This is a genomic window from Nocardia sp. TBRC8007 (assembly GCF_056629435.1).
Genome location: NZ_JBWSOR010000030.1, coordinates 1 through 54,163, shown reverse-complemented (window position 1 = coordinate 54,163; position 54,163 = coordinate 1). Strand labels below are relative to the sequence as shown.

Genomic DNA, 54,163 nt, shown 5'->3' with positions numbered 1-54,163 from the left:
GCGGCGGTGGCGGCGGGTCAGTCGTGGCACGATCACCCGGTCTTCGGCGTCGAGGTACCACACCTCGTCCAGCCGACTGCGCACCTCGGCCCATCCGGACTGCTCTAGCAGCAGATAGTTGCCTTCTACCACCGCGACCCGATGCTCGGCGAAGCCGATCGCTTCGGGCACCGGATCGTGTAGTTCCCGGTCATAGCTCGGCCAGGGCACGTGTTGTCCCAGTGGTGCTTCGCGCAGCAGTTTCAGCCGTCTCGTGAATCCGGTCACGTCGAAGGTATCGGGTCGACCTTTGCGATGACGTGTGCCGATGGCGTCCAGCTCGGCGGAAGTCTTGTGGAAACCGTCCATCGGGGCGGTCTCGGCCGGAACGCCGTGTGTCGTGGTGAGTGTGATGGAGAGGTTGCGTGACAGCGTCGACTTCCCCGCCGCGGGCGGCCCGGCGATACCGAGCAGGTACCGACTATCCGCAGGGACGCGGGCAACAACCCATGCCGCGAGTTCGGCTACGGAAACCTCGCTACCCACACACATTCCGGAAACCTTTGCCGTATCGAATCGGTGTGCATCACCGTACCAACGGGCTGCTTGGTCGACGTCCGCATCGGCGTGTGGGTACGGCGTGGCTGCTCCGAGCAGAATCTGGTGAACTGTCCTAGCCGGACATATTGCGGCCGTGCGAGAATCGCTGCCGTGACGATTGCAGCAAAACTCACGGTCGCTGTCGCTATCACGCTGACCCTGGCGGCTGCACCGGCCTCCGCGAACCACTATCTGCCGCCGGACGTCGAGTTCACCGCCGCTCCTGGCCGAATCACCGCGACTATCCACAACCCGGGCACCAGCGGGATCTGCTGGGCGACAATTGGAGTCAACGGATCAGTGCGTGAATTCGCCGAGAACTCCGGTGAAGGCTATGTACCCGCCGGCGAAACCAAGGCTGTCACTCGCTCTGGTCTCGCCCCCGGCCGGTATGGGGTAACAGCGCACTGCGGCGGCACGACCACCGACCCGCACCAGAGCCGTCGAGAGACCGAGTGGATCACAGTACCGAACGACTCTCCGCTGCCGTCTGGTTCTGCGGGTGGCTCCTGACTTGTACCGGTCAGCGTGGCGGGAATGACGCCGCCGGTGAAGAATCCCCGGTGACGTGGGCCCGGACTCGCGGAAAGGCAAGGCTCCAGCGCATGGCAAATTCTTCGAGAGCGGCACGCAGTCCGATCCCGGACACGGTGAGCGACTGTGCCTCCGACACGGCCCGGACCGGCAGTGCATCCTGTTCCGCGAAACCGTCCAGGACAGCAGCGGCATGTTTGTGCACCGGAAATGGATATGAGGTGAACCGGAGCGGGTACCGCGAACACACGTAGCGTTCGCCGATTTCGTCGCTGTTCAGGGGAGAAGCTGCTGTGTAAGCAGGTCGGTCGCCCAGGTCGTCCAGCTCTCGGAGGTCCAGCCGCGTTCTCGTACCAACAGGTGGTAGGTCTCGGGGGAGAGGACGGCCAGAGCGATATCCGCCGCTCGGGCGGTATCGACTCCGGTCCTTAAGGGAGTTTTGGCGGCCAGTGCTTCAGCCAGTCGTAGCTGCACGCGATGGCGCTGGCTGATGTTGGTCTGCCAGAGTTCGGCCAGTTCGGGGTCGACCGCCGCGGCTGATCGTATGACTTCCAGTAGCGGGCTGACCCGGGCGAATATGGTTGCCGCCGCCTGGACTTGCCTGTGAATTTGTTCGGCAGGCGGTGCGGCTACAGCGGAGGTGAACCAGGGGCGGTCCATGGTCGCGACCGGTTCGGTGTCACCGGCGATTTCGACGTCCAGGAGCTCGGACAGGATCGCGCGTTTGGTGGCGAAGGTGAAGTAGAGCGTCTGCACGGCCATATCGGCCTGTTCGGCAATGGCTTTGATCGTGGTGGCGACATAGCCGCGAGTGATGAACAGTTCCCGTGCCGCTGCCAACATTTTGGCTCGATTCGCCGTCGTCTTGGCTGCTCGGATGCCAGTGCCCTTCCCAGTCATGTCGCAATCCTACTTGACTAGAGCAGCGCTATAGTGAAATTCTTCGCTGTAGTGACGCTCTAGTGAGTGGAGGAATGATGACGGCTGAGAGGAACTCCGAATGAAAGAGCGACTGATCTTGCTCTTGATCACCGTCGTCGAACTGGTGGTCTTCCTGGACACGACGGTGCTGAATGTGGCTTTGCCCAGTATCGGCGTCGATATGAGGCTGGACGAGGCCGAACTGGGGTGGGTGACCAACGCGTACCTGCTGGCGTTCGGCGGATTCATGCTGATCGGCGGGCGCGCCGCCGATGTACTCGGTCCGCGCCGAGTATTCGCTGGTGGACTGGTCATCTTCACCGCCGCGTCCGCACTGGCCGGATTCGCCACGACGCCACTGGTCCTGATGGCAGCGCGCGCCCTACAGGGGATCGGCGCGGCCGTGATCATTCCGGCGCAACTCGCGCTGCTGACCGCGACATTCACCGAACCCACCGCGAAGAACCGAGCTTTCGGGGTGTGGAGCGCGATGGGCGCCGCAGGTGCGGCCATCGGCACGACAGTGGGTGGACCGCTCACCGACCTGTTCGGCTGGCCGTCGATCTTTCTGATCAACCTACCGGTCGGGCTGCTTGCGCTGTTGCTCATCCGAGTGCTGCCACCCGATCCGGTTCGGACGAGTTCGCCCCGCGCTCGGCTCGACATGCCCGGCGCAATCACTGGTACGGCAGCACTGCTGCTCATCGGCTACGCGATCGGTGCGCTGGGCAACGAGTCGAATCGTGCGGGTGTTCTGCTCGGCATCGGACTCGCGCTGTTCGCGGGCTTCCTGTTCATCGAATCACGGACTGCCGAACCACTGATGCCATTGCGGCTGTTCGCTATTCGACAGGTAAGCGGTTCGGCCGCGGTGAACGCTCTCGTCGGCGCGGCGCACGTCCCTGCTTTCGCGCTGCTAGCGCTTTATCTGCAGTCTACTCAGGACTACAGCCCGACTCGATCGGGCTTGGCGGTTCTCCCCGTAGCAGTTGTGAATATCGCTGTCTCGCGTGGCCTGATTCCGTTCGCATTGAGTCGGCTGGGCGCATGGCGAGTGCTGGCGGCGGGGCTGGGATTGCAAGCTCTGGCGATGACGTGGTTCGCCCGGCTGCCGGATGACTGCAACTATGTGGTCGATGTGTTGCCCGGCGCGGTGTTGCTCGGTATCGGGCTGCCCGCGGCGTTCGTCGGCGTCACTGTCCCTGCGGTGACCTCGGTCGACAAGTCTGACGCCGGTATCGCGGCGGGCATTGTCAACACCACGCAGCGAGTCGGCTCCGGTATCGGGGTGACGGTTCTGTTGCTGCTGGCCGACGTGGTGACGAATCGGTCCGGAGGCGCTGACGCCTACCGAACCGGCCTGAACACAGCATTCGCGGGAGCGGCTGTGCTGGCGCTGCTGGGCGCGTTGTTGGCCATGGCTTTGTTGCGCTCCCATTCGATATCGACCCGCTCCGTCCCGACAGGTGCGGCGAGGGTAGCGGAGAGCAGTAAGGCCGAAACACGGAGCGGAAGGTGATCGAAGTGACCAATGTGCTGGTTCTGGGTGGTTACGGCGCCGTAGGCGCGCATCTGATGGACGAGTTGCGCGCTATGGGCGCCACCGCGATCGCGGCCGGACGCGATGCTGCTCGTGCCGACCGGGTGGTGGACTTGACCGAGCCGGGTCTCGAGTCCTACATCGCTGCTTTGGCGGATGTGGAGGTCGTGGTCAATGCATCGGGTGCGGAAGACCCCCGCCTCGCCGAACTCGCGGGTAGCCGGGGTGCCGCATTCGTCGATATCACGGCGACAACGGAATACATCGCCGAGTTGCGGCGGTTGACCCCCGCGGCCGCGGTACTCGTCGATGTCGGGCTTGCGCCTGGGTTGACGAATCTGCTCGCTGTCGCTGTACATCGCGTCTCGCCCGGCCCGATCGACCTGGTAGTGCTGCTCGGTGCGGGAGAGCAACACGGCGCGGCCGGAACCGCCTGGGCATATCATTTGCTGGGTAAGCATTTTCACGATGGCGTGCGGACGATCCGCAACTACACGAGGCCGAAGACGTTCGACCTTCCGGGACAACGACGTCGTCGACTGTATCGAGTGGATTTCTCCGACCAGCACGCATTACGCCGCGACCTCGGAGTGCGGGTCAACACATACTTCGGTGTCGACTCGGTCGCGGCTACCACAGCGCTGGCCATCTCGACGTGGCTTCCCGGCGCGTCCTCGATGCCATGGCGGCCGCATATGGCGGGAACCGAAGACTGGCTGGTCCTCGCCCACGGCTCCAACGGGGTGAGTCGGTGGGCACGTGGGCGAGTCCAATCCCGTGCCACCGCCGTTGTCGCGGCATCAGCCGTGGCAGTAGCGCCGCGACTTTCTCCAGGGGTGCATCATCTACATCAAGTACTCGACCTCGATGAGGCGCAGATCTCACGGGGAATCGACCTGGACTGTCATATCCAGGTATCGCGGGTCGGCCGGTGGGCTGATTGACATCACGAACACCATGCGAAATCGTGCTTCCTGTGATGGTCGACAGCCGAAACCCGCCATCCGGCGCGGGGCAACGAACGTGGCGCACATGCGCGTCGCTGCCGCGTATCTTCACCGGCGAAGACGAACTGGCTGTCGAGATCTTCCGGCTCTACGACGAAGTCACCGCAGCCCCGGCCTTATGTACGGGCGGATAAGGAGTTCGAGTATGAATTACCAGGACTGCCGTTTCGAATTGCGGGACAATATAGCGTGGATCACGCTGGATCGTCCCAAAAGTCTCAATGCGCTGAATCTGAATATGGCGAAAGAGCTTCATGCCATTGCCAACCGGTGCCTCGCGGACGACTCGATCCGGGCGGTGGTGTTGACCGGATCGGGCGAGAAAGCGTTCTGCGCCGGCGGTGACGTGCATGCCTTTGCCGAAGACCCTGAGCACATCGAGCTGCTCGTCACAGAGATAACCACCAATCTGCATGCGGCGATCTCACGTTTCGCATGGATGGACGCACCAGTGATCGCCATGGTCAATGGCGTTGCCGCGGGAGCCGGTCTGAGTTTGACCGCGTGTTGTGACCTGGCGGTCGCGGCTGACACGGCACGTTTCTCCAGTGCCTACACTCGAATCGGATTCACCCCGGACGGCAGCTCGACGTACTATCTGCCGCGGTTGATCGGACACCGCAGAGCGGCTGAGCTTTTTCTCACCAACCGCGAGCTCTCGGCGTACGAGGCGCTCGACTGGGGATTGCTGAACCAGGTCGTGCCACCGGAGCAGCTGCGCGACGCCGTTGCCGCCGTTGCCGACGGGCTCGCACGTGGTCCGGTCTACGCGCACGGTGGAGTGAAGAGACTGCTGATGATGTCCTCGAACGACAGCCTCGAATCGCAAATGGAGCGCGAGACGCGTCAACTCGCGCACGCCAGCCGAAGCCACGACGGTCGTGAAGGAGTTCAAGCTTTCGTGCAACGGCGCAAACCCGCCTTCGTAGGGCAGTGACCAGTAGGAGGATGCTCGAACGACTTACACCACAGCACCTTTCGCGTTGAAGAAGTGTGTGGTCGAGGTGAACCTGTCGGGATCTGCGGCGGTGACCGCCGATCCCTGGGTTGCGTTCGGATCAATGGCCTATGCTGCGGTCCCCGGCTTCGACCAGGCCACTTTCGTAGGCGAAGACGACGATCTGGGCGCGGTCGCGCAGGCCGAGTTTGGTGAGGATGCTCGATACATGGGATTTGACCGTCGCGGCGCCGATGAATAGTTGTACGGCGATCTCGGCGTTGCTGGCTCCGCGCGCGACGGCGATCACGACATCCCGTTCTCGGTCGCTGAGCCGTTGGAGACGGTGTGCCACGGTGGTGTCGATGGCGAGTCGACGAGCGAATCGGCCGATCAAGCGGCGAGTGATCGAGGGCGAGAACAGCGCCCCGCCGTCGGCCACCGTGCGCACGGCTGCGGCCAGCTGATCGGCGGGCATGTCTTTGAGCACGAAAGCGCTCGCGCCTGCGCAGAGGGCCCGGTAGACGTATTCATCCGGATCGAAAGTGGTCAGGATCAGCACACGGACATCCCAATCCGCCTCCGCCATGATGGTGGCCGTGGCCTCTAGGCCGTCCATTTCGGGCATGCGGATATCCATCAGGATCACATCCGGGCGATGGCGGCGCGCCGCGTCGATCGCCGCGCGTCCAGTGGCGGCTTCGGCTACCACCTCGATGTCGGGGTGTATCCCCAGCACCATTGTGAAGCCCGTACGGACCAGGGCTTGATCGTCGGCGACCATGACGCGGATACTCATGCTGAGTCATGTTTCGTTGCGTATCGGTTCACGGAACTCACGATTGTGCCCCTCCTGTGGGTAGTTCGGCGCGCACGAGGAAACCGCCGCCCGGTCGCGGTCCTGCTTCCAGGCTGCCACCCAACAGTAGGGCCCGTTCGCGCATCCCGATGATTCCGTGGCCGGGCGGTCGTGCGTGGGCGGCCGGTTCGAGGCGGGCCGTGGACCCGTCATCGAGTACCTCGATAACTATGGCCTGGCCACACGCGATGCCGCGCAGGCGCACTTCGGTGCGGGTTCGTGGGCCGCTGTGTTTGAGCACGTTGGTCAACGCCTCCTGCACGATGCGGTAAGCCGACAGTTCGACGCGAGCCGCGAGCGGGGCTGCGATATCGTTCATCGTCACCGAAGCCTCTAGGCCTGCTCGGCGCACTTCCTTGATGAGGCCGGGCAGCTCAGCCAGGCCTGGTTGGGGGCCGAGGCGGTCGTGCTCGAGGCTGTCCTGGCCGAGATCCGGCCGCAATACTCCCAGGATATGGCGCAGTTCTTCCAGCGCTTGGCGTCCTGCGTCTTCGACTGCCGCCATAGCCCGGCGAGCGGCTTCGTGGTCATGCGTGGCCACGACTTTGGCAGCGCCCGCTTGTACCGTCATCATGCTCACTCGGTGGGCGACCACGTCGTGGAGTTCACGTGCGATGCGGGTACGTTCTTCGGTGCGGATTCGGTGCTCCGCAGCGGCGTGTTCCCGGCGCAGTCGCCCGGCGCGCTCGGTGCGTAGCCGTACGCGCCGGCCGACGTACCATGCCGATTCCACGACCACGACACCGGCGACGGTCTCCGCGATGGCGGTGTGTGCGAGCAGACCGTCGAGGGTGACCACAACGAGAGCTCCCACGACGGTGACATAGCTCCATCGCGGTTCCTCCGAATAGCGACCGACGCTGTACAACGCGATGATCGCTATGGCACCGAGGTCGGCATAGTCGAAGCTCAGCGTCACGATCATCCAAGCCAGCAGAGCCACCACCGCGATATGTCCTGGTGCGTTGCGCCGCCAGTACAGCGCCGAGGCAGTCATGGTGAACACCAACAGCGCGGTGACCGGTATGGAGCTGATAGACCGGAGTGCGATTCCGTCGCCGGGCAGGTCCTCGACATGCACGACCAACAGGAATGTTATGAGCGCCAGAGTCGCGTCCGAGCTGCGCGGCCAGCGGGTGAACGGACCACGGAATCCATCCGCCGTGCCGGATGGCGAGAGCGTGGTGCGATCGATCATTGCCTTGAGACCGGAACGCTGGTGTCGCGAGATGACTTGTTGCGCATCAAGCAAAGGTAGGTCGATCAGGAGGGGTAGTCATCACACGCGGTGTGGATACCGTATCCGTCGTCAGGCGGAGTGAGGCAGCACGGCAACCCGTCTTCCGGGGGGAAACGAATGCCCGCGCGGCGGGAGATTGCACACGAGCTTGCCGCCACGATGGATTGTGCTGCGCAAGCGCTCTCCCATAGGACGTGCGATCACCCATCGGAAAGGTAAGCAACTCATGAAAGCGATCGTTCAGGACGAATACGGGGCACCAGCCGAGGTTTTGCAGTTACGTGACATCGACGCGCCAATGCCAGAGGATAATTCGGTGCTGATCCGTGTGTACGCCACCTCGGTGAACCCTGCCGACTGGCACCTGATCAGAGGTATTCCCTATATCGCCCGCCTCCAAGTGGGACTGCGGCGACCGCAGCACGCGGTGCCCGGCTGCGATGTGGCTGGGCAGGTGGAATCGGTCGGTGCCGATGTCACTGGATTCCGGCCCGGAGATGAGGTTTTCGGCAGTCCGTTCCTACGTGGTTTCGGCGCTTTCGCCGAATACGTCTCCGTCCCGGTGGATTGTTTGGCGCACAAACCTGCGAATCTCTCGTTTGAGCAGGCCGCGGCTGTACCGCTGGCGGCGAGCACCGCAGTGCAGGGACTGCGCGATCACGCGGGGATCGGTCCAGGCAAAAGCGTGCTGATCGTCGGCGCGGCTGGTGGTGTCGGCACATTCGCGGTGCAGCTCGCCAAACACTGGGGCGCTGAGGTGACCGGAGTATGCGGCACGGGAAATATCGAGCTGGTCCGATCTCTCGGCGCGGATCACGTCATCGATTACACCCGAGAGGATTTCATCCGCAGCGGGCACCGCTACGACGCTGTGTTCCAGTTGTCCGGAACATATTCCCCATCAGACTACCTGCGGATACTCGCGCCCGACGGCACACTGGTGCTGGCGGGCGGTGACTCCACCAACCACTGGATCGGTCCCATGGATCGCCTGCTTGCCGCTCGACTGATGTCTCCGTTGGTGAGCCAACGGTTGACGACTTTCACCGTCGCGCCGAATACGGAAGACTTGGTGGTGCTTCGGGAGGCCATCGAAGCGGGTGCGGTGACGCCGGTTATCGACCGCGACTATCTATTCGAAGAACTTCCGGATGCCATCGGCTATCTGGAGCGCGGGCACGCTCGCGGCAAGATCGTGATCGCAGTGAAATAGTTCGAATCTGTATGCGCGGCAGGGGCCCAGCGGTGCATCGCTGTCGCAATCTGTTCGCGGGCAGGGATTCTCGCACCGAGTGGCTTATTATTCACCAGGTTTCCGAGGTTCGGGGCACCGCCAATGGTGAGCGGTCCGGCGGCGATCAATTCTCCGCTCTGTCCGCATATCGGTTTGTCCGGCAGTGCCGGGCAGCCCAACATGATGAACCGCACGCAATCGATCCAACCGGTCGAAGAATTCCGTGATGGTTGCCGTCGTGCATCACTACGACGGCAACGGCTCCACACAGCAAAATTCCTACAGCTGATATCTATAGCAGACGGCTATATAACAGCAATTCAAACGATCTTGTTTTAGCAATGGACAATGGAAAGGATAGCGCTGACAGATCGGTGTGTACCGACTGGTCTTCCTGTCTCGACGCCGGTGGCGCGTCACCGCAACTCATTGGGGTGCTCTACGTCGAAGTCTCTCACCTTCTCTGTGTGAAAGACTAGCGATAATGAAATATTGCACTATCCTCTTTAGCTAGCAGATATATGGAAACGACTCAGGTCGATCTATCTCTAACGCCCGTAGACCTGACAGATTCCTGCGCGGAGTTCGTAACAGGAAGAGGTACGAAGAGCATGGCCATATCGGACGTAGGATCCTATGCACATCTAGCTCCCGAGGACATTGAGGAGTTCGGCCAGAGGCTGGATCTGCTTCGGAAAGAAATCGAGTCCGAACTGGGAGAAAAAGACGCCAGGTACATACATAGAACCATCGCTTTCCAGCGATTTTGCGCGGTTCTCGCCAGGATCGTCCTGGCTACCAACTCCGGCAACAGAGCGGGGTGGTGGACGGGGATGTCCCTGCTGACTCTCGCCAAGATCGTGGAAAATATGGAGATCGGTCACAATGTCATGCACGGCCAGTGGGACTGGATGAACGATCCGGAGATCCACTCCACAACCTGGGAGTGGGACCACAGTATGCCGGCGGAGCACTGGAGAGAAGCTCATAACTTTCGCCACCATGTGTATGCCAACGTCATCGGCATGGATCCGGACGAGGGCTATGGCATGCTGAGAATCACCAGGGATCGCACCTGGAAGCCGTACCACCTGGGTAACTTCCTCTATCTGATGCCTATCTCGATGCTCTATGAGTTCGGTATGTGCATCTATCATCTGGAGATACCCAAAGTCCTGGCAGGCAGAGGCGACAAGAAAAAATTCAAGATCAGAATTAGAGAGGTAGGCAAAAAAGCGTCGAAGCAACTCCTGAAGGACTATTTGATCTTTCCGATTGCCTCCGGTAGCTCCTGGAGAACTACACTGACAGCCGATCTGACCGCCAATACGATCAGAAATATCTGGATACAAGTGGTGACCTTCTGTGGGCACTTCCCTGATGGGGCAGAGAAGTTTACCAAGCGAGATCTGGAAGACGAGACCAAGGGAGAGTGGTACCTGAGGCAATTTTTGGGTAGCACGAACTTCCGGGCGGGACCGGTTCTGCGGTTCTTGTCAGGTAGCCTATCCCATCAGATCGAGCACCACCTCTTCCCTGATCTACCCAGCAATAGGATGGAAGAGATCTCATGGAAGGTCAGAGAACTCGCGGAGGAATATGATATCCCGTACACCAGCAGATCGTTCTTCTATCAGTATCTGCTGACTCTGAGAACCATCATCAAACTGGCGTTTCCCGACAGGTTCCTCGTAGCCACCTCTGACGATGCCCCGGAGACCTCGTCCGAGCGCAGGGAGGCCAAACCGCTCGTAGCGAGCGAAAGGCAGCCTACCAACGAGGAAATCGCGGTGAAACTAGAGGCATATCCGGCGGCGCTTTAGATACCTGCCGGAGCAGAAGAGCTATCCAGCGGCACACCCAAGGAATCCTGCGGTGGCAATTGCGTGGACAACTATTCGAGAACTGTGTGGCCGTACTACGCCGCGGCTGAAATCGATGATATCCGCGGGTCCATTGCAGTGGTGGTGTAGTGCCGCGGCATAGTACTCAATGGGCTGGTGCCGGCTCTCCTTCAGCGGGCATGGGTGCAGTGCTCGGCATGAGTACTGCGGTGAGAATGCTTCCCGCCAAGAAGAACGCCGCGGCCCATCCGAAACTGGTGGTATAGCTTTCGATCGCGGCCTGAGCGACAGTCAGCGGGTCCGATCCGCGGACGGACAGGTAGTCGTCGGCCGTGGCGACGGCGATGGTGCTGAGCAACGCCGTGCCGATCGATCCACCGATCTGCTGACTGGTGTTGATCATGGCCGAGGCCACGCCCGTGTCCTTGTACCGCACACCCGAGGTCGCGCCCTGGAGAACGGTCGCCATCGTGCCGCCGAGGCCGAGACCCAGCAGGACCAGGGCGGGCAGGATGTGGGTGGCATACCCGGTGTCCACACCGATCCGGGTCAACCAGGCCATGCCTGCCGCCGCGATCAAGAGACCGCCGCTGGCCACGATCTTCGGCCCGACCCTCGGTAGTAGCAGCGTAGGGATGGTGGTCGAAGAAATCACCATCGCGGCGACTATCGGCAGAAATGCCAGGCCGGTCAGGACGGGAGAGTAACCGAGGGTTAGTTGCATGTAGTAGGTGAGGAACAGGTACATCGCGAACAACCCGATGCCCATGATGAAGACCGTGAGGTAGGAGGTGCCGCGCATACGGTGGAGCACGATCCTAATAGGAAGGAGTGGATACGCGACCCGGGTCTCCAGCCAGGCGAACACCGTGATCAGCGCGATACCGCCGAGCAGAAAGGCTAGGGTGACGCCATCGGTCCACCCGTTCGATTCCGCACGTGAGAAGCCGTAGACGATGCTGAACAAGCCCGCAGTGGCGACAACCGTGCCAGGAATGTCGAGCTGGGGTCGCTCAGTGCTCGTGTGCTTCGCCAGTAGCAGCACTGCGCCCACTAAGACGACAGCCGCGAAGATCAGGTTCACGAACATCACCCAGCGCCAAGATACCCATTCGGTCAGCGCGCCGCCGAGTAGCAGACCGATGGCCCCGCCGGTACCGGGCATCGCGCCGAAGATGCCGAAGGCTTTCGCCCGCTCAGCTGGTTCGGTGAAGGTTACAGTGAGCAGCGACAGGGCGGCAGGCGCCAGCAACGAGCCGAAAACACCTTGCCCGACGCGTGCGGCGACGAACATTTCGAAGCTGGTGGCAGCGCCACCGATCGTGGAGACCACCGCGAAACCGACCAGGCCGATGATGAAGGTGTTGCGCTTGCCGAACAGGTCGCTGAGGCGTCCGCCGAGTAGCAAGAGGCTGCCGAAGGCCAGTGCGTACCCGGTGACTACCCAGAAGCGGTCGCTGTCGCTGAAGCCGAGATCTTGCTGCGCAGTGGGCAGCGCGATATTCACCACGGTCGCGTCGAGCACGACCATGAGCTGAGCGGCACCGAGGACGCCGAGCGCCCACCAGCGCAGTGCGTGCGAGCCACGCCGACCGTATCTCCTCTCTCTGGGATCGGGCGCCCCATAGTCGACTGTGATTGTCACGTGCTCCCTACTTTCTCGAATTCCATGAAGATCTTTCGTCTCGATCAAGACAGCATGGAACCTTAAGTTATGTTGAGGTCAAGTCGAGAGTCGGAACCCGATAATGAAGCTGCTGCCCACTGTCGCTACAGCTGAAACTGCTTCCTCACTGCGGCTACCATCTCAACTGCCGCCATGGCGATGACTCCTGATCTCCACTACAGTCATCCGGCTGGCCGGGGATCGTATCCGTCCAGACCATCGCACGCGGTGGACGCGGCATGGCATAGCTGAAGAACTGGTGAAAACTCCGGTGCTTTGGTCTATCCCGGGTTTTCGGAGTCAGGATGTTGGACGCTTGTGCCACCCTGATGAGGAAGAGTGTTATGGGACGGCGTGGGTATCCACCGGAGTTGCGTAAGCGGGCTGTGTGAATGGTCTCCGAGGTGCGGGATGAGCATTCGAGGTGTGCAACGATCACCGAGGTCGTTCGACTGTTCGGCGCAGGAGCCGGTAAGCCAGTTCGATAGTAGGTACGTCAAGCGCAAGTCGGTACCGGCACTCGTCCGGGTGTCACCACCTACGAGTCCGGGGGGGTGAAACGGTTCCGCCGCGAGAGCTCGGAGCGACGCTCATCACCTTCATTCGCGGGTGCTCTTGCACCGCAATAATTTCCGGGTATACGACCAGTGCGGTCGGAGTATCGCCGACCGCACCGATCTCGGTGTGCTGGGTGTGACGATCAGCCGAAGGAGCCGGTGCTGGGCTTGGGGGTCGGAGTGGGGGTGGTCGGGACGTCGGCCACGGATACTGCTCGAGTGGTGGTGGAACCGGCTACGCCGGTGCGGCCGGAGAAGGTGGCTGCGATGTTGTAGGTGCCTGCGGCACCCGGTGTCCAGACAATCGAGGCGGTGCCGTTCGCGGCGACAGGAATGTCACCGAGAACCTGGTCGCCCGCCTTGAATTGGATGGTGCCGCCCGCTGCCGCCGGGGAGACAGTTGCCCGCAGGGTGACGGCTTTGTCGACCTGGGCGCCGCTCACCGGGGCGAGCGTGGTGGTCGATACGACGTCGCTGGACACGGTAATGGCTGGGCCCTTGTCGGTGTAGTTGCCTGCACCGAGGGAGCCGGTGTAACTCATGGAGGTCGGCAGTGGGGTGTCGCGGGCGCAGTTGACACCCACGGTGTACTGCACCTCGAAGGTCTGAGACTTCGGTGAAATGTTCCGGTATACCGGATATTTGATGATGCTGAAGGATGCGCTGACCGAGTCCGGGGCCGAGGTGTCGAGCGTGATTTGGTCGCCACCCATTCTGCCCGAGCCCGCGACCGGAGTCAGACAGGTGGGGTGCGCGTCCTTGACCGAGTAGATGTATTCGACCGGTATGCGGGTCCGCTCGAACACCGTCTTGACGGTGATGATTTCGCCGGCGATCGGGTTGGTGTTCGAGACCGTCCGGGTGAACTTGCTGCCCCCGTCGGTCCAGGTGACCGTTCCCGGTGCGGCCGAGGCCGTGCCGGGGATCGCCGCCACTGTGAAGCCGGCTGCCACCGCGAACGCGGCCATCACACCAGCCGCCCGCCGCATACTGTTGTCCATCATTGTTCCTCCCACAGACATCGGGTGTCCCTCGACACGGTCGTAGAGGGGTTGCCGCACCCGAGTTGGGCAGCATTAGATCACGGTGGAATGGTCAGTGGACCAGTTTCTGAAATGATAATAATTCAGTTTTTGTGGGTATCGTGGCCCCCAGTCGCGTATCTGGAACCGTGGTTTCGGGTTGAGTCGCTGGTGAGGTCTGGTATTAACGGTAGTTTGTTGGGTCAGTTCGGGAGGTAGAGGTGCAGGCCGTGGCCTGCACCGACGGTGTCGATCAGCTGTCGTAGTTCAGGTGGTGGGGGCGCGTTCGACCAGGCGGTCCAGCAGCGCCATAGCGTGAGCCAGGGGTGCAGCCAGGCGCGGACCGTGCGAATTGCTTTGGGCTAGTTGGTGCTCGGTGGTGCGGGGGCCGGTTGCGGTCCCCCCTCTCCGGGGTCGGTGTCCGGCTCCGGGGGCGGGGCGGTGACGGAGCCGGTGAGCGAGGTGTTCCAGCAGAAGGTGAACGCACAGTGGACCAGGGGCTGGTGGCGGCGGATCCCCAGGTCGGAGCGGACCTGGAAATCGGCCCACCCGAGTTCGTCCTTGACCTGTTCGTAGCTTTGCTCCACCCAGTGCCGCAAACCGTAGATCCTGGTGATCTTGGCCAGATCAGCTGCCGGGTATGGGCTTTCGTCGGCGCGGGACGGGGCAGATCGGTGGCCAGATACCAGGTGGCCTTGGCCGGCAGGGTCCCCGGATCGGTGGTGACCACCACCAACCGGGTCGACCCGTCGGGCCTCTACCAGCCCAGACATGTGTCGGCGGCCCACCAGGTTTCGGTGTGCCCGTCACGGAACACCCGCTGCACACGGGTCCAATCACCGGGCCGGCTCCGCCCGTGCCAGGCCAGTTCCCGGACGGCATCGACCGGAGTATGGGCGACGGGCTCGGCCGCCCACATCCCGCGCCGCAGTCGCAGCGCCATCACCAACGGTATGTCCGCCGCGCGGAATTCGGCACGGAAGTCGTCGATGTCGCCGTAGGCAGCGGCCACCGCGGCCTGGAACCCGATCCCTGCCTCGCGGGCACGGCGGCTCAGCTCGGCCGCGATCGTGGGTTCGGTGCGGAAATCCGGGTCGTATTCGCCCTTGTCGAACCAGCGGGCTGGAGTGTACGGCCGGGCGGAGAGCGGATAGTACAGCCGCGCATCGGCCCACAACGTGGTCACGGTGACGATCCAGTTGTCGGTTTTGCCGATCCGGCCCAGCCACTGGCGGCCCACGTTCGCGGTCGCCGTGCCGTCCTTACGGTCCCCTGAATCATCGATGACCAGTACCCCACCCGGGTGCGGTGCGTTCACCGGATCCGACACCAGCAACTCGAGGCGTCGAGCCTCGATCCGATCCGGGTCCCAGGTCAACTCCGACACCAACCGCTGCACCGCCGCATGCCGCGCCCCGACCACCGGCTCGGCCCCGGCCAGAGCCATCAGCGTCTTGTTACGGTCCCTCGGAGCCAGCAACCCACACAGATACTCCCGGACCCCGCGGCGCTGAGACAATACCGCAAACAGGTCATCGAACCGAACCGCGTAATCCTCCAACGGGCCCGGAGCCGGCGGGCACGGTACACGCGCGGTCATCACCCATCACCCCGATGAACACGACATTCTTACACTCCACCCATATCCGAACGATATCAACAAACTACCGCTAGTCGGCGCAGGTCCTGCGCCTCGGACACGGGGCTGTCGGGTGGGTCGGCGGGTGGGTCGGTGGGTGGGTCGGTGGGTGACCGCCTCGAATGCGGCGGCGGCCTCGAGTGCGGCCGGGAACCCGGCTACCGCCCCAGCGTGCGCTATGCGATCCCAGGTGTCACCGGCGTTCGACAAGGTGGCGGCATTGCCGTCAGGGACGATGATGCCGATCTTTTCGGCCAATCCGATTCCAGCATCGACCAGACCATTACCAGGGCCACCAGCGGACGGTAGCGGGATACGACACACGAGCACCGGTGGTATCGGCGCGGTCGGCGGTGCAGGCAAAGCTCCGGCGCCGAGGGTGGCGATGTGGTCGGCGCACTCGTGGTTGTAGCCGATCTGCTGCAAGATCAGGGCGTATCCGTGCGCGGCGCCGGCGATCTCGGAGACCAGGCGCAGGATCTCGGCGGCACGCTCGTCGTAGCTTTCAGCCCACTTCTTGGCCTCGCTGTAGCTTCCGGTCATGTCGGTTGCCTCGTCCAGACTGGCGAACTCGGCGTCGACAGCTGCTCAGAATTCGGAGGCGGCATCAGCGATCTTGGTTGCGGTGTCGTAGTAGACCGGCACCGACACATCGAGCACGGTCATTCAGCGACCCTGGTGCCGGTGCGTCCGAGCATGGCGATGTTGGCCGCTGACACGGCACCGTATTCCCGGTGTGCCGCCGCAGCCGCAGTACGGTTCCTCTCCAGCCCATAAGCGATCTTGGCTGCTGCGGCGACCCATTCGGCGTGTGCGGTGGCGTGTGCGGCAGCGGCTTCCCCGCTCCAGTTGCCCTGCACGGTCGCGATGCGTTCTTCGACTTCGCGAAGAGAATCGGTGACGAATCCGTGCAATCCGGCCACGCGAGCGGTGACGGCGTCCAGGTGTTCGAGGTCGACTCGATATTCGGTCATGGGCTCTCCTTACCAGTCCCACGGGCCAACCCCTGTTCAGGCCATGTGGGTTTCGTTGCCGAACTCGGATCAGCGGTTAGCGATGATGATGGTGTAGCCCTTGGGGTCTCGCCATTGCTGGCCAGGATGTGTTTCGAACCAGGTGTGGAGGGTGTCGGCGATGTCTGTGAGGATTTGAGGCCGTTCGGGTGTTTCGGCTGTGATTCCGCAGAAGCTGAACAATGCTTCGGCGAAGCGCAGTATTGGTTCTGGTTCGGTGAAGACCAGGGCGTTGTCGCAGGTGGCGACTGTGTGCGTGGGGAACACGGTGCTTACCATGTCGGCGATGGTGTCGGAGTTGACGTCTGGGTTCATCATGTCGGTCGGTTCGGTGATCCCGTACCGGCGAGCATGCTCGGCCACGAGTTGGTGGGTGCGGTGGCAGGTGCTGGCATGGTTGACGGTGATCGCGACTCGACCGTCGGGTTTGGTGATGCGTCGCCATTCCCGCAGCGCCTTCTGCGGTGTGTTCAGGTGATACAGCATGTGCCGAGCGGTGACGATATCGAAAATGCTGTCGGGGAACGGTGTTCGTGCCGCATCGGCGTGAACCGCCTCCACACCGGGCACGCGCGCGGCGGCTGCGACCATTGCTGCGGCATTGTCGACGCCGACCAGGCGGCCGCAGTGTCCGTCGTCGGCGGCACGGGCGAGGAAACGTGCGTCGCCGCAGCCGATATCGGCGAGGTCTTCGACACCGGTCATCCCTAGTGCATCGAGTACTGCGGCGATCGGGTCATCAGGGTGTTCGGAGTATCGGGCGTGGGTGGCGATGCGGGTGGCGAGTGCTGTGGTGTCGGAGTATTCGCTGTCCAGGGATGGTGCGGACATCTGGATCTCCTCTGGGTCAGTGCATGTGGTGTTGGTGGAATCGCCAGGCGTCGGCGACGATGTCGGTGATCTTCGGTTGGGCCGGTGTCCAGCCGAGTTCTTCTTGCGCGCGAGCCGAGGAGGTGTATAGAGCGGCTGGGTCCCCAGGTCGGCGTGGGGCGATATCGATGTCCAGTGGTAGGCCGGTGACCTCTCGGATAGCGTCGAGGACCTGCTGGTTGCTGTAGCCGATGCCGTTGCCCAGGTTGTAGATCCGGTGCTCACCGGGTTGGATTGCGTCCAGGGCGAGCAGGTGGGCTTGTCCGAGGTCGGTCAGTCCGATGTAGTCGCGGATGCAGGTGCCGTCGGCAGTCGGGTAGTCGTCACCGAACAGTGTGAATGTGCTGCCGGTCGCGGCTGCGTCCAGTGCTAGCGGGATGAGGTGTGTTTCGGGGGTGTGACGTTCACCGATCATCATGCCGTCAGGCGCAGTGTGGGCTCCGGCAACATTGAAGTAGCGCAGCGACACCGCACCGAACGATCCGGCGCGGGTGTAGGAGCCGATGGCGTGGTCGACCGCTAGTTTTGTTGCGCCGTAGGTGTTGACCGGGTTGGTCGGTGAGTTCTCGGTGAGCGGCAGTTCGGTCGGTTCGCCGTAGACGGCGGCGGTGGAGGAGAAGACCAGCCGGGTGACGCCTGCGGTGTGCATGGCGTCCAGGAGGGCGAGGGAAGCGCGGGTGTTGTTGTCCCAGTGCCATCCGCATCCGGGGTGCCGCATCGATTCCCCGGCGGCGATCAGGCCCGCGAAGTGCAGCACCGCATCGAATCCAGCGTCGGGGGTGAGGACTTGGTCGATGTCGTGGACGCGGCAGCGGACGAATGTGGCGTCGGCGGGGATCTGCCGGTCGTCGTTGCGGGACAGGTCGTCGACGACGGTGACTTGGTGGCCGTGGTCCAGAAGTATGCGAGCGACGGTGGCGCCGATGTAGCCGGCGCCACCTGTGACCAGAACCTTCATTTAGCCTGTACTTTCATGGCGAGGAGATGATCGTGGATGGTGGCGCGGTGTTCTCGGAAGTACTGCCGTGGGCCCGGCGGAGGGTTCGTTCCGGTCCAGCCGGTGATCCGAGCCCAGACACTCGGCACCACCGTAGCGACCTCGGCGCGGTCTCCGGTGGCGGCCCACGTATGCGCTACCGCTCGGCCGAGTCGTTGCGCGGTCCGCTGGTACTCGGCGATGATGTGACCACTCGGGGTCTGGGAGTAGGCGCTGAAGGCCACCGCGTCCGGCCGCGGCCACCCGAAGCGGGTGTCGAACCGCCGGAACGCCTCATCCACATAGGACCAGAACCGGCCGGGGTCGGCGGGGCGGCCGAGCGGAGCGGTCCGCCAGGCCAGCTCGGCGCGCATCCGTTCCGCCACTCGCGGGGGCATCATGTGTAGGTCGTGGTGTCGGTAGGCGCCGTCGAGCATGGCGGTGGCGCGCAGTACCTTCATGCACAGCCGGTTCACGGTCAGGTGGAACTTGGTGGTCGTGTCACCGTCGAACCAGTTTTCGGACAGGCCGGACCAGAACCAGCACATCACGTAGTACAGCAGGATTTCGTAGGCGTCGCGTTCATCGAGGCGCACCCCGGTGTGGGCAGGCAGACCGTGCCGGGTCAACGGCACACCGATGTTCTTGAAATCGTGGCCGAGAGAGGTGGCCACCACCTGATAGTCCCGGATCGGCATCGCCATCAATTCCACTGCAGGAAAAAATGTCTCGGCTAGATTCATGACTTCCCGCAGTAATGTCGACGGCCGCTCTCCCTGGTACACGTACAGCAGATCGATGTCGCTGAGCAACGTCGGGTCCCCGGCGTTCGTGCGGGCGAAGCTCGGCTCGCCGCGGGCCAGCGACCCGCCGACGATGAGCCAGTCGCGGGTGGATACCAGATCGCCCAGCTTGCGCAGCGAGTTCGCCACCTCTCGGGCGGCGGTGGTGACGGCGGGGTCGGGGTCGGGCAGGGTGGTGATGATGCGCCGGGCCAGGGTTGTGGTGTCCATCGTGCTACTGCCCGATCTTCGCGGTGACCACGTGCGGGCAGTAGATGCCGCAGATCGTGCACGGCTTGCCGTCGGTGAGTAGATCCTGTTGCAGGAACACCTGGCCGGCCAGGTCCGGGTACATCGCGTGCTCGACTTGGGTCGTCCAGGCGTTCTTGCGGCGGGCTCGGCTCATCGCCTCCTGGCGGGCGAGCTCGGCAGTATTGCCGCGGCCCAGTTCCAGGGCGGTGATCGCGACGCGGGCGTTGCGGACCGCGTCGGCGGTGTCTCCTGCGGTGGGCATGGCGTAGTGCTCGGCCTGGGTGATGGAGGCGAACATGTCGCCGCCACAGGCACCGGCAGCGGCGATACCGATGGTGTTGACGACCGAGTCCAGGGACACGGCGTTGTCGATGACCATCGGACCGGCCAGCCACAACGGCGCACCACCGAGTGCTTCCTTATAGGCGGGAATCAGCTCGCCGATACGGTGCAACGGGATATGACCGCCGGATTCACACAGCACCTGCACGCCACCGGCCAGGATCTGTTTGCGGACCTCGGCCAGCAGTTGGATCTCCGCCCACTTCATCTCGTCCCCGGCATCGGCGGTGGCACCGGGCCGGAAGATGTCGCCCAGATCCACGACCACCTCCATTCGGCGGCAGATTTCGATGATGCCGTCGAGATGTTCCAGCAGCGGGTTATCGCACCGGTGAATGCGCATGTAGCGGTCGATCAGGCCACCGCCCCGCGAGGTGGTGGGCATGATCCGGTTCGAGCGGCCCATCATCTCCGACAGCGCCGGGTTCGTCCCGAAGTGAGCGAGCACGAAATCGACCCCACCGGTCAGGCCTTGTTCGAATCGTTCGAGGAATTCACTGCGGGACAGCTTCTTTCGTGGGTTGGTGAACAGGTCGTAGGTGACGCAGGCACCGAGCGGCACACCCATGACCTCCTTGAGGTCGCGGCGCAACGCGATCCCTTCGGGGTTGGTGGTCAGGTCCATCACCGCGTCCGGCTGAGCGGCCAGGATCACGCTCATCGTCTGCACGATCTTGTCGCGGTCGGTGTCTTTCGGCCCCAACCCGATCAGGGCGCTGATCTTACGGCGGGTGCCTGCCCCGACCAGCAGCGGCGCGTAGTCGTCCTGGGTGCGGCTGGCGGCGCTGCGCAGAAACACCAGCTGCCCGATCCCGATGGCAGAAGCCGCATCCTCGGGATCAAGTCCCTCGTCGACACAGCTTTCGATGAATTGGGTGTCGGCAGTCAACACAGTCATTCGATATTTCCTTCCAATAATGTTCCACTGCAATGGCACCGACGATCCGAGGTGACGGATCGCTGCACCTGTGAGATGGGTAGGCAGGTGGACATGGAGTCGAGCACGGTCAGTCCAAGACCGTCGACAGCGAGGCCAGCGCGGCCTGATACGGCATGCAGCCGGGCCCGTGCCCGGCGTGCAGACCCAGCACGAGCCGGGCGCATTCAGACCCGAGCTGGCCTGGATCTCGCCCATAATCCTGGTAGCGGGCACTGAGAAGGTCCCGTCTATCCGATGTCAGCATCGCTACCGCCGCCCTTCCTCAACAGGTGTGGGAGGCATCCAGGGGCGAGTGTCACCGGCGCGGTGATCGCCGTCGGTTCGGTGCTGAAATTTTCGCCGCGGGATGCCGCATTCAGCGTCGCGCCGACAGGCGGGCGGCCCAATCTCCGTACGGGATATCCCCACTGGGGATTGCCGGTTCACAGCGAACCGGTCGCGTTTCGGGCCGTCACGCGGCACCAGGGGTTACGGTGAAATGAACCAGCCGCCGGCCCAGCCGAAAGCGTGGATTCATGCGAATGCGAAACCGACACCAGTGCCGCTCCTGCGGGAACGGCACTGCGATCGACACTGCCGCGAGCCTGTGTGCTGGATGCGCACGAGCAGCTGGCTTCCGCCGACCCCTGCCCGCCGGCTTCTTCACCACCACGGCGATGCGGATCGCGCTGTCCGACCACGACTTCGGAGTCGTGTTCACCGCGATCCGCAAGTTCACCGGGCTGTCACAGTCCCAGCTCGCCGCCCTGGTCGGATTGAGCCAGGCGCGGGTCTCCGAGATCGAAGGCGGCGCCAGGCGGCTGACCGGCGCCAAACTGGCTGCCCGGATCTCGACAATGTTCGCGGTGCCCGCGCAACTTCTCGGCTTCCATGTGGACACCACCGTCGAGGCCGGTAGCCTGGCCACCGAGGAGGTGGACTGGGTGGACCGCAGAGATTTCCTCACCCTGGCAACCGCGGCAGCGCTCGGATCGCGGCTGCACCCGGAGCTCGAACACCTGGCCGGCCTGCTACCCAGCCGACTCGAACCGGTGACCAGACCACGTATCGGAGACACCGATATCGACGCGATCGAAGCCATCAGCGAGGGATTCCGCCGCTGGGACCTCGCCCACGGCGGCGGCCTGTGCCGCACCGCCGCCCTCAGCCAGCTGCATCAGGTCGCCACCCTCGACGACGCCGTCTGCACCCCAGGTGTCCGAGCACGGCTGCAGATCGCCACCGCCGAACTAGCGAGCATGGCTGGATGGCTCGCTTACGACGCCGAGGACCACAACGCGGCGCGGCGGCTGTGGACATACGCCCTGCACACTGCGCAACGCGCCGATGACAATCCACGCTCCACCGACCTCATGGTCGTCATCCTGCTCGACATGGCCCACCAAGCGCTCCACCTGCAGCAACCGAAAGACGCTCTGGCCTTCGCTCAACTGGCCGCCGCAACCTCCACCAGCCGCAGGCACCCGGTATCGCAGATCACTGCCGGTTACATCCATGCGGTCACCGCCTGGTGCTGGGCCACACTCGGCGAGCCCGAACCGACCCAGAGGGCGCTAGCTGGATCCCAAGACCTCTACAGAACCGCTACCACCGATACGACACCGCCATGGGCGTGGTATGTCACCAATGCGGAAATCGCTGCCCAACACGGGCATTCGCTGCATCTGCTGTCACTGACCCATCCGCAATTCGCTGAATCCGCCGCCGCGCAATTGACTACCGCAGTGCGTGAGCATCCCGCCGAACACGAACGCAGCCGGGCCGTCGTGCTGCCGACCCTCGCGGTCGCGCATTTCCAAGCCGGTGACATCGACTCCGCGGTGCAAGCCGGCCACGACGCCGTCACCGCGGTAACCTCGCTGTCCTCGCAGCGCTGCTACGCACGCCTGCGAGACCTGAACGCCGTCGCGGCCCGCCATCAGCGAGCGCCAGGAGTGCTGGAACTACAAGCCGATATCACCACAGCTCTGGCAGTGTGACCGGTGGCAGCCGACAGCGCGCTCCCTGACCGTGTAGAGCTCGAAAAGGCCTGCCACACATACGGGGTCAGCCCACACCGAGCCCAGCTGCTGCATCGACGGTCGAACGCTGTCTGGCTGGTCAACGACGACGTGATCGTCCGACTTGCACCGGACACCGCTGTACGCCGAACACGCGCTACCACCAGTATTCAGCTCACCCGATGGCTTGCGGCCACCACGACCGGACCGATCGCGCTGAACCCGCTGCCCGGCGAACAACCGGTGCTGACCGGCACGGCGGTCGCAACATTCTGGCCGTACCGACCGACCACTGAACAGCCCACCGCCGCTGACGTTGCCCGGCTCGTCCGGCACCTGCACACGCAGCCGGTACCGCCGTTTGACACCCCGAAATACCAGCCGCTGCAGCGGCTGAACGAGGCACTCGACATCGACGAAGCACGAGCAGAGCCAGCATTGACCAGCCGAGAGCGCGATCAGTTGCGCTCCCGCGCCAGCGAACTGACCACAGCGTTCGGCACGACTCGATACCCCCTCGGCTGGGGCCTGGTGCACGCAGACGCACACGACGAGAACGTCATACCGGACAATGGCCAATGGGTGCTCATCGACTGGGACAACGCATGTTTCGGTCCCCGCGAGCTCGACCTGGTCGGCACACTGCCCGACCACTTCCACACCCCGACCAGCGAACGCGCCGAGTTCGTCAACGCCTACGGCTACGACCTCCTCGAATGGCCCGACTGGCCACTGCTACGAGACATCACCGAATACCACTCGCTCGGGTCCTACATCCGACTCGCTTCGAACACACCCCGAGCCGCGCACGAACTTCGCCGACGTGTGGAATCACTGCACCACGGAGACCGTAGCGTCGTATGGCAGGCCATCAGTTGATTACCCTCGAGTTGTCGTGTTGCTGGATGATTCAAGGATTGGGATCTTCCGGACTTCCCTGGACCTGGGCACCGCCGCCGCGAGCACGCCAGCGGCCCCTGGAACCGCTACGCACCCGGCGACTGACCCGCTATTCGACACCAGCCGATAGCGCCACCATGGCCGACGGGGGTTGCGATCCTCGGCCACCCGTGAAGGTGGCCGCCACCAGGCCATATACGCGGCGCACGCGCACAGTGCCCACGCGTTGCGATCCTCGGCCACGCGGGTCCGTGCAGTGTCCGGGGGCGCGGTGGTTGCTCAAGGCCACCACGACATCGGAGCGGACCGCGACGATCTTGCGAGGAAGTCTGCATCGCCACCGCTGACCTACTGACACTCGTGCAGCGGATCCCCTCGATGCAGAAACGGCATGTGGGGTCCAATTGAACGGAAACTGGCGTTAGCAGTCTGGTACCCGAGACATGTTGCCGTGGTGCCGGGCCGTCCGCTCAGTTCAGCGCCTTCTCGTAGACGGCGTGGGTGTCGTCGAGGACGGGGCGTTCCTTGTTGAAGTAGGGGTAGTGCAGGTAGCCGATGCCGTGGTGGCGTAGACCCCTTTGTCGTCCGACAGGCGGTGAAAGCCCTTGTCTTGCAGGGGACTTGGCAAGCACCTCCGGGCCCATTCGCCGCAGGACCAGCGCGTGCACCGGGCATCACCCATAGCGGGTGCGCGCGCTGAATGGCTACGGCAAGTGATCCATGTCATATTTAGTCGCATTAAGGTGGGTCGCAACGTTAACGTACCTATACGACGGCAGCCTTGGTAAAGGCTGGCATTCCGGTCGGCCCACAACGCCTTCTGTTGCATTCGGCCGGAGGGGGAGACTCAACTGCCTTACTGGAAGGCGGGATCTCGGGCAATGAGCCGTCGCCACATTTGCACGACCTGCCATGGTCGAACGATGCCCGCTGCCGGAGCACGCTCGACCCGCTATGCGAAGGGGGAACCATGCTCTACGAGCCGCAGAACGCAGATAGCTACCAACCCGAGTACACCGTGATGATCAGGCGTTTCACAGAGCTGCTGGCCGCGACCGGCCCGAGCAACACCGCACTCGGCTCTGCGGTCTCGTATCTCAAACCCGGTGAGTCGATTGAGAAACACCAGCACCCGGTTACCGAGTTCCTCTACCTGATCAATGGCCATGCTACCGTCTGGGTCGAGGGGCAGACCCAGGAGCTGAACGAGGGCGACGTCGTCGTCCTGCCCCCGGACCGCCTGCACACCGTGATCAACTCTGGTACCGAGCCCTTCCGGCTGTTCAGTGTGTGGTGGAGCGAGCCCCAGTGACCGGTGCCCTGCGTCGGGATCTGATCTTCACGCCGCCGCCCACCCCCAATGGGGCACTGCATGTGGGACACGTCGCCGGGCCGTACCTGCGCGCCGATCTCAACACCCGCCTGCTGCGGCTGCTCGGCGGACAAGCCGAGCACTGCTCCCATATCGACAACTATCAGACCTATGTCGCCAAGAAGGCCAGCGAACTCGGCCGCGAGACCGAGGAATTCAGGCTGGCGATGACCGCCGACATCGATGCCGATTACCTGCGATACGGTATCGGTTTTGGGCAGCGTATCGACAACACCACCCCCGAGTACCGCCGCTACCTGGCTGCGGCGCTGGCTCAGTTGTTCGCCGACGAGCGCATGCTCGCACGCACCGAGCTGGTGAGTGCGGAGTCCGGGCGCAGTGCCGTGGAGGCCTACGTCACTGGATTCTGTCCGCGCTGTCTGCAGCACGCGTTCGCGAACGTGTGCGAGAACTGTGGTGTGCCGCTGGACGTGGTCGACTTGATCGCACCAGCCGAAGAAGGCACCGGCACCGCGGCGTTCGTCCCTGCCGATCCAACCGACATCCCGACTGTCCTGCGGATCAGCGATGCCGATATGGGCTGGGTGCGTTCGTGGTTGGGCACGCTGAGTGTGGACAACCGCTTCATCGTCGAGCTGGTCCGCGACCTCGGTGAACACACCGTCACCGCGACGCTGCGCAGCGACTACGGATACGCGGTCGCCGAAGGCAGGGTGGTCAACGCCTGGCTGGAGATCTTCTTCGCGCACGCCTATTCAAGTCGGCCGTTCGCTTGGTCTCCCGGCAGATTGCACTCTCGACGACATCCGCGCCGCACTTGAGTGCGGCCCCGCCCCCCGCATCTCGTACTACTTCGGCGTGGACAACAGCTACTACTACAGCGTGCTGTTCCCGGTGCTGGCCCGTATCCTGCGCCTGCCCGGGCTCCTCCCGGAAGCATTAAAGGCCAATCGGTTCCTGCATCTGCATGGCCGCAAGATCTCCTCAAGCAAGAACAACGTGGTGTGGGCCCGCGATCTGATCGCCACAGCCCCGCGACACCGGGTGCGGGCGGCGCTGGCCGCAGCCTGTCCGGAGTACACGGCTCTGGACTTCGCCCCCGATCTCGTCAGCGGAGTTGCGGTACCCCGAGCGCCGGATGCGCAGGCCCGCACCACTTTCGACGCGCCGACCACCGACGTCGGCAAACGCCTGCGCGGCATTCTCGCGGAATTGGCCGTACCCGCGCGCTTCTCGGTCGCCGACCTGCGCAACCGACTCGACAAGGCCTTGGAATTCGCCGACTCATCTCGAGCCACCGCGCACGAGCGCACCGAACTGCGGCAGCTCGTCGCAGTGGTGCGGGACGAGCTGTTCATATGATTCGACAGGACGACGTGAACAATATTGACAACGCACAGCGCATTGGCATCGTCGGCGCGGGCTCGGCCGGCTTGGCACTCCTTTACGAGCTGTACCGGGTATACGTCGGCGCCACGCTGCCACAGGTGCTGCTTATCGACGGCGGCGACGCCAGACGCGGGGTCGGCGCTGTGTTCCGCGACGACCTGGACTGCGCGCTGGTCAACCGCCAAGCCCGGCACATGTCGGTGGTCTTCGACAACCAGCACGATTTCCTGGACTGGGTCGCCGAGCAGTCAACGACCCCGGACGCGATCGACGGCGAGTACTATACCCGAGCCTTCTTCGGCAGCTACCTCGCAGAACGCTTCGCCCAGATCGACCACCAGTGGACCGAGGCCGGTGCCCCGATCCGCCGAATCACCGGATACGCGGATGGATTCGAGGACATCGGTGAGATGGTGCTGGTCACGGTGGCCGATCAGGTGTTTGAGGTCGACCACCTGATCCTGTGTACCGGCCACGGTCGACAGCACCGCCGCGCCCCAGCCGCGGATGACCACCTGCGGCCATATCCCCTACGTGATCTCGTCACAGCCACTGCGGACAAGTCGCGGGTTGCGGTGCTCGGTGCTGGCCTCACCGCGATCGACTGTGCGCTCGCCCTCATCGCCAGCGACGACACCCGGGTCGTCTCGATGTTCTCCCGCACCGGGATTCTTCCCGATGTGCGCGCCGACTACACCACCGATCTGGCGCTGACCCTGCCGCCGCGCCCGGATTCGGTGGGCGCGACTTTGGCCGAGTTGAAAGCGCACTTTCGCGCCGAGCTGCACGCGCACGATATCACCGAAGCCGATCTGCGCTCCTACCTCGACCGGTTGCGCCGGGGCAGTATCGGATTCCGGGACACCACACCCGCGCCCGAGGCTCACCGCAAGATCCAGAACATCGCCATCACCATGGCCAATCGGGACCTGCCCACGTACTGGTTCGGCCTCGACGCCGCCGACCGCGCAGAATTCGTCGACCGGTACTACCGCCTGATGCAGGTGGTGTGCAGTCCCATCCCGCCACGCACCGCCCGCATGCTGCGCGAAGCCCTCGACGCGGGCCGGATCGAGATCGCGGTGGGCGTGGCCGAACGCGACGACATCGGCTGGTTCGTGCGCACCGACACCAAGGCCCGGCATTTCGACGCGATCGTCGACGGCACCGGCGAAGCCACCAGCCGTGAGCAGGATGAGTTCGAGCAACTACTCGTCAGCAACGGCTGGGCCGAGGGCGAGGACTACGGCGGGGTACGGGTCGACAACACCACCGGCCTGCTCGTTCGCCCCGACGGCGCGAACTCGCGCGTGCACGCGCTCGGGTTCGCCACCCGCGGCTCACTGCTCTACTCCTCGTCGCTGTATCAGGCGACCTGGAACGCCCGCGGCATCGTGGCGCATATCCGCGCGCAGGCCGCCGCGGCCGATCACGAGGTCGAGGACGGTCGACAGGACAGGAGGATCTCGCGATGACCAACGACAGCTGGACCCGACCGCCCACCCTCACCGGCGAGCACGTGCTGCTGCGCCCTACTGTGCTTGCCGACGCATCGGGGCTGGCCGCCGCCTACGACGACCCCGCACTCTTCACCTACTTTCCCCACGGGATCGAATCCGCGCCGCCCACCGTCGAAACAGTCGCCGCCGCACTGGCTTCGGGCCGCCACACACTCACCGTCATCGACCGGACGAGCGACCGGGTGATCGGCTCCACCTCGCTCTACAATGCCAGCGCGCTGCACGGGCGGGTCACCATCGGCTTCACCTGGTATTCCGCGGCGGTACACGGCACCGCCGCGAACCCGGAGACCAAACTGCTGCTGCTCGACCACGCCTTCGACATCATGAGAGCGGCACGGGTCGAATTCAACGTCGACGATCGAAACACCCGGTCCCGCAGTGCCGTGCTAGCCCTCGGTGCGACCGAGGAAGGCGCATTGCGGAACCACGCCCGGCGGCGCGACGGCAGTCTGCGCACAACGATCGTGTATTCGATACTGGCTGCGGAATGGCCGCTGTTGCGCGACAAACTCATCGCTCGACTGGTCAGCCGCACCACAGTGCCACTATCGCAGGAAGGTGCGCGATGACCTCACTCGACTCCGGTGGCCCGCTGATGCCCATCAAACCGGCCGCCAGCGGTGACTTCTACCGCGCGCGTGGCGCTTCAGCGATCATGTGCGTAGCCAATTTCCCCGACGAACTGCTGTCGTTCCTGCAGCTTGAGTCGCTGACCGTGCTGCAGAGCGCGCGCACACACGGCAGCGATCTGCTGGTGGAGCTCGGCTGCTATGACGGCCGGGCCCTGCAAGTGGCGCGGTCGGCCGATATCGATTACCTCGGTATCGATGTCAACATCGGTGGGATCGACCTGTTGCGGGCCCGGATCAGCGATCAGGGGTTGACGCGCCGGGCGACCGCGCTGGTCGGCGATGTCACCGACCCGTCGGTCTGGCGCGACGAATTGACCGGGCGCAAGCCGCTTTTCGTCTTCCCCTTCAACCTGCTCGGCAACCTGCCCGATCCCGCGACGGCCTTCGAGGCGCTGCGTTACTTCGGCGGGCACGCGCTGGTGTCGGTGTTCAACTCCGATCTATGGACCACCGAGGTGCGCAAGGGCTACTACACCGCATGCGGGGTGGAGCTGTCTGCCGTCGAGCGCGCCCCCTACGGCGGGGTGCGATTTCGTGGTGAGGACGGGTTCGTCTCGCAGTCGTTCAGCTCGGCCAGCATCATCTCGATGCTCACCGACTGCGGGTTGGAGGTGACGGGGATGGCACAGAACCATCTCGGTCAATGCATCACCGTGGCTTTCGACAAGTGACCAGCCATTGTTGAGAACAGTCGAGATCGCCGTGGTCGGCGCGGGTCCGCGCGGCACCGTGACCACCGAGCGCCTGTGCGTGAATGCGGGTGAGCACGCGGACCTGCGGGTGCGGGTACATGTCATCGACCCGTACGAGGCCGGACCGGGCCGGGTTTGGCGCCGCGATCAGCCCAGTGAGCTGCTGATGAACAGTGTCGCCGCCGACATCACGGCCTTCATGGACGAGTCAGTGCGCTGCGCCGGCCCGGTCACCACAGGTCCGAACCAGTACCAGTGGGCACAGTCCGCGGCCGACTCCCTGGTGGGAACCTTGGCCGATGAGGCGCGACGGATGCGGCCGTGGTCGTACCCTAGCCGGGCCATCCACGGTACCTATCTGCGTTGGGCCTTCGACCGGACGGTGGCCTACGCCCCGGACAACGTCACCTTGGTCGAGCATCGCTGTGCGGCAGCGACTCTAGGTAGACGTACTGACACCGGACACTATCCGCTGCGCCTGACCGACGGCACCGAGCTGACTGTCGACGCCGTGGTGCTCGCGGTCGGCCACTACGATCGCCGCCCCTCCGATCGGGTGTCGGGACTGATCACCGCCGCCGCCGCGCACGGCCTGACCTACGTGGTGCCCGGCAACGCTTCCGACGCCAACTTGTCCGGGATCACCGATTCGGTGATCACTTACGGGATGGGTCTGACCTTCTTCGACTACCTGGCTCGTCTCACGGTCGGTCGAGGCGGCGAATTCGTCGAACAGGCAGGTGAACTCATATACCTGCCCAGCGGCCGAGAACCGATCGTCTACGCCGCGTCCCGGCAAGGTATTCCCTACCGGGCTCGGCCGGAGTACCTCAGCGAGACAATGCCTGTGTACCGGCCGCGGTACTTCACCCCCGTGTTCGCCGATCAGTTCCAGGCCCGAACCCGCAGCACCCCACCCACTTTCCGCGGCGACATCTGGCCGACACTACGCCGCGAACTGGCCTGGGCCTACTACCGCACCGCACTGCGCGGTACCGCCGATCTCGATACCAGGCTCGCTGCCCTGCTCGACGATCCGGCGACCGATCTGGACAAGCTCGCGACGGCGATAGATGCCGAATTCGCCGGTCCGGTCAGCCATCTGGACTGGACCGAACTCCTCGAACCCGGTGCCGGCCGCAGTTTCGGCTCGCCCAAGATCTACCGGGAATGGCTGTCCGGCCTACTTGAGGACGACCTGGCCGCCGCGAACCGCGGCCCGGAACTCGACCCGGGCAAGGCATTGGCCGCCGCCATGCGCGACGTGCGTGGGGTGGTGCGGCGCCTGGTCTCGCACAGCGGAGTCTCAGGGCAGTCCTATCGCGACGACGTTGAACGCTGGTTCAACGGCATCAACAACATGCTCGCCTCGGGTCCACCGAGCTCGCGCATCGCCGAGATGCTGGCCCTGCAGCGCGCCGGGATCCTCGAGTTCACCGGACCGACACCACCGATCGCGATCGATACCGACAGCGCGCGATTCGTCGTTGAGTCGGTCGCCGTGGCGAGGTCGCGACGCACCGCGTCGGCGGCGATCGAGGCGTATCTGCCCGGTCCCGACATCACCGAGTCCACCGACCCGTTCCTGCGCGCGCTGGTGACCGACGGTCACGGTCGGGCATACCTGATTCCCAACGAGGACGGGACCGCCTACCGGTCCGGCGGACTCGAGGTCGATCGCGAGTCGATGCGGCTGGTTGACCGGTCGGGTAGGGCTGCGGCACCGCTGTTCTGCTTCGGACCGCCGCTGGAAGGGGTCCAGTGGGTCACCGCCTCGGGCGCGCGACCCCACGTCAACTCCCCCCTACTGCTTGAGGCCGACGCCATCGCCTGCGGCGTACTGAGCTGTACCGATCGATCAAAGGAAACTCCGTGCTGACCAGGATCGCGCACCATGCGACCAACCGGGCACGGCTGGTCCTCGTACTGGCCGGAATCGTGGCGCTACTGTGTCTGGCCAGTGGTGCCACCGTGCAGTCGGCACTGAAGTCCGGCGGGTTCGCCTCCGATCACGTCGAATCGGCCAACAGCTATGTCCACGAGCATTTTCCGGGTGCCGCGCCGGATCTGATCGTGCTCGTCAGCACCCCCGACGACGTGAGCGGCCCGAACGGTCGCGCCGCGACCGAGCGGGTGCTCGACACCCTGCGTGGTCGCTCCGAGGTGAGCGCGGTGATTGCGTGGAACGACACCGCCACCGGGTTCGGCGCCGCGCTGCGCAGCCGCGACGGTACCACCGGCCTGATCTTGGTCGACCTGGCCGGCGATGATACCGCCCGCCAGAACGCCGCGGGCACCGTGTCGAAGGCACTGGTCGCCGACTACCCCGGTGCCACCGTGCGAGTCGGCGGCAGCGCGAGCCAGTTCCACGAGATCGCCGCCAGCATCGCCGACGGTCTGGTGGTGGCCGAGATGATCGCGGTGCCATTGACGCTGGTGCTGTTGGTCCTCGTGTTCGGCAGTCTGGTCGCCGGTGCGCTGCCGGTCCTCACCGGTGTGCTGGCGATGATGGTCACGCTGGGCATCCTGCGAGTGCTCGCGATGGTTACCGACGTGTCGATCTTCGCGCTCAACATGACCACGGCGCTGGCGCTGGCGTTGGCCATCGACTACAGCCTGTTCATTGTCAGCCGATATCGGGAGGAACTCGGCAACGGCCGCGATACCAGGGCAGCGATCGTGCGGGCTGTGCAGACCGCGGGGCGCACGGTGCTGTTCTCCGGAGCGACCATCGCACTGTCGCTGAGTGCGCTGTTGGTGTTCGACGCCTACTTCTTGCGCTCTTTCGCCTACACCGGAATCGCTGTCGTCGGTGCCGCGACGGTGATCTCGCTGGTCGTGCTGCCCGCCTGCCTGATGGTGCTGGGACCGCGCGTGGATGCGCTCGATCTGCGGGTACCGCTGCGAAAGCTGTTGGGGCGTCCGGCGAGAGCGCCAGTCGCGCCCGGGGACAGTCGCTGGTATCGATGGGTGCGCTGGGTGATGCGCCGGGCGGCCTCGGTCGCCGTATTCAGCACCGCCGTTCTGATATGGCTCGGTGCGCCGTTCCTCTCGGCGAATCTGGCCTATCCTGACTACCGGGTACTGCCCGCTGGCTCGGCGAACTTCGCAGTCGGCGAGAGCCTGCGCCACGATTTTGCGGCCGACCTCTCAGCCAGCACCACGATCGCGCTGCCCGGTTATCAGGGGGCGCTCGATTCCTACGCCGCCGCGCTCTCGCGGGTGGCAGGGGTCCCGGCGGTGCTCTGCGCCGATGGGGTCTATGTCGCCGGACACCGTGTCACTGACGGACCGGCACGGATGCGCACCGAGGTGGGCACGTACCTCTCGGTGGCCAGCACGGTCGATCCTATGTCACGGGCCGGTGGTGACCAGCTGGCCGCGCTGCGGGCGGTGCCCGCACCCGCGAGCACGGTGTTCGCTGGGGTTGCACCGGTATATCAGGACGCGCTCACCGAGATGTACGACCGGCTGCCGCTGGCTCTAGGGCTGGTGGCCCTGACCAGTCTGGCCCTGTTGTTCCTGTTCACCGGCAGCATCGTGTTACCTGTTAAAGCCCTGGTGCTGAACATATTTTCACTCTGCGCCACCTTCGGGGCGATGGTGTGGATCTTCCAGGACGGGCATCTGTCCTCGATGCTGGGCTTCACCACCACCGGCTATCTCAATGCCAACATGCCGCCGCTGATGTTCTGTCTGGCTTTCGGCATGTCGATGGACTACGAGGTGTTCCTGCTCTCGCGAATCCGCGAGGAATGGCTCAATGGTGATCGCGGATCCGGTGCCAACGTCCACGCGGTGGCGATGGGCGTCGCCCGCACCGGACGGATCTTCACCGCGGCCGCCGCGTTGATGGCCATCGTGTTCTTGGCCCTGGCGATCTCGGACGTGTCCTCGATGCAGATGTTCGGCATCGGGCTGGCGCTGGCGGTGATCGCCGACGCCACCATCATCCGCCTCTGCCTGGCACCGGCACTCATGCACCTGGCCGGCGCGGCCAACTGGTGGTTGCCCGCTCCGCTGGCCGCCCTGCATCGCCGGGTGGCCCTGTCGGAATCTCCTCCGGAATCCGATCCGCCCCTCACATCTGTCCTATCTGCACCCGACCGACAAGGAGAACGAGCGTAATGGTGAAAACCTCCGCCACGGTGATGCTGACCGGCGTCACCGGCCTGATCGGCGGCGCCATCGCCGTCGAGCTGCTCACCCGGACCGATACCCGGCTGATCTGCCTGATCCGCGCGAATGACTCCAACGCCGCGCAGCAACGCCTCACTGATGCGTTGCGGCGCAGCGCTCAGATGTACGGCACCACCCTGAGCGTCGAGCAGATCGCACGCGCCGAAGCGGTCGTCGGGGACATCACCATGCCGCATGCCGGTCTAGACCCCGTGTCTGTCGGTCCGGTCGACGAGTTCTGGCACTCGGCGGCGTCGCTGGCGTTCGAGGAGCACAAGGCCGCCGAGATCGAGGCCCAGAACGTCGGTGGCACTGCTCATGTGGTGGAGTTGGCCCAGCGGTTGGGGGTGCGCGCATTCAACTACATCAGCACCGCCTACGTCGCCGGGCGCGCCTCGGGCATGATCGCCGAGGCCCCCATCACCGATGACGTCGAGTCCAACAACGCCTACGAGAGGTCCAAGGTCGCCGCCGAGACCCTAGTGCGCGGCACCGGTTTCGAGACGGTACGCGTATTCCGGCCCAGCATCGTGATCGGGCACTCGGTCACCATGGCCGCCACCACCTTCTCTGGGCTCTACGGTTTCGTCCGCGGCCTGCAGCGGGCGCGCGAGCTGGTCCGGGATTCGCTGGGTGACCTGCTGAAGTACCGTCCATTGCGGTTGCTCGCCGACGGCGCGACCCCGGTCAACTTCATCCCGGTCGACTACGTGGCAGGCGCGGCCGTCGGCATCGCGCTTGCCTCGACCGACAGCGAGGTGTACCACCTCGCAAACAGCACCCCGCCGTTTCTGCGTTCGGTTTGGGAAAGCGCGGTCCACGTGCTCGGGATGGAGCCGCCGATCTTCACCGACGACCGAGGCGAATTCACCCTCATCGACGAGAAGGTCGACGAGCAGATGGACTTCTACCGCGCCTATATGAACGACGACAAATACTTCTCGGTCGCCAACGCCGAGAAGCTGCTCGGCACAGGCGTTCTCGCATCCGCGTTCGACGGTGGCCAGCTGGTCCCGTATGTCACCTGGTACCTGGAGAATCGGAAGGCTGCCTGATGGTCGACAGCACCACCATCGACGCGTTCGATCTCACCTACCGCGCCGATAACGATCGGCACCGCACCGCCGACGGCGCTCAGCTGTACTACGAGCTCGAGGGTGAGGGCCCATGCCTGACCTTTGTCTCCACGATTTACGTGGTCAGCACCGCATGGCGGAACTTCACCCGCCGCATCGTCGGCGAGAATCGGCTGCTCACCTACGATCTGCGCAACCAGGGCGCCTCGACCGGCGACCCGGCCGGTTACGAGCGTCATCTCGACGACCTAGCCTCGCTGCTCGACGGTCTCGGCATCGAGAAGACCTGCCTGGCGGGCACCTCCATGTCGACGCTGATCTGCCGCGACTTCGCCGTACGCCACCCCGATCGCGTATCTGGGTTGGTGCTGGTCGGCCCGCCGATCAGCCCGTGGGGCTCCAAGCGGCGCACCCGGATCACCAAGGCGTGGCTGGCTGCGCTGGAATCCGGTGGGCCCCGTGCGCTGTTCGACGAGATCTACCCCTTGGTTTTCGGCGACCGCGCCCAGGCGCTCGGTGGCAACGCCGCCTATATCGCACTGCGCGAACGCTTCCTGGCCACCAATTCCGCCTCCCAGTTGCGGGCCAGCCTCAGCGACTGCCTGACCCCCGGAGAAGACGCCGACCTCATGCACCAGATCACGGCACCGACCCTGCTCATGGCGGGCGACGACGATTTCTGTATCAGCCCGACCGGACTGCGGGAGCTGGCCGCGATCATGCCCGAGGCCACTACCGAGATCTTCGACGGTTGCGGACATCTGCCGTTCTTCGAGGAGACGGCCCGGTTCGAGGAGTCGGTGCTGGCGTTCCTGCGCGGGGTCACCGCAGGCGCCGAGCGGTGGCAGCGGTGACCCCGGTCGCGCCGGTGCGCGAACTCGCCGCGCGCATGTTGATGCTGGCCGAGGAACGACCCGACCATGTGGCCTTGCAGTTCGAGCGCGAACCGCATCGCGGGGTCCGCCGAACCTGGGCCGAATTGGCCGACCGCAGTGTTGATCTCGTCGCCCTGTTCGCCGGTACCGGAGTTGGGCCCGGCTCACGCTGTGCGCTAGTGCTGGCCGATCATCCCGACACGATGGCGGTGTTGCTGGCGCTGTGGCGCCTGGACACCACCGCGGTCCTCATCGACTCCGCCTGGGGAACCCGACTGCGTGAGAACGTCTTATCCCACTCGGGCGCGGACTTCCTCCTGACCGTATGCCCCGAGCTCGACCTCGTGCGCCTGCGCCCCACCGGCGGCGAGTTCCCGCACGAGTTGCCGGAGGGCACCGCGATGCTCGGCTACACCTCCGGCAGCACCGGCGACCCCAAGGGCGTACCGTTCACCCACCGCAAGCTCGCGCTCACCATGCACGCCTCGGTGGCAGCAGCCGCCGGGCTGCATCCGAGCGCGCCGACACGTATCGCCTGCAGCGCAAGACTTTCCGGCTCTGGCACGTTGAACATGCACTACGTATGGGCCGCGTTCGCCGACGCCACGGTCGTGGTGTTGCCCGAGCTCGATCTGCGGACCGCATCCGGCTACTGGTGCCGCATCGATGAATTCGCGATCGAACAGACCTATCTGGTGCCCTCGCTGGTGGATATCGTCAATATGCTCGCGCGGCCCCGCCAGCCGGAATGGGCCGCACCGCTGTGTCTGTCGGGCAGTGCCCCCGTCTCGGCTCGTATGCAGCAGCGTTTCGCCGAGAAATCCGGCCTGCAGCTGATCAACTGCTACGGCATCTCCGAAGCCATGTGCGCCATCTCCTTCGGGCATCTCGGGGACGACGGTGTCGCCACCAACAGCATCGGCGTTCCGCCGTTGCTGCAAGCCCGACTGGTCGACTCGACCGGGGCCGTAGTTCCCGGCATCGGTGAGGGTGAACTGCAGCTGAGCGGACCCACAGTGCTCGACGAGTACTACGGCAACCCCGAGGCCACCGCCGCCGCGTTCGATGGCCGCTGGTTGCGGACCGGCGACATCCTGCGCCGCGACGCACACGGGCGCTATCACATCGCCGGACGCAGCAAGGACGTCGTGATGAAGGGCGGCTTCGCGGTGTACCTCAACGAGGTCGAAGAATCGGCCACCGGCGTGGACGGCGTGCTCGAGGCGGCTGCGGTCATCCTGCGTGGCACCGACAACGAGGATATCGGACTGCTCGTCCGGCTCACCGAGGACAGCGCACTGACCCCGGGCGAGATCCTCGGCTCGGTGCGAACCGAGCTCGGTCCGGCACGCACACCAGCCCGCGTGCGCATCGTCGCCGATGCCCTACCGCGGACCGGACAGAACAAGATCGACCGCCCGGCGGTGACCGCGCTGTGGCACGAGAACACGAAGGCGGCACGGTGAAGCAGACAACTCTCGACGAGACAGAATTCCTCACCCGCGTACAGGAATTCCTCGGCGAAACCTATGGTCCGGAGATGGCGACAGTGAGCCTGCACCACGACCTCGTCGGCGAAGCGGGCCTCGACTCGCTGCAACTGATCGCCCTACTCGGCTTCATCGAACGGCTACGCGGCCGCGACCTCAATGAGGTCCCCAAGCTTGCCGGGGTGACAGTGGGAAATCTGTACCGCCAGCTCTACCGCGACTGATCTCCAGCCCCGGCGTATCCACGCGCCGAGCCGTCGTCGGTGTAGGGCTGAGCAGCTTGCCGTGTCGCGGCGCTCGACCGATGGCCGCTCGGCAAGTGACAAGTCACACTGGTCTCGGTCCATTTATGCGAAAACTGGCGGTAGCGGGCTACCGCACATAGTGTCCTACTATGTGCGGTAACTCAGGGGTCGTCCTGGCGCGATACCCCCTCCACGCGAGGGCGACTCGGGAAACTATCTGCGGTAGCGATGGGAGGCCGGTGCGGATGGGTCAGGTTCGGAAACTCCCGAGCGCGGTCGGCGGGGTCCGCCTTGGTGATGCGGTGACGATCTACCTGGCGACGATCACGGTCGCCAACACGAAAGCGACCTACAAGACGGCACTCGATCGCCTCGTCGCCGACTTCGGTGCCGACACCGATGTGGCGCTGCTGGGGTCGCAGCCGGATCGGGTGGCCGGCTGGTTCACCTTCGTATGGGGCGACAAGTCGGCCAAGACGTTCAACATCCGGTTGACCGCGCTGCAATCGGCGTGCACGTACTGGACCGAACAAGGCTGGCTGGCCAGCAATCCGCTGGTGCGGTTGAAGGCGCGGCCCGCACCAGCGGATACCAGCAAGGCACTCTCACGGGAGCGCGTCGCGCAGATCCTGGGATCGGATGCGCCGCTGCGCGAGCGGGTGCTGTGGCACATGCTCTACGAATCCTCCGCGCGCGCCGAAGAGGTACTGATGCTCGACGTGCCGGATCTGGACACGGTGAACCGGTGCGCGGTGGTAACCCGCAAGGGCGGAGCCCGTGACCGGATCGCGTGGCAGACCGGCACCGCGCGGCTGCTGCCGCGCATGCTCGCCGGGCGGCGCCGGGGCCCGGTGTTCGTGACCGACCGCAATGCCCGCCCCTCGGTGGCCAGCAACGACGTCGACCCGGTGACCGGGCGGGCTCGGTTGTCCTACCGGCGGGCGGCCGAGCTGTTCGAGACCCACACCGCCCATTACGACGATGGCCCCTACAAACTGCATCAATGGCGGCATTCCCGGCTCACGCACGCCGCCGAGGACGGCGCGTCGACGCCGGTGCTGATGAAGTTGAGCGGGCATACCTCGGTGCGCAGCCTGGCGAAATATGCTCGGGTGTCCGATGAAGGGCTGCTGAGGTTCCAGGCCGACAGTGACCCGGCCGCACGGCGACGGCCAGACCGCTGATCAGCGCCCGGTGGGTTGGCCCGAGCTGATCTCGGGATTTCTGTCGGAGGCACACCGCTTACTGGCGATCGAGGCCCCGCCCGTCTCCAATTCGATGGTGGGGGAATGGATTTCGATTGCAGGGGTTGAAGTCGATGAGCACGTATCCCGTTCGTCGCCGACACGGCGATCCGTTCTCGCATGGACTCGGCAACGCTGAGGTCGATCAGCGCGAATCTGTGGCCGGTGGACTGCCAAGGCTGTGGCCGGGCACTCGGCAGCGAGCCGCCCGCGCTGGTGATCGACGACATCGGCGTCTACGTTGCGGCCAGCCTGTTCCATCCGCGGTGCCGGTCCTCGGAGTGGAACGACAGCGGCTCCATCACCACGGCGCTCAAGGAATACCTGTCCTATCGGACGTTCAGTTGCCTGCTGCCGACAGAAGTGGCTGGTCGGCCCAGCGACCTGCCGTTCCTGTTCGTCAACCCGACACTCGAGCAGGTACATCTGAGAAATACTGGTGGGGCGCGGTGGGAGATCGCCACCGTGGCGCACTTCGGTGACTGCGGCTTAACCGGGATCGCGCAGAACAACCCGTCGCCGGACACACGGATGCTTCTCGACGGCGACGGCATCGCCCGGGTGCACTTGGACCGCAGCGGGCAGAGTTGGGAATTCGACTGCAACGTCCCGGGAATGGTCGCCCGGATACGCCAGCTGCGCGGTGCCGCGCTCGGCGTCACCACCGCCTACCTGCCCAACGAGCATTTCACCACCACCCACGGCATCGGGCGCGCACTCCAGAACAGCGACCTGGCCCTGGGCTGGATACCGCTGCGGTAGACCGGCGAACCGATTCATTCGTCGTCGTCCGGGGCATCCGGATCACGCAGCGGCCGATGCCTTCCGCCCAGGTCGGGCAGGTGGAAGCTGTAGTGACCATCCATCCGGATGTGACGGCGGATGAACGCCGACAGCCGCGCGGCGTCCTCGTCACGGACCGGATATCCCTGGGCGCGCAGCTCATTCAGAGCCCGGTCCAGGTACACCGAATTCCACAGCACGATGATGTTCAAAACGAGACCGAGCGCGTCCAGCTGGTCTTCCATACCATCGAGGTAGGCGCGGTGCATCTCGCCCTTGCGGCCGTGGAACACCGTGCGGCCTAGGTCGTGGCGGCCTTCCTGAAGATTGTCCTGCGCCTTGGCCTCTCGCCGATAGGGTTCGTCGTCGGCCAACCGCAGGATGTGCAGGGTCTTGAAGATCCGGCCGTAGTGGGCGATGGCCTGGCCGATGTGGGTGGGGTTACCGTCGCGGGAGATCATGCGCGTGACCTCGTGCGCGGGGACCTCACCACGGTTCATCGACACCGCCACCCGGCACATGTCCTCCCAATGGGTGCAGATCTTGTCCACATCGATGCGCCCCCGCGCGGCCTTGTCCAGGGGCCCGTAGTCGGCGGCAGGGTCGATGCGCCACAGCCGCCGATCGGGCAGGCTCTTCAGCTGCGGGCGATACTTGCGGCCCAGTAGATGCAGGAGCCCGAACACGATGTCCAAATTTATGTGGACAAATCAAGTCGGTCCTCCGTCAGCGTGTTGTCGGTGCTTTCGAGAGGCTGGTCCAGGTCGGTCAGCAGCTTCTCGATCCGTTTGGCGGTGCAGTCGTGGCGTTCGACCTCACGGTCCCAGCCGTGGGCGGTGGCGTCGGTGGCGAGGGTCTGTTCGACCTGGCGGCGGGCGCGTAGACGGGGGGCGTAGGCGGGTGTGGTGACGAATTTCGCGCAGGTCAGGTAGAGGTCGCACTCGTATGGGCCTTCCTGCGGCAGTCGAAGGCAGTGCCCGAGTTCGAGCTCGGTCTTGAAGAAATTCGTCTTCAGCCAGTCGACTGCTTCGTCGGGTAGCGCACCGGATTTCAGCTCATCTGCTGCTGGACCGGCGATGGTGGCGCCGGGTTCGGGGACAGCCTTGTAGTCGCGCAGAACCTCCTGGTCGCTGATCTGTGCGTAGACCAGCGCCATGCTGACGCTGGAATGCCCGAGGACTTTCATGATCGTGTGCAGCTTCGCGCCGCGCTCGGCGAGCTGTGTGCCGACCGTGTGCCGGAATCTGTGGGCGGTGACAGTGCCCTTGCCGGCACCGCCTCGGCCACCGGGGCGAACCAGCCCGATTGCCTTGCATGCCTGGTCGATCGGGGTGCCGAACAGGTAGTAGAGCGACAGCAGTTTGCCGTGCTGCATGAACAGGTATCGCACGGGCCGGCCGGTGAGCTCGTCGATCAATGGCCGCTCAGGGGCGTCGCGGCGCAGTTCGCGGCCGGTGTCGTCGGCATAGCGATCCAGACAGTCGATCGGCAGTCGCCGGATCTCGTCTCGTCGTGCGCCCGACCAGCGCGCGATCAACAGCGCGGCGCGTTGGAACGGGCAGGCGAGTTCGCTGATCACCGGCATCAGCCGGTCCAGCTCGTCGTCCGGGATGAACCGGGGAACTCTGATCGGGTTCTTCGGGAAGTCCCCGGCTCCGAGCAGACCGCGGCCAGGGACGTCGTCCCACTGCCAGGCGGCCGTGTCGCGGAAGAACTGGGACAGTCCGGAGCCGCGCTGGATACGGGAGGCGACACCGAGGGGCTTGCCGGTCGTGGCGGCGGGTTCCTCGGCGATGTGGCCCAGCCAGGCCAGGCAGTGGTCACGGGTCACCCCGGCCCACGAGACGACGTCCGGGTGCTGTTCGCCGAGCCACTCGCCGAAGCGGCGGACAGCGAGCTCCAGTTTGCCGACCGTCGAGGGCCGGTCGGTGAGGCGTCGCGCGGCCAACCACCTTTCTGCGACGACCTGCATCCGCGGCGGCAGCTCCAGCGGCGGCTTCCACGACGGCATCTTCTTGCGGGGTTCGGTGGCGAGCTGGCCGCGGTGGAACAGCACGACCTGGAGCTGGTGAAGGTGGGTGATCCACTGTTTGGACGCGTTGTCGCGGTAGCGCTCCCGCGATGGGTAGAAGTACCGCAGATCCTCACGCTCGCTGAAACGGCGCACCGCGTCCAGTGCCTCCGCGATGTGCTGCTCGGTGATCGCTGTCGCGTCGAGAAGCCCTGTGTGAAGGGCGATTCGGCTCACTGTCCAGTGCATCGCCTGTCGGGACGATTCCCGGTTGAAGCCCAACGCGACGGCCTCGTCGATGAGGGCGTCGGTGCCCATGTCGATGCCCATCTTGGTGGCGGGGTCGATGACGCGCAGCCGCCCGGCGCCGAACATCCAGGGGTAGTCGAACACGGCGTATCCGCGGAAGGCCAGGAACAGCAGATACGGGCGTGCCCGGAAAGAAAGCGGGTGGGACGGATTGTCGTGCGTTTCGCCCGGCAGTCTGCCCACCCGCTCCACCAGCGGCGCGGCGTACCAATCGCTCAGATGCGGGTAGCACTCGACGAATTGCCGGTAGTAGCGCAGCTTGTCGTTGCGGTAGGAGGAATGAATGTCCTGAGACCGCACGTAGTCGACATACTCGGCTTCTGGGCAGTGGCGACCCGTTCGCAGGCTGAACGTCGGCGCTTCGGCGGTGACGAAGGCGGCGGCAGAAACATGCCCGGCCCTCACCGGGCGCTTCCTGTGGTGCCGCCGAGATTGCCGAGGGCGCGGTTGTATTCGGCGACCACGGCCGGATCGGAGACACGGGTGTAGATCCGTGTCGACTCGGGGTTGGCGTGGCCGAGGCGCTTTTGCAGTGCGAGCTCCCGCATGCCGCCGTCCCACATGCGGGTCGCATGGGTGTGCCGGCAGGCGTGCTGAGTCACCCACGGTTCCCGAACCCCCGCACGGGTGCAGGCGCGGGTGAACATCCGCACCAGGCCGTCGTATGACAGGGCCTCCAGCCGTCGACGACCGCGACCGCCGACGAGGAACACGATCGCGGTGTCGGCGCCGGAGGGGCGTTCGCTCATCACGTAGGCGCTCACCGCCGCCAGGGCCTCGGGTTCGTGCAGGTCCACGACGCGCTCGGTCCGCGACTTCGACCTGGCTCTCTTGGGGTGGTCTTGGCGGTGGCGGATCACGACGCGCCTCCGTCCGTAGGCGATGTCATCCAGGTGCAGCCCGAGCACCTCGCCGGGACGCAGGCCACCCTGGAGCATCAACAACACGATCGCGCGGTCTCTCACATTGCGCAGCTGCCCCAGCAACGCGGCGACCTTCTCGTCGTCGATGGGCCGTGGCGTGCGCTGCACGGTCTTCACCCGCACGGCACGCCGCACCGGCCGCTGGCGGCTCGCGCGGCCCATGAACGGCCGGTGTCGCTCCGACACCCGCGCGAGCGCGGGATCGGGCCGTTTCTCGATCGGGTTCGCGCCGTCGAGCAGGCCCGCGAGGATGGCGTACTCGTAGAACGACGACGTCGCCGCCAGAATCCTGTTGACCGTCGTGGCGGCGAGCTTCGTCGCCGGGCCGTTCTTGTCGATCGTGGCCACCGTCAGCGTCATCCGTTGCCGAGGCCGCCGCGATGGCACTGAACGCAGGTGCTCCAGCAGCGGGATCGCGTCACGCGGGCCGAACCGCTCCCAGCTCAGATCGTTCGCGGCGAAGAACCGCCATAGATGGCGAAGATCGTAGGCGTAGGAGACCAACGTGTTGGGCGAGCAGTCCCGCGCCGCCAGGAACCGCAGGAACCCCGAGACCACCTCGATCGGCTTGCCGCCGTCGTCGAGAAGCTCGACCTGGCACTTGCTGTCGATCTGTTGATGCGAAACCCGCACGGACACCTCCGAATCCGTCCCGGCCGACCGCCGGACCATCCGGTAGTTCGTAGCCGTGGGACGTGAGGTGTCCAGGTAACAATATACGACCCGTTGTCGGAAATGATGTCGTCGGGAACCTTGCTGCCCTCGGGTTGCCGCAGGATCACGTCGATGACGTTGAGCGAGTCGCGGGGCGTGCCCGACACCACCATCGCGTTCAGCCCGGCCGCCTGGTCCGAGAGCATATTGAGCCAGGTTGCGCCGCGTTTCGGCCCGAAATACTTTCGGTTGGGTCTGGCGTGAATGGTCTGGACCGGGACGACGAACCGCATCCCGTCCACCGAGGCGACACAGCCACCGCCCCACAACCCGACCAGCGGCACATCGGCTTGTGCGTTGACCAGCACCGTGTTCGCAGCGGCCATCGTCTCCGCGCGCAGATAATGCTGATCGACATGACGCAGCCGGTCGCGGGTCAGCGCGTCGGAGCCGGGCGTGGTCACCGGGACCAGGCCGACGTTCATGGCCTGGCTGCACAGCACCGCCGCCACCGACACCCCCAGATCGGCGACCCGGGCGCTGGTACCGGCGACATGGGTGAACGACTCGGCGAACTCCGGAAGCCACGACATCACTTCGAGGACCATTTCCGGGAGATCCACCCGCGGCATCATCGCCGCGGTGCGGCGGCGCAGATCGACCAGACTCGGCGGGTCCGGCGTCGCTGACAACACCGCCACGTGCAGTTTCCCGTCCTCGTCCACCGACGCCGACGCGTCCTCACCCAGATGCGCGGCGAGCTCCCGGTAGGAACCGTCGAGGCTTTGGGCCAACTCGTCCAGCATCTCGCGCGGATTGCCCGGCAGCCCGAGAGCGTTCATGCCCCGGTCCCGGGCCTCCTCCCACGCCATCCCGGACAGCAGGTGCGCGCGGGGGTCACGCCATTTGGAGGAATGCTCAGCGAAGATGTTGCGGTGCTTGAGATGCCGATGGAACTGCTCGAGCACGCACAGGGTGTAGGCGCGGCGGTCCACGGTCTGCTCCGGCCGCTCCAGCGGGTACACCAGGCGCTGCCAGCCACCGGCAACCAGGTCGTGATCCACGCGCCGGGCGTCGAGCCACCGCGCCGGTAACCCGCCCCGGCCACTACGCTGCGGGGCGATCATCTCCGCCAGCGCCACAACCGCTTTGAGCACCGGCGCGGCGTCGGCGGTAGCGCCGAACTCGATGTGGCGCATCATCGCGGGCAGGAACCCGCGCACCGTCGCGTACCGGTTGGCCAGCTCCTTGAGCCGTTGGGAGTCGCACTCCGGATCAGCTTGCGGCACAAGCTCATCGATCGCCGCGAGCGCGGCCCGCAACTCGGCCTTGGACACGGTGTTCTCGATCAGATCCCACACCAGTTCCAGGGACAGCTCCGGTTCGGCCTCGCTCATCTCCAGCAGCACCCGCACCGCCTGGGCCAGCTTGCCGGCGTTGCGGCTCACCCGCGGGTAGCGCTTGAGCTTCTCGTCCTTGGACTGATGTTCGGCCTTGGCCATCAAGTCGGTGACCATCAGCAGATCGAACAACTCGAGCACGTCATCGCCACTACGGCTCCAGCACCGGTTGATCCACAGCCCAGAGCCACGACCCGTCCGGCTGCCGGCGGGCAATCTCGACACTCACCTGACCGGTGGGCAGTGTGGATGCGGTCAGTGCCAGGTCGCCACTCACCAGTGCCGGATGCTGCTTACTCGGTGGCATCTCCGGGGCGGCCGCGACGAGCTGCTCGAAAACCTTGCGGATCTCCGCATGGCCGGTCGAGACAGCGCCCGGTGGGAACGCCAGCACGGCGGTGGGTTCGTACAACGACACCAGCCCGTCGATGTCGCCAGCGTTGACATACTCGACGAGGTACCGGGCCAGGTCGTTCGGCTCGGTGGCCACCTTCTTGTTCGTCATATCAGTAAGGCTCCTAACGAATATCGGTATTCATGTGCGATGAATGTGCGTGTTCCGGCCGAAAGTCCCCTATGCGGCCGACGGTCGGGCCCGCACGGACACCTTCGCGTTCTGCCGGGTTTCAGGCTGTCAGCTCCCCCGTTGTGACAGCGTGAGGACACACGCGAAGGCGTCCGTGCCGTCGACCACTCCGGGCGGTGTGGTCGGTGATTCCTGCCCGACGATGGTTCGCAGAACCCGCTGGGTGACATCGGGAGCCGGTTGATAGGGCAGGCCCAAGGCATGGGCGATGTCCCAGGTGTGAATGACCGTGGCGCGAATCTGCTCCTCGTAGAGCTCCGCGATGTCGAACTCTCCCGCGAACCCCGCCACCCGGCAGCGCCGGTCGAGGTCAGTCGCGGCAGCGAAGGCGTTCTCCACGAGCCGGGCGGTTCGCCGATAGCCCGCCTCAAGTCCGGCACCGCCGTGGAAGTGGAAATTGGCCGTCCGGGTGCCCAGAGCTGTTCGATCGTCCGGTCCGAGCACCTGCTCACGCTGCACCGCCTCGCCGGTAATGGCCGCGGCGACGCCGATGTTCCGGTCCACGAGGTGCAGATAAAGGTCACCCACGTCCCGGGTGGAGTGTGGGACCGGACATCCGAGGTCACCGTGCGTGACCTCGGAAAGGAAAGAAGCCAAGTCTTCGGTCAGGGCGTACAGCATGGATACATCCACAGCGCGTTCTCGCTTCCATCGTCGTCGGTCTCCGCACCCGGTCGAGGCCAGAGTCGGGATCGTGGGGATTCCCGGGCCGCGTTCGGGTCGGGGATACTGAACGTGCCGAGCCCAGGCACGCTCGATCATACTCTACCGCGGTAGATGATACACGGAAGGACGTTCATGTCGGAGGAGGGTGAAGCGGGGGATGAGCCGGATCTGGCCGCGCTGATATTTCGGGTGCTGCCACAGTTGGCGGCGCTGGAGGAGCCGATCCTGCAAGGGGCGAAACTGTCGATGTGGGAGTACGCGATTCTGACCGAGCTGGCATCGGCGGAGGTCGTATCCCAGGTCCAGCTGTCGCACCGCACCCGTCGCGACCCCACCCGACTGGGCAGGCATCTGGACGATCTGGCCGCGCGCGGCCTGGTCGTTCGCGCCCGTGCGAGTAATCGACGTCAGCGCACGGTCCGCTTGACCGACAACGGGAATGTTCTGTTCGCGAGAGTCAAGAAGCGCGTCCGGGCCGCGGAGGACGAACTCCTCCACTCGATCCTCACCACCGGGGAGGCCGCCGACTTCAGGCATCTACTCACCCGGCTCGCGACGCCCGGTACTTCGACTGGCAACACATGATCGCGTCAGGCCAGTAGGTGTCCGTCGTCCGGTGACCGGACCCCCGAATAGTCCGGCAACGGATACTCTCCTCTCGTGCCGATGAGCCGGGTGAGAAATGTGCGGACGGGGCGCAGCGGTCCTGACACGACCAATCGGAGGACGGCGAGCCGGAGCGCCAGCGCGCGACGGGTTCTGGGCAGGAGTAGCCGCACGGTGACCTCGGTTCCCTTCTGCACCTGGGTCGCCAGCGGCCGCATCAGTTTCTCGTAGCGTTCGAACGCGCGCGTGAAATCATCTGGTGTCGTGGCGATCTCACCAGCGAGCAGATAGGCACCGACGACGGCGAGGGTGGTACCCATCCCGGTCATCGGGGATCCACAGTATGCGGCGTCGCCGAGCAGCACCACCCGGCCTCGTGACCACTTCGGCATCCGGACTCGGATCATCTCGTCGAAGTAGAAGTCGGGGGCCTCGGACATGGCGTCCAGAATTGCGGGAACCACCCAGCCGCACCCGGCCAGCCGCTCGCGAATCAACTGCTGCTGCTTCGCGACATCACCCCGGAGGCCGGCGTCGGCGGGCATACGGATGTTGACGATCGCCGTCGATGCCGCAGGATCTCGCTCGGGACGCATCCCGACCGCATTGCCGGGTACCGGATAAACCCCGCCCCATGCGGTCTCCAGCCTCGTCTCGGGCGGAGTGGGCATCGTGAAGAATCCGACGTAGGCGCCGAGGTATTCAGTGAACCGCTCGTGTGGGCCGAACACTCGTTTACGCAGGTCCGAATGCAGACCGTCGGCGCCGATCACGAGATCGAAGCTGTCCACGGCGCCGGACGCGAAGCGGACCTTCACCGCTTCCAAGTCCTGGTTCAGATCTTCCACCCACTCGCTGTACCGATAGTAGAGCACGCCCGATTCGTCTGGGAGCGAGGAGATTGCGTCGCGAAGCACCCGGTTGAGATCGCCGCGGTTGAGTTCGACGTCGGCGAGGAACCGGTCGCCACCGAAATCTTCGCTGGACATCCGGGCCATCGTGCGGCCGCGCTCATCGACCACCACCATGCCGCGTTCGTCGAGCCGACATTGCTGGATGCCCGGCATCAGACCCATCAGTTCCGCCGCCCTGCGGCCTGCCCCACGCAGCGAAACGCCTTGACCACCAGGCCGCGGTCCGGGAGCGCGTTCGACAACGGTGACGTCCACCCCCGCGCGCAGCAATTGCAGGGCAACCGAATTGCCCGCGATGCCGCCCCCGCAGACCAGCACGTGAACCGATCGAGGCACAGTGACTTCCCCTCCATCCCGCAACGCCATCAGCGGAATCAGTCTTCCAGTGATCCTCGCATCGGCACAACCCTGCGGTTGTCACACGAATCAACCATGGGATCTGCCGTCGATCATGGCTATTATGCTCGGATCTCCGCATCGCAACGGTCTGGCAAGGAACGAAAAAGTTTGTCGCAAAGTGTCTTACGCTGGTCGTCGGCAAATGGGGGCTGAACATCGCATCGGCCGCTCCGCTCGGCCGGGATCTGCACACCAGGGGCGGGATGTGCGCACGACCGACGGGCGCCGACGGCGGTCGAACCGTCATGTGGCACAAGCCACGCCGATGCGCCGGTCGCCGACGTCCTGGCAGGTTCGCTTCTACATACTGGTGAATTAGCGCTCCGGTGTTTCGATCGACGTGTTCGGCCTGATTCTTGGTTACAGGCAATCCGATCTTCGAGTGTTGACAGACGCTGATGGTCGAGGTAGATCTTGTTGTGCATAGAGCAATCTGGTGCGTAAGCAGAACTTGAAATATTCGAGATCGGGAGGGGCTTGGGATCATAGGAGCTTGAGCGATCTGCATCTATCCATCATGCCCATTTGTTAATCGGCTGGACTTCATTTGATCTCGCAGGTATGGCTGATGTGTGCAAATAGCACTATTCGCAAGGTGCTGATGCGTTACCGGCTCTACTGCGGGGCTTGTTCTCAATGATATTCAGAGTTTGTGCAAGCAGGATGTGAGTGGGGGAACCCGAGGAAGCTCGGGCTGTATCGACGAGTGTTGCTTGTCCTCCTAATCGTCATCAGGACCGTGTCCTCACTCGAATTCTATCGACTCGGTTGGTGACTTATGAATACGGCTCAAAGCCGTTAATCGTGGATAGCGCGGCGTGAAGCCATTTCAGTCCATTGCAGTCAGATCGATCATGATCCGACTCTCGTGAGTCCGTCATTGTTCGTGTCGGAACAGTGACGGTAATCGATTCGTCATAAGTTCTTTAGATTTAGGGGAGGCGATTGATGAAGCCGAATTGGTCCTATGGTCTTGGTGAACTGTTCGACCGCAGAAGTGACTCTGGCAAACCGATGACATTTAAACTCTCCCGCCCCTTGGACATCGACAGGGAAAAACGGTCGAGTCTTGATCTGCCAGCCCTCACGTCCCTGGTCAGAGACGCTGCGGGAGTGCTGGACGAACTCGGCGTGAAACCCGGTGATCGGGTGGTCGTCTACAAGGCAAATCATTTCGACTGCATCCTGCTGGCGGCGGCGATCGCCAGGACAGGCGCTATTCCCGTCATGCTCTCGGGACTGCTTCGCAAGGAAGCGGTACACGGTCTCATCCGGCGCGTCGAACCCGCTCTTGTCATCAGTGATACGGGCCGTATCGAACGCGTGGAAATATCGCCCGAAAAGTTCCCGGATCTCGAAGGCGGAATTGTCAGCCTGGACGGTGTCGCACCGCATTCTCGGAGCTTCCACGAAGTTGTTGCGAAGCCGTATTCGAAAGTCGTGCACCGACCGGACGATGAGCTTCTCATGCTGACGCACACCTCGGGAACCACCGGATTGCCGAAGCTTGTCATGTTCCCTCCTGCGACAATTCAGAAGCAGATGGCCCGCCTGGAATGCCGGCACTTTCCACCGCTGACATTCCGCAGGAATGATGTCGTCGCGATGTTCACTCCGTATGTCCACGCCCGTGCCTTCACGTGGATATATTCGGTCCTGACGCTGTCGCCGGCAACGGTTCTGGTTATGGACGACAATGCGCCGGACATGGTAGACCGTATGTTCCGAGCCAACAAGCCGACATTCATGGAAGCGCTTCCCATCGACTACACGTCGATGGAACCGCTGCTCCGCACTGGCGCCAGTAATCCGTTTTCGGAGGTCCGGGTGTTCGTCGGAAACTTCGATGCGGTGCGGTGGCCGGTCATCCGGCGCTACCTGAATGCTTCCCGGCACCCGTTCCCGCTCTGGCGCGAAGGTTACGGTCAGTCCGAGACCGGCGGTATGGGGATGACCGTGATATCGCGGCGGGCGGCGAACCGCCCACGCGACCACAAACCGGGACCGCGCGTCGTCGGGCGTCCGATGCCAGGGTTCGTCGAGTTGAAGGTGGTGGACCCGAAGACATTCGCTCCCCTCGGCCGGGGGCGTCCGGGGTTGATTCTCGCCAAGACCAAGGCCAGATGTGCCGGGTACTACGGAGAACCGGAGCGTTGGAAGGAAAAGGTCGTCGGCGACTGGTGGAATACCGGTGACCTCGGAATCTTGACCAGAACGGGCGCACTGAAGGTTATCGACCGGGAGGTGAATTCTTCGTCGGGAATGGGTTGGCTCGAGTTCGAGGACACGCTCGTGGACCGGCTCGCCGAAGGTACCGACGTCGCCCTACTTCCTCGGCGCGACGGACCGCCACTGCCGATCGTTGCGACACGTGACGGACGACTGGACGACGACGATTGGGTGCGAGCACGCACCGGACTGCCTGAATTGTCGACGCCGGTGGTGATCAAGGCAAGTGACATGCCGCGGACAGCGACCGGCAAGATCGTTCGCGAAAACCTGCGCAGGGACTTCCTCGACACCACCATCGCTCCGGGATCGGGGCGCTGGACATGACCGAGACCGTCGGCATCGAGCGAAACGGTTTCACTGTCGAGCCTTTCACCGCCGCATGTCATGACGTATGGGAATCACGTAGCCACGTCGTGTTCGGCGTGAGCCCCGGCAACAGTTACTTCAACGTGGATCGATTGCGGGAGATTCTCAAGTGGCTGACCGCCGAGTTCCGGCGAATCGACGTGGTCATCCCTGATGAGTCGCTCGAACATACGTTCCGGGCACTGGGGTACGGCCCCGACAAAGCGACCAAGAAGGCGCGCGCGGAGACGAATGTCCTCCGGAATCGAGTAATTCGTGCTTGGGAGGCCGTTGGTGGTCTGCGGAGCTGCGACGGGCTGCATCGGATGTCCGAGCTATCCGCCGAGCCGGTATATGCGGAAAGTCTGGAACACTGTGCCCAGCAAGTCAATTCGGATACCGTGTTGCGCGCGGCATGTGACGAGACGACCAGACATGTACTCGCTGCCAAGGGTTTGCACGAAGAACCCGCAGCCGATCAAATCGATGAAGCGATGAAGTACCTGATCGCGGAACTCCCGTTCTTCGTTTCGTCGCGCTGGATATTCGATGTCGACACCTCGCTGAATTTCTATCATCAGCTGCTCCCGCTGGCGAATGTCATATTCGCCGGGAAGAGCCTGCTGAAACCCGAGGATGGACAGGGCTACGCCACCATCCGTATGACGAGTGCGCTGGTCGGATAGCCACGCTCTCGAAAATTTCGAATACGCTACCACAGGAAGGCGACAATGTCGGAAAATGTCGATCAGTACGATCAGATTGCTGCGAGCTTCGATGAGATAGAAGCGGTGATTCGCTTCGTCAGGGAAAATCTCGATTGGCCGTCGTTCCAGCGCGCGCTCGGCCCATTGGACGATCTCCGGGTGCTCGACGTGGGTTGCGGCGAAGGTGGATTCACGCGGCGTATCAAGGAACTCGGTGCGAAAGAGGTGGTGGGCACCGATCTCTCGGCCGGGATGATCGCGCTGGCCAAGCAGACCGAGGCTCGCGATCCGCGTGGTATCACGTACCACGTGTACGACCTCGGAGCCATGCCGGTTCTTGCGGAATTCGACGTCGTCACCGCCATACACGTTCTGCACTACGCGGACAGTCGGGCGGCGATGGCAACCATGGCGAAGGTCATGTACGCCAATCTCGCTCCGGGTGGCCGGCTGGTGGCGCTGAGTGGAAACGCGGATTCCAGTGCAGAATCGCAGGAAGCGGCGGGTTTCATCAACTCTCGGCCCGCCGATGCGCGCGAAGGTGACAAGTTCACAGTAGCGGTGATGACGAACCCGCCGACCGAGATCGAAGTGCATCACTGGCCTACCGAGACCATCGTGAACGTGCTCCGCGAGGCCGGTTTCGTCGACGTGCAGTGGGCACCAGTGACGATCGGGGATTCCGTCGCTCCCGAGGATCTCGACCGCGCATTGCGCTGTGCCGCTGATCCCACGAGCCTCATCATGACCGCTACCAAACACTGACCGGCGCCCCCGCAGGCGATTGGGCGCGGCGCGCACAATCGGTGTTCAACTGTGAACTTTACCGATTCGCGCCGCGGCGGTTAACATGCAGGACCCCTGCGAAGTCGTGATTGAGGGTGTGAGCTGGGGTTACGGCGTGTCGTTGGGCAGGCACGGCTGGTTGGGCGGTGATGATCAAGACGCCAATCACGATTGGCACTGAAAGCCGTTGCCGTGCCTGCGTGGTCATCATCTTCGTCCCTGCAATCCGAGATCAGTGTCATAGCCCCACTGTTCAGAAATCCACTCCGGATCCGCGCGTTGCAGGGCAGCGACGGCCTTCTTCAGCGTCGCTCATACCAGGAGTTCCGCCATCGGCCAGGTCATTGCAGATAAGACCGCACGCCGCGGCGCTACTTGAAGTGGTGCACGCACGCCAGCCGCTGCGGGTCCGTGCAGTGTCCGGGGGCGCGGTGGTTGCTCAAGGCCACCACGACATCGGAGCGGACCGCGACAATCTTGCGAGGAAGTCTGCATCGCCACCGCTGACCTACTGACACTCGTGCAGCGGATCCCTTCGATGCAGAAACACATCGACAAAAAACTCGTGACCCTCGCCGACCTCCGCCCCGCTGAACAGGACTCCGAAGATCACTGAAGGCGACTTCGCAACCTGACACATAGTGTCAATATGGCCCATAGTCCCCATATGGGTAGACGCCTATAAGCGTCCTTGTAGTGTGATCTCTCCGCACTGACCAGCGACAACCCGGCCGAAATCGGTGAGTCGGCGTACAAGAGACGCGATGATCGAGGGTATGGGTGAGCCCAGGGGTCCGACAATGCATCACGCAACCGTGCTGGACGTTGCCGGAGAGATGATCAACCGCGTGAAGGACACCGATCCGGGCGATACGGAAGCTGCGCTGTTCGCCGGGTGGGAGGGGCTGCGATTGATGCTCGTGCTGGATTTTCTGCTCGAACAGCAGATTGCGCTGGTCGATCGGCTTCCGTTCCCGGGATTCATCTGGCAGCCCAGTGTATGCCGACCCAAGCTCGATATCGCGATGTGCTGGTCGGATCGGCCTCGACACTGCTCGCAATGTTCTGGCGGGCAACCGCGACGCCGGGTACCGGCGCGGTCCTGCTTCTGGACTGGCTGACTCGCTATTCGGCACCAGCCGATAGCGCCACCACGGACGACGGGGGTTGCGATCCTCGGCCACCCGTGAGGGTGGCCGCCACCGGCGATGACGCCGAGCTGTATCGCGGCGGCGTCGTTGCGATCCTCGGCCACCCGTGAGGGTGGCCGCCACTTCGCCAGTCCGCAGGTGATCGTCGACCCGGATAGCGTTGCGATCCTCGGCCACCCGTGAGGGTGGCCGCCACCCGGCGTCCGTTCGAGTGCTTCGATAACGACCTGAAGCGTTGCGATCCTCGGCCACCCGTGAGGGTGGCCGCCACAGCACCGCAATCAGGGTTGAGGCAGTAGCCGGAGTTGCGATCCTCGGCCACCCGTGAGGGTGGCCGCCACGCCGGCGGCGTCCTCGACCTGAGCGTCGAAGATTTCGTTGCGATCCTCGGCCACCCGTGAGGGTGGCCGCCACTTCCGCCAGGAAGCGCATGCCTGCACCTAGCGTCTGTTGCGATCCTCGGCCACCCGTGAGGGTGGCCGCCACTGGTCCGGATCGCACACGATTTGGACACTTAGCGGTTGCGATCCTCGGCCACCCGTGAGGGTGGCCGCCACCGTTATACGGTTCGACTTTCGGGCGCGGCGCGCCTGGTTGCGATCCTCGGCCACCCGTGAGGGTGGCCGCCACGCCCCTTGTCGCGGTTCATCACGTACCCACCGGTCGCGTTGCGATCCTCGGCCACCCGTGAGGGTGGCCGCCACGGGGGTGTCGTGGATCGGGTGCCCGAATGTGGTGTTGTTGCGATCCTCGGCCACCCGTGAGGGTGGCCGCCACCATGTGATTTAGTGCAGTCTGTACCCCAAGCAAACAAGTTGCGATCCTCGGCCACCCGTGAGGGTGGCCGCCACGGTGCGTGAACTGGGCGGATGTCAATCCGGGTCGCGCGATAGGCATTGTTTCGTGTAGCTCGAATACGATAACCGCTGTTCGTCAGTTCGGAACCTCTCTGGGAATTCGTGTGCACTGGAGGTTCTTAGCTTCTGGCGTGTCAGAAGCCGCGTCGGTTTCTGTTGATGCGTATCAACCTTATCGGTCGGAGGCGTGCGCATTCCAGGATGCTGGGCGCAAGCGGGATGGTCATCGTCTTGGCGCCGGATGCCTGGCTCGTGATCAGTGCTGCGAAGGCTGAGGCTCATCTCAATGGGGGCTCATCTCAATGGGCTCGGCGGATTCCAGGGGTCGTCGCAACATTGCCTGGTTTCTTAGGCAGTGAGTAGATCACGAAGGCGCTCGGCTGGGGTATCCCAGCCGAGCGTTTTGCGTGGGCGGTCGTTGAGTTGCTGTGCAACGTGTTCGAGGTCTTCGTGACCGTGGACGCTTAGATCGCTGCCTTTCGGGAAGTATTGGCGTAGTTAG

The 54,163-nt window shown here is 64.3% G+C and carries 51 protein-coding genes, 1 pseudogene and 1 CRISPR repeat array; of the genes and pseudogenes, 28 read left to right on the top strand and 24 right to left on the bottom strand.

The annotated features are described in order from the left end of the window. Positions 1-531 (bottom strand): nucleoside/nucleotide kinase family protein (locus ACX4ZE_RS18445; RefSeq protein ID WP_480274701.1); only part of this gene is annotated, 531 nt, incomplete at its 3' end. Between the two features lie 159 nt (positions 532-690). Here ACX4ZE_RS18445 and ACX4ZE_RS18440 point away from each other — a divergent pair. Beyond that, the gene (locus ACX4ZE_RS18440; RefSeq protein WP_480274700.1) at positions 691-1,092 is read left to right on the top strand and encodes a hypothetical protein; all 402 of its coding nucleotides are present in this window, start codon (positions 691-693) and stop codon (positions 1,090-1,092) included. A 10-nt stretch (positions 1,093-1,102) separates the two neighbouring features. Here ACX4ZE_RS18440 and ACX4ZE_RS18435 read toward each other — a convergent pair whose 3' ends face one another. Next, positions 1,103-1,318, bottom strand: coding sequence for a hypothetical protein (locus tag ACX4ZE_RS18435; RefSeq protein WP_480274699.1), 216 nt, complete (start codon positions 1,316-1,318; stop codon positions 1,103-1,105). A 71-nt stretch (positions 1,319-1,389) separates the two neighbouring features. Further along, positions 1,390-2,013 carry a TetR/AcrR family transcriptional regulator gene (locus ACX4ZE_RS18430; protein ID WP_480274698.1) on the bottom strand — a complete coding sequence of 208 codons (624 nt, stop codon included), beginning with the start codon at positions 2,011-2,013 and terminating at the stop codon, positions 1,390-1,392. A 100-nt stretch (positions 2,014-2,113) separates the two neighbouring features. Between ACX4ZE_RS18430 and ACX4ZE_RS18425 the strand changes: the two genes are divergently transcribed. The 4 genes from ACX4ZE_RS18425 to ACX4ZE_RS18410 are packed head-to-tail and all read left to right on the top strand — an operon-like array spanning position 2,114 to position 5,518. Beyond that, positions 2,114-3,553, top strand: a complete 1,440-nt coding sequence (locus tag ACX4ZE_RS18425; protein ID WP_480274697.1) for an MFS transporter — start codon at positions 2,114-2,116, stop codon at positions 3,551-3,553. Further along, positions 3,550-4,518, top strand: a complete 969-nt coding sequence (locus tag ACX4ZE_RS18420; protein ID WP_480274696.1) for a saccharopine dehydrogenase family protein — start codon at positions 3,550-3,552, stop codon at positions 4,516-4,518. The genes ACX4ZE_RS18425 and ACX4ZE_RS18420 overlap by 4 nt, the downstream gene beginning before the upstream one ends. 23 nt (positions 4,519-4,541) lie before the next feature. Beyond that, complete coding sequence (locus ACX4ZE_RS18415) at positions 4,542-4,715, top strand: hypothetical protein (RefSeq protein WP_480274695.1); 174 nt, start codon at positions 4,542-4,544, stop codon at positions 4,713-4,715. An 11-nt stretch (positions 4,716-4,726) separates the two neighbouring features. Further along, the gene (locus ACX4ZE_RS18410) at positions 4,727-5,518 is read left to right on the top strand and encodes an enoyl-CoA hydratase/isomerase family protein (protein WP_480274694.1); all 792 of its coding nucleotides are present in this window, start codon (positions 4,727-4,729) and stop codon (positions 5,516-5,518) included. Between the two features lie 121 nt (positions 5,519-5,639). Here the strand turns inward: ACX4ZE_RS18410 and ACX4ZE_RS18405 are convergent, their stop codons facing one another. Beyond that, positions 5,640-6,317, bottom strand: coding sequence for a response regulator transcription factor (locus ACX4ZE_RS18405; protein WP_480274693.1), 678 nt, complete (start codon positions 6,315-6,317; stop codon positions 5,640-5,642). A 37-nt stretch (positions 6,318-6,354) separates the two neighbouring features. Then, a complete protein-coding gene (locus ACX4ZE_RS18400) occupies positions 6,355-7,575 on the bottom strand; it encodes a sensor histidine kinase (RefSeq protein WP_480274692.1) in 1,221 nt (406 codons plus the stop codon). A gap of 268 nt (positions 7,576-7,843) precedes the next feature. On the opposite strand from ACX4ZE_RS18400, the gene ACX4ZE_RS18395 reads away from it, so the two are divergent. Then, on the top strand, positions 7,844-8,830 hold the full coding sequence (locus ACX4ZE_RS18395) for an NAD(P)-dependent alcohol dehydrogenase (RefSeq protein ID WP_480274691.1): 987 nt from the start codon (positions 7,844-7,846) through the stop codon (positions 8,828-8,830). Between the two features lie 632 nt (positions 8,831-9,462). Then, positions 9,463-10,674 carry a fatty acid desaturase family protein gene (locus ACX4ZE_RS18390; protein ID WP_480274690.1) on the top strand — a complete coding sequence of 404 codons (1,212 nt, stop codon included), beginning with the start codon at positions 9,463-9,465 and terminating at the stop codon, positions 10,672-10,674. A 166-nt stretch (positions 10,675-10,840) separates the two neighbouring features. On the opposite strand, the gene ACX4ZE_RS18385 is transcribed toward ACX4ZE_RS18390, so the two are convergent. The 10 genes from ACX4ZE_RS18385 to ACX4ZE_RS18340 form a co-directional block, all read right to left on the bottom strand. Continuing rightward, the gene (locus tag ACX4ZE_RS18385) at positions 10,841-12,226 is read right to left on the bottom strand and encodes an MFS transporter (RefSeq protein ID WP_480274703.1); all 1,386 of its coding nucleotides are present in this window, start codon (positions 12,224-12,226) and stop codon (positions 10,841-10,843) included. 835 nt (positions 12,227-13,061) lie between these two features. Continuing rightward, positions 13,062-13,922, bottom strand: coding sequence for an Ig-like domain-containing protein (locus ACX4ZE_RS18380; RefSeq protein ID WP_480274689.1), 861 nt, complete (start codon positions 13,920-13,922; stop codon positions 13,062-13,064). A 380-nt stretch (positions 13,923-14,302) separates the two neighbouring features. Beyond that, complete coding sequence (locus ACX4ZE_RS18375) at positions 14,303-14,713, bottom strand: hypothetical protein (protein WP_480274688.1); 411 nt, start codon at positions 14,711-14,713, stop codon at positions 14,303-14,305. Further along, entirely contained in the window at positions 14,698-15,540 is an 843-nt protein-coding gene (locus ACX4ZE_RS18370; RefSeq protein WP_480274687.1) for an IS701 family transposase, read from the bottom strand. Before ACX4ZE_RS18370 ends, ACX4ZE_RS18375 begins: the two co-directional genes overlap by 16 nt. A gap of 6 nt (positions 15,541-15,546) precedes the next feature. Next, a complete protein-coding gene (locus tag ACX4ZE_RS18365) occupies positions 15,547-16,122 on the bottom strand; it encodes a hypothetical protein (RefSeq protein WP_480274686.1) in 576 nt (191 codons plus the stop codon). A gap of 119 nt (positions 16,123-16,241) precedes the next feature. Next, on the bottom strand, positions 16,242-16,553 hold the full coding sequence (locus ACX4ZE_RS18360; RefSeq protein ID WP_480274685.1) for a WXG100 family type VII secretion target: 312 nt from the start codon (positions 16,551-16,553) through the stop codon (positions 16,242-16,244). A 69-nt stretch (positions 16,554-16,622) separates the two neighbouring features. Continuing rightward, entirely contained in the window at positions 16,623-17,423 is an 801-nt protein-coding gene (locus ACX4ZE_RS18355; RefSeq protein ID WP_480274684.1) for a class I SAM-dependent methyltransferase, read from the bottom strand. Positions 17,424-17,439: 16 nt separating this feature from the next. Continuing rightward, positions 17,440-18,420, bottom strand: a complete 981-nt coding sequence (galE, locus tag ACX4ZE_RS18350) for a UDP-glucose 4-epimerase GalE (RefSeq protein ID WP_480274683.1) — start codon at positions 18,418-18,420, stop codon at positions 17,440-17,442. Next, positions 18,417-19,451, bottom strand: coding sequence for a nucleotidyltransferase domain-containing protein (locus ACX4ZE_RS18345; RefSeq protein ID WP_480274682.1), 1,035 nt, complete (start codon positions 19,449-19,451; stop codon positions 18,417-18,419). Before ACX4ZE_RS18345 ends, galE begins: the two co-directional genes overlap by 4 nt. 4 nt (positions 19,452-19,455) lie before the next feature. Continuing rightward, on the bottom strand, positions 19,456-20,712 hold the full coding sequence (locus ACX4ZE_RS18340; RefSeq protein ID WP_480274681.1) for a phosphomethylpyrimidine synthase ThiC: 1,257 nt from the start codon (positions 20,710-20,712) through the stop codon (positions 19,456-19,458). A 698-nt stretch (positions 20,713-21,410) separates the two neighbouring features. On the opposite strand from ACX4ZE_RS18340, the gene ACX4ZE_RS18335 reads away from it, so the two are divergent. Further along, the gene (locus ACX4ZE_RS18335) at positions 21,411-22,733 is read left to right on the top strand and encodes a helix-turn-helix domain-containing protein (RefSeq protein WP_480274680.1); all 1,323 of its coding nucleotides are present in this window, start codon (positions 21,411-21,413) and stop codon (positions 22,731-22,733) included. Positions 22,734-22,736: 3 nt separating this feature from the next. Further along, positions 22,737-23,633, top strand: coding sequence for a phosphotransferase family protein (locus ACX4ZE_RS18330; RefSeq protein WP_480274679.1), 897 nt, complete (start codon positions 22,737-22,739; stop codon positions 23,631-23,633). A 491-nt stretch (positions 23,634-24,124) separates the two neighbouring features. Here the strand turns inward: ACX4ZE_RS18330 and ACX4ZE_RS18325 are convergent, their stop codons facing one another. Beyond that, a complete protein-coding gene (locus tag ACX4ZE_RS18325; RefSeq protein ID WP_480274678.1) occupies positions 24,125-24,322 on the bottom strand; it encodes a hypothetical protein in 198 nt (65 codons plus the stop codon). Between the two features lie 302 nt (positions 24,323-24,624). On the opposite strand from ACX4ZE_RS18325, the gene ACX4ZE_RS18320 reads away from it, so the two are divergent. The 14 genes from ACX4ZE_RS18320 to ACX4ZE_RS18255 all read left to right on the top strand — a co-directional run bounded on the left by ACX4ZE_RS18320 (position 24,625) and on the right by ACX4ZE_RS18255 (position 39,094). After that, complete coding sequence (locus ACX4ZE_RS18320) at positions 24,625-24,966, top strand: cupin domain-containing protein (RefSeq protein WP_480274677.1); 342 nt, start codon at positions 24,625-24,627, stop codon at positions 24,964-24,966. Next, complete coding sequence (locus tag ACX4ZE_RS18315) at positions 24,963-25,808, top strand: class I tRNA ligase family protein (RefSeq protein WP_480274676.1); 846 nt, start codon at positions 24,963-24,965, stop codon at positions 25,806-25,808. Before ACX4ZE_RS18320 ends, ACX4ZE_RS18315 begins: the two co-directional genes overlap by 4 nt. After that, positions 25,741-26,349: a class I tRNA ligase family protein gene (locus ACX4ZE_RS18310; protein WP_480274702.1), complete on the top strand. Its 609-nt coding sequence runs from the start codon at positions 25,741-25,743 to the stop codon at positions 26,347-26,349. The genes ACX4ZE_RS18315 and ACX4ZE_RS18310 overlap by 68 nt, the downstream gene beginning before the upstream one ends. 14 nt (positions 26,350-26,363) lie before the next feature. Next, positions 26,364-27,851, top strand: a complete 1,488-nt coding sequence (locus ACX4ZE_RS18305) for an FAD/NAD(P)-binding protein (protein ID WP_480274675.1) — start codon at positions 26,364-26,366, stop codon at positions 27,849-27,851. After that, positions 27,848-28,468: a GNAT family N-acetyltransferase gene (locus tag ACX4ZE_RS18300; RefSeq protein ID WP_480274674.1), complete on the top strand. Its 621-nt coding sequence runs from the start codon at positions 27,848-27,850 to the stop codon at positions 28,466-28,468. Before ACX4ZE_RS18305 ends, ACX4ZE_RS18300 begins: the two co-directional genes overlap by 4 nt. Continuing rightward, a complete protein-coding gene (locus tag ACX4ZE_RS18295) occupies positions 28,465-29,202 on the top strand; it encodes a methyltransferase domain-containing protein (RefSeq protein ID WP_480274673.1) in 738 nt (245 codons plus the stop codon). Before ACX4ZE_RS18300 ends, ACX4ZE_RS18295 begins: the two co-directional genes overlap by 4 nt. Before the next feature lie 7 nt (positions 29,203-29,209). Beyond that, complete coding sequence (locus ACX4ZE_RS18290) at positions 29,210-31,102, top strand: FAD/NAD(P)-binding protein (RefSeq protein WP_480274672.1); 1,893 nt, start codon at positions 29,210-29,212, stop codon at positions 31,100-31,102. After that, entirely contained in the window at positions 31,096-33,351 is a 2,256-nt protein-coding gene (locus tag ACX4ZE_RS18285; RefSeq protein ID WP_480274671.1) for an MMPL family transporter, read from the top strand. The genes ACX4ZE_RS18290 and ACX4ZE_RS18285 overlap by 7 nt, the downstream gene beginning before the upstream one ends. After that, a complete protein-coding gene (locus ACX4ZE_RS18280; RefSeq protein WP_480274670.1) occupies positions 33,351-34,457 on the top strand; it encodes an SDR family oxidoreductase in 1,107 nt (368 codons plus the stop codon). Before ACX4ZE_RS18285 ends, ACX4ZE_RS18280 begins: the two co-directional genes overlap by 1 nt. Then, positions 34,457-35,332, top strand: a complete 876-nt coding sequence (locus tag ACX4ZE_RS18275; protein WP_480274669.1) for an alpha/beta fold hydrolase — start codon at positions 34,457-34,459, stop codon at positions 35,330-35,332. Before ACX4ZE_RS18280 ends, ACX4ZE_RS18275 begins: the two co-directional genes overlap by 1 nt. Then, complete coding sequence (locus ACX4ZE_RS18270) at positions 35,320-36,819, top strand: class I adenylate-forming enzyme family protein (protein ID WP_480274668.1); 1,500 nt, start codon at positions 35,320-35,322, stop codon at positions 36,817-36,819. The genes ACX4ZE_RS18275 and ACX4ZE_RS18270 overlap by 13 nt, the downstream gene beginning before the upstream one ends. After that, positions 36,816-37,067 (top strand): hypothetical protein, encoded by a 252-nt coding sequence (locus ACX4ZE_RS18265; RefSeq protein ID WP_480274667.1) that lies wholly within the window; start codon positions 36,816-36,818, stop codon positions 37,065-37,067. Before ACX4ZE_RS18270 ends, ACX4ZE_RS18265 begins: the two co-directional genes overlap by 4 nt. A 266-nt stretch (positions 37,068-37,333) precedes the next feature. Further along, positions 37,334-38,272: a tyrosine-type recombinase/integrase gene (locus ACX4ZE_RS18260; RefSeq protein WP_480274666.1), complete on the top strand. Its 939-nt coding sequence runs from the start codon at positions 37,334-37,336 to the stop codon at positions 38,270-38,272. Between the two features lie 276 nt (positions 38,273-38,548). Beyond that, a complete protein-coding gene (locus ACX4ZE_RS18255; protein WP_480274665.1) occupies positions 38,549-39,094 on the top strand; it encodes a hypothetical protein in 546 nt (181 codons plus the stop codon). 14 nt (positions 39,095-39,108) lie between these two features. On the opposite strand, the gene ACX4ZE_RS18250 is transcribed toward ACX4ZE_RS18255, so the two are convergent. The 6 genes from ACX4ZE_RS18250 to ACX4ZE_RS18225 all read right to left on the bottom strand — a co-directional run bounded on the left by ACX4ZE_RS18250 (position 39,109) and on the right by ACX4ZE_RS18225 (position 45,619). Next, on the bottom strand, positions 39,109-39,801 hold the full coding sequence (locus tag ACX4ZE_RS18250) for a Tn3 family transposase (RefSeq protein ID WP_480274664.1): 693 nt from the start codon (positions 39,799-39,801) through the stop codon (positions 39,109-39,111). A gap of 11 nt (positions 39,802-39,812) precedes the next feature. Further along, positions 39,813-41,840, bottom strand: a complete 2,028-nt coding sequence (locus ACX4ZE_RS18245; RefSeq protein ID WP_480274663.1) for a tyrosine-type recombinase/integrase — start codon at positions 41,838-41,840, stop codon at positions 39,813-39,815. Further along, positions 41,837-42,862: a tyrosine-type recombinase/integrase gene (locus ACX4ZE_RS18240; RefSeq protein ID WP_480274662.1), complete on the bottom strand. Its 1,026-nt coding sequence runs from the start codon at positions 42,860-42,862 to the stop codon at positions 41,837-41,839. Before ACX4ZE_RS18240 ends, ACX4ZE_RS18245 begins: the two co-directional genes overlap by 4 nt. Further along, positions 42,802-44,553: a Tn3 family transposase gene (locus ACX4ZE_RS18235; RefSeq protein WP_480274661.1), complete on the bottom strand. Its 1,752-nt coding sequence runs from the start codon at positions 44,551-44,553 to the stop codon at positions 42,802-42,804. The genes ACX4ZE_RS18240 and ACX4ZE_RS18235 overlap by 61 nt, the downstream gene beginning before the upstream one ends. Positions 44,554-44,563: 10 nt before the next feature. Continuing rightward, positions 44,564-44,917, bottom strand: a complete 354-nt coding sequence (locus ACX4ZE_RS18230; protein WP_480274660.1) for a YybH family protein — start codon at positions 44,915-44,917, stop codon at positions 44,564-44,566. A 129-nt stretch (positions 44,918-45,046) separates the two neighbouring features. Next, entirely contained in the window at positions 45,047-45,619 is a 573-nt protein-coding gene (locus tag ACX4ZE_RS18225) for a maleylpyruvate isomerase N-terminal domain-containing protein (RefSeq protein WP_480274659.1), read from the bottom strand. A 177-nt stretch (positions 45,620-45,796) separates the two neighbouring features. Between ACX4ZE_RS18225 and ACX4ZE_RS18220 the strand changes: the two genes are divergently transcribed. Continuing rightward, positions 45,797-46,249, top strand: coding sequence for a MarR family winged helix-turn-helix transcriptional regulator (locus tag ACX4ZE_RS18220; RefSeq protein WP_480274658.1), 453 nt, complete (start codon positions 45,797-45,799; stop codon positions 46,247-46,249). A gap of 5 nt (positions 46,250-46,254) precedes the next feature. On the opposite strand, the gene ACX4ZE_RS18215 is transcribed toward ACX4ZE_RS18220, so the two are convergent. Continuing rightward, entirely contained in the window at positions 46,255-47,520 is a 1,266-nt protein-coding gene (locus ACX4ZE_RS18215) for an FAD-dependent oxidoreductase (protein ID WP_480274657.1), read from the bottom strand. A gap of 1,077 nt (positions 47,521-48,597) precedes the next feature. On the opposite strand from ACX4ZE_RS18215, the gene ACX4ZE_RS18210 reads away from it, so the two are divergent. The 4 genes from ACX4ZE_RS18210 (at position 48,598) to ACX4ZE_RS18195 (ending at position 52,774) form a co-directional block, all read left to right on the top strand. Then, positions 48,598-50,139, top strand: a complete 1,542-nt coding sequence (locus ACX4ZE_RS18210; RefSeq protein WP_480274656.1) for a class I adenylate-forming enzyme family protein — start codon at positions 48,598-48,600, stop codon at positions 50,137-50,139. After that, a complete protein-coding gene (locus tag ACX4ZE_RS18205) occupies positions 50,136-50,846 on the top strand; it encodes a tRNA-dependent cyclodipeptide synthase (protein ID WP_480274655.1) in 711 nt (236 codons plus the stop codon). Before ACX4ZE_RS18210 ends, ACX4ZE_RS18205 begins: the two co-directional genes overlap by 4 nt. Positions 50,847-50,891: 45 nt before the next feature. Further along, positions 50,892-51,632 (top strand): class I SAM-dependent methyltransferase, encoded by a 741-nt coding sequence (locus ACX4ZE_RS18200; RefSeq protein ID WP_480274654.1) that lies wholly within the window; start codon positions 50,892-50,894, stop codon positions 51,630-51,632. A gap of 821 nt (positions 51,633-52,453) precedes the next feature. Further along, the gene (locus ACX4ZE_RS18195; RefSeq protein WP_480274653.1) at positions 52,454-52,774 is read left to right on the top strand and encodes a hypothetical protein; all 321 of its coding nucleotides are present in this window, start codon (positions 52,454-52,456) and stop codon (positions 52,772-52,774) included. 45 nt (positions 52,775-52,819) lie between these two features. Beyond that, a CRISPR array of direct repeats spans positions 52,820-53,655; the repeat unit is 37 nt; unit sequence GTTGCGATCCTCGGCCACCCGTGAGGGTGGCCGCCAC. A 354-nt stretch (positions 53,656-54,009) separates the two neighbouring features. Here ACX4ZE_RS18195 and ACX4ZE_RS18190 read toward each other — a convergent pair. Then, positions 54,010-54,159: pseudogene (locus ACX4ZE_RS18190) on the bottom strand (IS30 family transposase); the annotation flags it as partial. Positions 54,160-54,163: the final 4 nt, after the last annotated feature.

Excerpts from the sequence above, each read along its gene's own strand:
- ACX4ZE_RS18375 (WP_480274688.1), bottom strand. The coding sequence starts at position 14,713 with ATGTCTGGGCTGGTAGAGGCCCGACGGGTCGACCCGGTTGGTGGTGGT.
- ACX4ZE_RS18220 (WP_480274658.1), top strand. The coding sequence starts at position 45,797 with ATGTCGGAGGAGGGTGAAGCGGGGGATGAGCCGGATCTGGCCGCGCTG.
- ACX4ZE_RS18395 (WP_480274691.1), top strand. The coding sequence starts at position 7,844 with ATGAAAGCGATCGTTCAGGACGAATACGGGGCACCAGCCGAGGTTTTG.
- ACX4ZE_RS18260 (WP_480274666.1), top strand. The coding sequence starts at position 37,334 with ATGGGTCAGGTTCGGAAACTCCCGAGCGCGGTCGGCGGGGTCCGCCTT.
- galE (WP_480274683.1), bottom strand. The coding sequence starts at position 18,420 with ATGAAGGTTCTGGTCACAGGTGGCGCCGGCTACATCGGCGCCACCGTC.
- ACX4ZE_RS18385 (WP_480274703.1), bottom strand. The coding sequence starts at position 12,226 with ATGGTCGTGCTCGACGCGACCGTGGTGAATATCGCGCTGCCCACTGCG.
- ACX4ZE_RS18430 (WP_480274698.1), bottom strand. The coding sequence starts at position 2,013 with ATGACTGGGAAGGGCACTGGCATCCGAGCAGCCAAGACGACGGCGAAT.
- ACX4ZE_RS18405 (WP_480274693.1), bottom strand. The coding sequence starts at position 6,317 with ATGAGTATCCGCGTCATGGTCGCCGACGATCAAGCCCTGGTCCGTACG.
- ACX4ZE_RS18335 (WP_480274680.1), top strand. The coding sequence starts at position 21,411 with ATGCGGATCGCGCTGTCCGACCACGACTTCGGAGTCGTGTTCACCGCG.
- ACX4ZE_RS18365 (WP_480274686.1), bottom strand. The coding sequence starts at position 16,122 with ATGACCGGAAGCTACAGCGAGGCCAAGAAGTGGGCTGAAAGCTACGAC.
- ACX4ZE_RS18410 (WP_480274694.1), top strand. The coding sequence starts at position 4,727 with ATGAATTACCAGGACTGCCGTTTCGAATTGCGGGACAATATAGCGTGG.
- ACX4ZE_RS18400 (WP_480274692.1), bottom strand. The coding sequence starts at position 7,575 with ATGATCGATCGCACCACGCTCTCGCCATCCGGCACGGCGGATGGATTC.
- ACX4ZE_RS18225 (WP_480274659.1), bottom strand. The coding sequence starts at position 45,619 with ATGCTGTACGCCCTGACCGAAGACTTGGCTTCTTTCCTTTCCGAGGTC.
- ACX4ZE_RS18345 (WP_480274682.1), bottom strand. The coding sequence starts at position 19,451 with ATGGACACCACAACCCTGGCCCGGCGCATCATCACCACCCTGCCCGAC.
- ACX4ZE_RS18200 (WP_480274654.1), top strand. The coding sequence starts at position 50,892 with ATGTCGGAAAATGTCGATCAGTACGATCAGATTGCTGCGAGCTTCGAT.
- ACX4ZE_RS18280 (WP_480274670.1), top strand. The coding sequence starts at position 33,351 with ATGGTGAAAACCTCCGCCACGGTGATGCTGACCGGCGTCACCGGCCTG.
- ACX4ZE_RS18275 (WP_480274669.1), top strand. The coding sequence starts at position 34,457 with ATGGTCGACAGCACCACCATCGACGCGTTCGATCTCACCTACCGCGCC.
- ACX4ZE_RS18360 (WP_480274685.1), bottom strand. The coding sequence starts at position 16,553 with ATGACCGAATATCGAGTCGACCTCGAACACCTGGACGCCGTCACCGCT.
- ACX4ZE_RS18390 (WP_480274690.1), top strand. The coding sequence starts at position 9,463 with ATGGCCATATCGGACGTAGGATCCTATGCACATCTAGCTCCCGAGGAC.
- ACX4ZE_RS18195 (WP_480274653.1), top strand. The coding sequence starts at position 52,454 with ATGCATCACGCAACCGTGCTGGACGTTGCCGGAGAGATGATCAACCGC.
- ACX4ZE_RS18300 (WP_480274674.1), top strand. The coding sequence starts at position 27,848 with ATGACCAACGACAGCTGGACCCGACCGCCCACCCTCACCGGCGAGCAC.
- ACX4ZE_RS18370 (WP_480274687.1), bottom strand. The coding sequence starts at position 15,540 with ATGACCGCGCGTGTACCGTGCCCGCCGGCTCCGGGCCCGTTGGAGGAT.
- ACX4ZE_RS18295 (WP_480274673.1), top strand. The coding sequence starts at position 28,465 with ATGACCTCACTCGACTCCGGTGGCCCGCTGATGCCCATCAAACCGGCC.
- ACX4ZE_RS18425 (WP_480274697.1), top strand. The coding sequence starts at position 2,114 with ATGAAAGAGCGACTGATCTTGCTCTTGATCACCGTCGTCGAACTGGTG.
- ACX4ZE_RS18210 (WP_480274656.1), top strand. The coding sequence starts at position 48,598 with ATGACATTTAAACTCTCCCGCCCCTTGGACATCGACAGGGAAAAACGG.
- ACX4ZE_RS18355 (WP_480274684.1), bottom strand. The coding sequence starts at position 17,423 with ATGTCCGCACCATCCCTGGACAGCGAATACTCCGACACCACAGCACTC.
- ACX4ZE_RS18205 (WP_480274655.1), top strand. The coding sequence starts at position 50,136 with ATGACCGAGACCGTCGGCATCGAGCGAAACGGTTTCACTGTCGAGCCT.
- ACX4ZE_RS18340 (WP_480274681.1), bottom strand. The coding sequence starts at position 20,712 with ATGACTGTGTTGACTGCCGACACCCAATTCATCGAAAGCTGTGTCGAC.
- ACX4ZE_RS18230 (WP_480274660.1), bottom strand. The coding sequence starts at position 44,917 with ATGACGAACAAGAAGGTGGCCACCGAGCCGAACGACCTGGCCCGGTAC.
- ACX4ZE_RS18320 (WP_480274677.1), top strand. The coding sequence starts at position 24,625 with ATGCTCTACGAGCCGCAGAACGCAGATAGCTACCAACCCGAGTACACC.
- ACX4ZE_RS18380 (WP_480274689.1), bottom strand. The coding sequence starts at position 13,922 with ATGATGGACAACAGTATGCGGCGGGCGGCTGGTGTGATGGCCGCGTTC.